The organism is Staphylococcus sp. HMSC071G07 (assembly GCF_001811435.1).
Taxonomy (GTDB): Bacteria; Bacillota; Bacilli; order Staphylococcales; family Staphylococcaceae; genus Staphylococcus; species Staphylococcus pettenkoferi.
Genome location: NZ_KV804785.1, coordinates 1 through 57,671, shown reverse-complemented (window position 1 = coordinate 57,671; position 57,671 = coordinate 1). Strand labels below are relative to the sequence as shown.

Genomic DNA, 57,671 nt, shown 5'->3' with positions numbered 1-57,671 from the left:
ATTTAAAAGACATAAAGATTGGCTTTTTTCAACGATTTAGATTCTCGTGCAGCATGTGGTTAATTCAATTAGAATCGGGAAAGGATTAACGTAAATCTTCGCATAACTATGATATATACTTACATGATTTAGATTTACGCGCACAATATAAATATTTTTACACTTATATTCAGACAAAGCTAACGAAACTTTGCAAACTATATTATAATAATTTATAATGCTAATAATGTATTTTTAGAAAATTGATCGAGATGAGATAAAGGAGAACATAGGCATGACTCAAGAAGTGATTAAAATCAGAGGTGGTCAAACACTTTCTGGTACAGTACATAATCACGGTGCTAAGAACAGTGCCGTAGCGATAATACCCGCTACGCTTCTAGCGGAAGATAAGGTAACGGTAGAAGGGTTGCCGCAAATTTCTGATGTCGATACGCTAGTAAGCTTATTGGGCGATTTGAATATCCATACTGAGTTAGACGGTACAACGCTAGATGTAGATCCGACAGAAATTGAGAATGCACCATTACCGAACAATAAAGTACAATCTTTACGTGCGTCTTATTATATGATGGGCGCAATGCTGGGCCGTTTTAAAAAATGTGTCATTGGTCTGCCAGGTGGTTGCCCACTAGGACCAAGACCAATTGATCAGCATATTAAAGGATTTAAAGCGTTAGGTGCTGTCGTGGATGAGTCGAGTGAAACATCTATGAAGATTGAAGCGGATCAACTCGTAGGTGCAAATATCTTCTTAGATATGGTCAGTGTAGGCGCGACGATTAATATTATGCTTGCTGCTGTGCGTGCGAAAGGACAGACAGTAATCGAGAATGCTGCGAAAGAACCTGAAGTCGTGGATGTCGCTGCCTTTCTCTCTAGTCTAGGTGCAAATATTAAGGGCGCAGGAACAAGTACGATTAAGATTACAGGCGTTGAGCATCTTCACGGCTCACGTCATCAAGTGATTCCTGATCGTATTGAAGCGGGAACTTATATGTGTATTGCGGCTGCTTGTGCCGAAGAGATGACGATTGACCATATTATTCCTAAGCATGTAGAACCACTCACAGTGAAATTGAAAGAACTAGGTGTCGATGTGGATATGCATGAAGATAGTGTAACGATTCGTCGTCAATCGCCATATGACAGTGTGAATATTAAGACACTCGTTTATCCTGGTTTCGCTACAGATTTACAGCAACCGATTACACCTCTACTCTTCTTGAGTGAGGGAATTTCACTTGTGACGGATACGATTTATCCAGCCCGTTTCAAACATGTTGAAGAGCTTCAGAACATGGGCGCAGATATTTCTGCCGATCAGGGTACTGCGACAATCAAACCTTCAACGCTTCACGGAGCAAGTGTTTATGCAAGTGATTTGCGTGCAGGTGCATGTCTGATTGTGGCGGCATTACTTGCTGAAGGTGTAACTACGATTTACAACGTGAAACATATTTATCGCGGTTATACACAAATTGTAGAAACATTGAAGCGTTTAGGTGCAGATATTTGGACTGAAGAAGTTTAAAGTCATGTGCTATACTTAATATAAGATTTGTACTGAAATGAGAAGGCTAAGTTGGCGTTTATTGAATCGCCATGGTTAATTTATGAAGTAATCATTTCAGTTAAAGTCGTTATCCCAACTTTGGTTAAAAGGTGATGCAAATGGAAGTATGTCCTTATCTCGAAGAAACCTTTAAAATACTCGGGCGCAGTTGGAACGGTTTAATCATCAATTATCTTTCACGATGTCCTGAGCACCAAGCGCATTTTACAGAAATGAAGAGAGATTTAAAGACAATTACGCCACGTTCACTCAGTTTAAAACTGACGGAATTGAGCGATTGGGGATTGCTAACGAAAGACATCGTCTCTACCGATCCAGTGACGATTGTCTATAAACTTACAGATAAAGGTATTTCACTCGCTCAAGCACTCGAACCGATTGAAGAGTGGGCGCAAGAACACATTCAACTTGAAGAACATTAGTGCTGGCGAATCAATATAGTATGATTTCAACTCATTAAGCGGTAGTGATGCGACGGAAAGCAATTTCGTTGCGTACTATCGCTTTTTCTAATAGGATAAACCTTACCATTTTACTATGTTTAATGATTTAGGAAAAAGGAAATAGTAATACCAACACGAAATAAGGAGTGTATAATAATCATGAGAAACTATAATAAACAATATATCAACGGTGAATGGGTAGAGAGTGCAAGCGGTGAAACACTCGAAGTCATCAACCCTGCGACAGAAGAAGTATTAGGAACAATCGCAGCAGGTAATAAAGAAGATGTCGACAAAGCGGTAGAAGCTGCAGACCAAGTTGCAGTGGAATTCCGTCATAGTTCAGTAGAAGAACGTAAAGAATTATTAGACAAAATCTTGCAAGAATACAAGAATAGAAAGCAAGATATCATCGAAGCAATTACTGATGAATTAGGTTCACCACTTAAAGTTTCTGAAGATGTACACTACCAAGCAGGCATCAATCACTTCCAAGCAGCAAGAGATGCCTTAGATTCATTTGAATTTGAAGAACGTCGTGGCGACGACTTAGTAGTTAAAGAAGGTATTGGTGTTGCTGGTCTCGTAACACCTTGGAACTTCCCAACAAACCAAACTTCCTTGAAACTCGCAGCAGCATTTGCAGCAGGAAGTCCAGTTGTCTTGAAACCGTCTGAAGAAACACCTTACGCGGCAATCATCTTAGCTGAAATCTTCGATAAAGTCGGTGTACCTAAAGGTGTGTTCAACCTCGTTAACGGTGACGGTGAAGGTGTAGGTAACCCACTTAGTGAACACCCTAAAGTACGCATGATGTCATTCACTGGCTCAGGCGGTACAGGTAGCAAGATTATGGAGAAAGCGTCTAAAGACTTCAAGAAAGTATCTCTTGAGTTAGGTGGTAAGTCACCTTATATTATCCTTGATGATGCTGATATCGAGGAAGCAGCGAAAGCCGCAACAATGAAAGTTGTTAACAACACTGGACAAGTATGTACTGCAGGTACACGTACACTCGTTCCAGAAAGCATTAAAGATGATTTCTTAACTGCTGTGAAGAAACAATTCGAAGCAGTGAAAGTTGGCGATCCTCGTGAAGAGGGTACACAAGTAGGTCCAATCATTAGTAAAAAACAATTCGATCAAGTTCAATCTTATATTGATAAAGGTGTTGAAGAAGGTGCAGAACTCTTCTTCGGTGGCCCTGGTAAACCAGAAGGTCTCGAACAAGGTTACTTCGCACGTCCAACAATCTTTAATAATGTAGATAATAAAATGACTATTGCACAAGAAGAAATCTTCGGTCCGGTAATGTCAATCATCACTTACAATGACATTGACGAAGCAATTGAAATTGCGAACGATACGAAATACGGACTTGCTTCTTACGTCTTCGGTAAAGACAAAGAAACAATGCGTCATATCGCACACTACATTGAAGCAGGTACTGTAGAACTTAACGAAGCTGGACGTAAACCTGATCTTCCATTCGGGGGCTACAAACAATCAGGTTTAGGTCGTGAATGGGGCGACTACGGTATCGAAGAATTCTTAGAAGTGAAATCTATCGCAGGTTATTACAAATAATAGATGAAGATGATTTCAAGCTCGTTCAAGGCATATGCTTTGAACGAGCTCTTTTAAATGCGTATGAATCGTGATGAGGGCTATGACGAGAAGTGCCAAATACTTGTCATTTTAAAACGTAAAGTCAGGACAAGAATGTTTTTGTATTTGCGGATAAATTTTGCTATAGTAATTAAGGTAATAAGATTGAGAAGATTATATAATTTAAGAAATTGGTAGTCACCTATTATTGAATATAGGACTGCGATTCAACTCAGACGATAGTGCACCGAGAACGCGTGTAAATTGTACGTTATACAGCTTAATTATACATATCTTAACTCATCATCTTATAAGGCGCTCTTCGACTTATTGGATGATATGCCAGAATGTTATATAACAATCAATCTTGTTAACTAAATTTAAATGAAATGGGTGCAAGATTATGCCTGAAAAAGAACGTACATCTCCTCAATATGAATCGTTCCACGAGTTATATAAACACAACACTACTAAAGAGCTCACTCAAAAAGCTAAAAACTTAAAGTTATCCAATTATAGTAAATTAAATAAAAAAGAATTAGTGCTTGCGATAATGGAAGCGCAAATGGAAAAAGACGGGAATTACTACATGGAAGGGATTCTCGATGATATACAACCAGATGGCTATGGATTCTTGAGAACAGTCAACTACTCCAAAGGTGAGAAGGACATTTACATTTCCGCAAGTCAAATTCGTCGCTTTGAAATTAAACGTGGTGACAAGGTCACAGGTAAAGTGAGAAAGCCAAAAGATAACGAGAAATACTACGGCCTACTTCAAGTCGACTTCGTCAATGATGAGAATGCGGAAGAAGTTAAGAAACGGCCTCACTTCCAAGCGCTCACACCTCTCTATCCTGAAGAACGCATCATGCTCGAAACAACGCGAACAAATTATTCAACACGTATCATGGACTTAATCACGCCGATCGGTCTAGGGCAACGTGGTCTCATCGTTGCACCACCGAAAGCAGGTAAGACATCACTCTTGAAAGAAATCGCTAATGCGATGGCTGAGAATAAGCCAGACGCAGAACTCTTCGTCTTACTTGTTGGTGAACGTCCTGAAGAGGTTACAGACATTGAGCGTTCTGTTGAAAGTGCGGAAGTCGTGCACTCTACTTTCGATGAACCACCACAACACCACGTGAAAGTTGCTGAGTTATTATTAGAACGTGCGAAGCGTCTCGTCGAAATCGGTAAAGACGTGATTATCTTGATGGATTCTATCACACGTCTTGCTCGTGCATATAACTTAGTTATCCCGCCAAGTGGTCGTACATTATCAGGTGGGCTTGATCCTGCTTCATTACACAAACCGAAAGCTTTCTTCGGTGCAGCGCGTAATATCGAAGCGGGCGGCAGTTTAACGATTCTTGCTACTGCACTTGTCGACACAGGTTCACGTATGGATGACATGATTTACGAAGAGTTCAAAGGTACAGGGAACATGGAACTTCATCTTGATCGTAAACTCGCTGAGCGTCGTGTCTTCCCAGCGATTGATATCGGTCGTAGTTCTACACGTAAAGAAGAATTGCTTATTTCTCGCAAAGAACTTGAATCACTATGGCAGTTACGCAACATGTTTACAGATTCACTCGATTTCACAGAGCGTTTTATCCGCAAGTTAAAACGCACTGATAACAACCATGAATTCTTTATCCAATTACAAGAGGCAGCGAAAGAAAGTACGAAGACCGGTAAGCCAATTATTTAGTGAAACTGTGCTGATGCTTAGCGTTTTATTGTAAGAGAGAAAGAATGAAGAGTTCTACCTCAAGGGGTTGCGTTTTACTCATATAGCACTTATAATGATTTAGTATTGGTTAAAAACTCATAAATAACTCTGTTCCAGATGGTTCAGGGCAAAGGAGCTGAAAATAATGAAACAAGGAATCCATCCAGATTACCACAAAGTTATCTTTTTAGATACTACAACTAACTACAAATTCTTAAGTGGTTCTACTAAAACATCATCAGAAACTATGGAATGGGAAGACGGCAACGAATACCCAGTAATTCGTTTAGACGTTTCATCAGATTCACACCCATTCTACACAGGACGTCAAAAATTCGCAGCTGCGGATGGTCGTGTGGAACGTTTCAACAAGAAATTTGGTTTCAAATCAAACAACAACAATTAATTCTAACATTCAAGCATTCTCATCCGTGTATGGGGATGCTTTTTTCTGTTTATACATAAGCGCAGTAGCTGACTATACTTGAGATAGCTGGCGCAGTCTCAAATACTAAGATGACGAAATCACATAGATTTCTGTCTCAATTAAGTATTAGCTTTGAAAGCAAGTGTAAGTTACTAATAGTTCTAATTAAGTAATTACGCAGTAGACGACTGAATTCGAAATTGCCTATGCAGTTTCGAACACTAGTCGTCCTTGCGGGGGTGAGACAACGAAATCAATAAATTGATTTCTGTCTCACTCCCCAAAATATGATATAATAAACCGATTATGTTTTTAAAAAGGTGGATCACATCATGTACGAAACTTATCACTCTGGCTGGATAGAGTGTATTACAGGAAGCATGTTTAGTGGGAAATCTGAAGAGTTGATTCGACGATTGCGCAGAGGGCTTTACGCGAAACAGAAAGTGATTGTGTTTAAGCCTGCGATTGATGATCGTTACGACAAAGACAAGATTGTGTCCCACAACGGTAATGCGATAGAAGCATTTAATATCACTACCGCTGCCGAAATTCTTAAATATGATTTATCAGACGTCGATGTTATTGGTATTGATGAAGTACAGTTCTTCGACGCTGAAATTGTACATATAGCGGAACAACTCGCTGATCAAGGTCATCGTGTTGTGACAGCAGGACTAGACATGAACTTTCGTGGACAGCCGTTTGAACCGATGCCTGCAATGCTTGCTGTAAGTGAAATTATCATTAAACTTCAAGCAGTCTGTGCAGTTTGTGGTTCGTCCTCAAGCCGCACGCAACGGCTCATTGATGGTAAGCCAGCGAAAGTAGATGATCCTGTAATATTAGTAGGTGCTAATGAAAGTTATGAGCCACGGTGTCGTGCACATCATATCGTTGCACCGAGTGATGACGAGAAAGAGAAGGAGGAACTTTAAGTGTTTGATCAATTAGATATTGTTGAAGAAAGATATGAACAATTAAACGAACTATTGAGTGACCCAGAAGTTGTCAATGATTCGGACAAACTCCGTGCTTATTCTAAAGAACAAGCAGATTTGCAAAAGACGGTCGAGGTGTACCGCGAATATAAACAGGTTAAAGAGGATTTAGCTGATATCGATGACATGTTAAGAGAAACGAAAGACAAAGACGAAATCGATATGCTTAAAGAAGAAGCTAACAATTTGAAACCTCAAGTTCCTAAACTTGAAGAACAACTGAAATTTTTACTCATCCCTAAAGATCCTAATGATGACAAGAACGTTATTGTGGAAATTCGTGCTGCAGCTGGTGGGGATGAAGCGGCTATCTTCGCAGGTGACTTATTAAGAATGTATTCACGTTACAGCGAAACATTAGGTTACAAGACAGACATCGTGGAAATGAACGCAAGTGATCACGGCGGCTATAAAGAAGTTAGTTTCATGATTCAAGGACAAGGTGCTTATTCTAAATTGAAATATGAGAACGGTGCGCACCGTGTTCAACGTGTACCTGAGACAGAATCAGGCGGTCGTATCCATACCTCTACAGCAACGGTAGCGGTATTACCAGAAGCTGAAGACGTAGAGGTCGAAATCCGTAATGAGGATATTAAAATTGATACGTATCGTTCTAGTGGTGCAGGTGGTCAGCACGTTAATACAACTGACTCAGCTGTACGTATTACGCACACACCGACAGGTACGGTTGTAACTTCTCAAGATGAAAAATCTCAAATTAAGAACCGTGAAAAAGCGATGAAAGTCTTAAAAGCACGTGTTTACGATATGAAAGTTCAAGAAGAAGAAGAAAAATACGCTTCTGAACGTAAGTCAGCAGTAGGAACAGGTGACCGTTCAGAACGTATCAGAACATATAACTACCCACAAAATCGTGTGACAGACCATCGTATCGGTTTAACGATTCAAAAATTAGATCAAATCGTTGAAGGTAAACTCGATGAAATTATTGATGCGCTCACACTATCAGAGCAAACTGAGAAATTGAAAGAACTTAATAATGGCGAGCTATAGCGAGGTACTGCAACAAGCACAAAGCGAAGCAGAAATATACGGTGTGGAACGTGCAAGTGTCGAATGGCTCTTTTTCGAGTTATTAGACTGGCGTCGTAATGACTTTATAATGAAGAAAGACGCAGCGATGCCTGAACATGAGGTAGCCCAGTTTAAGCGAGGAATGAAACGTTTACTTCAAGGTGAACCTGTTCAATACATCCTCGGCTATCAGTACTTTTATGGGGAACGGTTCAAGGTATCATCAGCTTGCCTCATCCCACGGCCAGAAACCGAGGAAGTCATGTTGCACTTTGTGAAGCAACTTCGCCCTCATGCGAGAGTGGTTGATATAGGTACTGGCAGTGGCAACTTGCCGATTATGATTAAGCATCTTGCGCCATCCACGGAAGTGTTCGCTACGGATATTTCGTCAGAAGCGTTGCAAGTCGCTCGTGCTAATGCTGCTGAACACAAGGTAGATGTTCAATTTCTTGAAGGTAACACACTTGAACCACTGATAGAGCAAGGGATTAAAGTAGACGGGTTAATTTCAAACCCACCCTATATCAGTGAAGACGAGCTTGAGGTGATGGGTGAGTCTGTACGACGTTATGAGCCACAGATAGCGTTATTTGCAGAAGAGCGAGGTTTAGCGATTTATCATAAAATCTTAAAAGAACTTCCTCAAGTGCTGAATCCAGAGGCAATAGTCACCTTTGAAATAGGTTACCAACAAGGGGAACGTATTACACAATTGATTCATGCGTTATACCCATGGCTCAATGTTGAGGTTATTCAAGACATCAATGGCAATGAGCGTATTGCTTCATTTGTATGGACGTCAGAATCATGAACAGATTAAGACATGATTATAAGCGAAAATGACTTATATTAGAATGCTTGAGTATAAGGGGGGTGAGAAGAGCAAACTTTAGATTACAAACTAAAGTTATGCTCACTCACACCTTCTTTTTTTATACAGTTTAGCGATAACGATAATACATTTTTTCTCAAAGGAGGGAAGTCGGATGGAAACGAAAGTTTGGCATATGCGTGATCATATTAGTGAACAAGATTTAAATGAAATTAAAGAACAGTTTGAAGCGTCAGAACTTGTCGTTATTCCTACTGAAACGGTCTATGGCCTTGGTGGCAATGCACGTAGTGACGAAGCTGTAAAGCGTATCTATGAAGCGAAAGGGCGACCTTCAGATAATCCATTGATCGTGCATATTCATAGCATGACTCAACTTGATGATTTCGTTGAGGAAGTGTCTCCACAAGTTCGTGAGCTGATGCGAGCTTTCTGGCCTGGACCTATATCTTTTATTTTACCGTTGAAAGCAGGATATTTATGTAAACGTGTGACAGGAGGCTTAAATTCCATAGCAGTTAGAATGCCAAGCCATCCTGTGGGACGTCGTATACTGCAGTATGTCAATTTACCTATAGCGGCACCAAGCGCCAATTTAAGTGGACGACCTTCGCCTACCATGTTTCAGCACGCGTTCGACGATTTGAACGGTCGTGTTGCTGGCATAGTGAATGGCGATCAAAGTGAAGAAGGACTTGAGAGTACGGTCTTAGATTGTACGACTTATCCTTTCCAAATTGCACGTCCAGGAGCGGTTACGAAAGAGATGATTGAAGCTGTATTACCACACAGTGTAGAAGGTAAAAGTGGTTTGAAAGATGGGAAACCTATTGCGCCGGGTATGAAATATAAGCATTACGCGCCAGATACACCGGTAAGCGTGTTAACACAATTGAATGGGCCTATCTCAAATGATAAAGATTGGCAACATACTGCATTTGTCGTTCCGAAAAGTCTTCAAGAATGGGTGCCAAACAACGGGCATTTTATCTCACTGTGTGACGACGAAGAAGATGTAAAAGCGGCTAACCATAATCTGTATCGCATCCTACATGAGTTAGATATAGAAGATAAAATTACGAGTGCGTATATTTATGGCTTTACTCATCAGTCGAAAGCGGAAGCGTATATGAATCGTTTAATGAAAGCTGCGAATCAAGAAGTAGTAACGGGGGATGAGTTATGAAAATAATCTTCGTGTGTACAGGTAACACTTGTCGAAGCCCACTAGCAGAGAGCAGTGCGCGACATTATATGCCGAATGTAGAAAGCGAATCGCGAGGTATCTTTGCGATGGATGGCGCCCCAGTATCCGCGCATAGCATAGATATTCTCAAATCGAAAGGCTATCCTGAACCTGATTCTGCGCAGTCACTAGGGGACGGCGTTAAGGAAGCGGATTTAATTCTGACGATGACGCGTGAACATCAACAGATTATTCAGTCGATGAACCCGGATGCGCGTCATGTCTTTACGCTTAATGAATATGTTGGCCTAGACGGGGATATTGCTGATCCAATTGGTGGCAGTAAAGCGACTTATGAGGAGACGTTTGAGCAGATTGACCATGCGGTTCGTCTATTAAGTGAAAAGTTGAGCAATGAGCAGTAAAGCTGAGTTTAAAGTACGAAATGTGTGACGCATATATTTATAGTATGAGACGGCCAATAAATACGTTATAATTGAAGTTGTATAGCACCATGCTATGAGTCTGTTTATTATTATTTATTGCGATTGACGATGAACGAAGGTGGAGCGTGAGCGTTTGACAGGTAAGGAGAAGACATGATGGAGCACCGCGATTTTACTTCAAGTAAATGAGCAAGCGACAGCATCATTCGACGACGCATGCGAGCGCTTGTCTTCCAAATCGCAAAAAGAAGATTGAGAGAAAGCGTTTGACAAGCAAGGAGAAGACATGATGGAGAGCCGCGATTTTACTTCAGGTAAATGAGCAAGCGACAACATCATTCGACGAAGTATGCAAGCGCTTGTCTCCAATCTTCACAAGAAAGAGGTGGGAGTGTGGAAAGCTTACAACAATTACTAGACGAACTCAAAGCAAAACAATTCTTCCGTAAAGGTGAATTATGCGTCATTGGTTGTTCGACATCCGAAGTGATCGGTGAACGCATTGGTTCAGTGGGTTCGATGGACATTGCTGAATCATTATTTGAGCATTTTCAACAAATCGAGAAAGAAACAGGAGTGCATTTCGTCTATCAAGGTTGTGAACATATTAACCGAGCGATCACCATAGAGCGAGCTGATTACGATCCATACACGATGGAAGAAGTGACAGTCGTTCCAGATGTACATGCAGGAGGAAGTCTCGCAACATACGCTTATCAACATATGAAAGATCCGATGGTCGTGGAATCTATCACAGTTCCTAAAGGGATTGATATCGGACAAACATTGATTGGTATGCATTTGAAACATGTTGCTATTCCAATTCGTACATCAGTTAAACAAATAGGGGAAGCAGTTGTCACTATCGCATCCTCAAGACCTAAGAAGATAGGTGGCGAGCGTGCGAAATACGACTAATACAGAAAAGGGGTTATCTTATGTCATTCATTCAGAAACAAGATCAAGAAATCTATGACGCAATTCAGAACGAATTTAACCGTCAGAATAATAATATTGAACTTATTGCTTCAGAAAACTTTGTCTCAGAAGCGGTAATGGAGGCACAAGGTTCAGTACTAACGAATAAATATGCTGAAGGGTATCCAGGTCGTCGCTATTATGGGGGTTGTAGCTACGTTGATGTCTCTGAGCGTCTCGCTATCGCGCGTGCGAAAGAGTTGTTTGGCGCTGAACACGCAAACGTACAACCTCATTCTGGGTCTCAGGCGAATATGGCCGTTTACCTTGTCGCATTAGAACATGGAGATACTGTATTAGGCATGAATCTAAGTCAGGGCGGACATCTTACACATGGTGCGCCAGTGAACTTTAGCGGGCAGTTCTATAATTTCGTCGAGTATGGCGTCGACAAAGAATCTGAGAAGATTGACTATGATGAAGTGCGACGCATCGCGCAGAAACATCAACCGAAACTTATCGTAGCAGGTGCCTCAGCGTACTCACGTCAAATTGATTTTAAACGCTTTAAGGAAATTGCAGATGAAGTTGGAGCGAAATTGATGGTGGATATGGCACATATCGCTGGCTTAGTTGCAGCAGGCTTACATCCTAACCCTGTGGAGTATGCAGATTTCGTGACGACAACGACGCATAAGACATTGCGTGGGCCACGTGGCGGTATGATTCTCTGCAAGGAGGAGTACAAGAAAGCTGTAGATAAGACGATCTTCCCAGGTATTCAAGGCGGACCGTTAGAACATGTTATCGCTGCTAAAGCTGTTGCATTAGGTGAAGCTTTACAACCTGACTTTAAAGACTACCAAGCTCAAGTTATCACTAATGCACGCGTGCTAGCTGAAACACTTCAAGAAGAAGGGTTCCGTATCGTTTCAGGTGGTACTGACAACCATCTCGTATGTGTAGATGTTAAAGGTTCAGTCGGCATTACTGGTAAAGTTGCTGAAGAAGTATTAGATGATATCGGTATTACTTGTAATAAGAACACTATACCATTTGATCAAGAAAAACCATTCGTGACAAGTGGCTTACGTTTAGGTACGCCAGCAGCGACGACGCGTGGATTTGACGAAGCGGCTTTTAAAGAAGTGGCTAAAATAATGAGCTTAGTCTTGAAAGACCCAGAGAATGAACAAGTACTTAAAGAAGGGAAAGAACGTGTGCGTACACTAACCTCTAAGTACCCACTATATAATTAATATTGGAGGAACATAACCATGGGGAAAGTACATGTATTTGATCATCCGTTGATTCAACACAAATTAAGTTATATTCGAGATGTGAACACTGGTACGAAAGGATTTAGAGAGCTTGTAGACGAAGTAGGTATGCTTATGGCATACGAAGTAACGCGTAACCTCGAGTTGCAAGATGTTGAAATCGATACACCAGTGACACGAACTACTGCGAAACGTTTATCAGGTAAGAAACTTGCGTTTATCCCTATATTGAGAGCAGGTCTTGGCATGACGCAAGGCATCCTCAACTTAGTGCCTGCAGCTAAAGTAGGACATGTAGGTTTATACCGCGATCCTGAAACGTTAAAAGCGGTGGAATACTTTGTGAAACTTCCACAAGATATTGAAGATCGTGAAATTATCGTTATTGACCCTATGTTAGCGACAGGAGCTTCAGCAATCGAAGCGATTCATTCATTGAAGAAAAGAGGAGCGAAACACATTCGCTTTATGTGTCTCATTGCTGCGCCTGAGGGTGTAGAGAAATTGAAAGAGGCACACGAAGATGTTGACATCTACATCGCAGCGTTAGACGAGAAATTAGATGAGAATGCGTACATTATTCCGGGTCTTGGTGATGCCGGTGACCGATTATTCGGTACGAAATAGTCAAGCTTAGGAGTGGCGTCGATGAAGAAGATAATGACGGTGTTTGGTACAAGACCAGAGGCTATAAAGATGGCACCTCTGATTCAAGCTTTAAAGAAAGAGGAAATGCTTGAGCCCATTGTAGTCGTAACTGCGCAACATCGTGAAATGTTAGATTCTGTATTGCACAGCTTTCATATTGAACCGGATTACGATCTGAACATCATGAAACAAGGGCAGTCACTAACTGAGGTGACCTCACGCATCTTGACGCAACTTGATGATGTTATTAAAGATGTGAAGCCAGATATGATACTCGTACATGGCGATACGATGTCGACCTTTGCAGGCAGTCTCGCAGCTTTATATAATCAGGTTTCTATTGGTCATGTGGAAGCGGGCTTAAGAACGTGGGATAAATATGCTCCGTTTCCAGAAGAGATGAATAGACAGATGGTTGGCGTGATGGCAGACTTGAACTTTGCTCCTACGGTAACAGCAGCAGAGAATCTTCGAGCAGAGCGCAAGCCTGAATCATCCATCGTTATCACAGGTAACACAGCTATTGATGCGATGGCTTATACAGTACGTGATGACTATGAATCTATAGTGATGAATCGACATCCAAATCAACGCGTGATCTTGTTAACAGCTCATCGACGTGAGAATATCGGTGAACCTATGCGCAATATCTTTCAGGCAGTTAAAAACATCGTTGATGATCATTCTGATGTGACTGTGGTCTATCCTGTGCATAAAAATCCAAAAGTGCGTGAGTTGGCAGACAAATATTTAGGGCAGCATGATCGAATAGAATTAATTGAACCACTAGAGGTTGTTGATTTTCACAACTTTGCGCAACAAGCACATCTTATTCTTACTGACTCTGGCGGTGTGCAAGAAGAGGCACCTTCATTAGGGAAGCCTGTACTTGTACTGAGAGATGCTACTGAACGTCCTGAAGGTGTTGAAGCAGGTACGTTAAAAGTAGTAGGAACTGAAACAGAGAACATCTATAAAGCAACACATGAATTACTTACTGACGAAGCTGTGTATCGTGCTATGAGCGATGCATCCAATCCATATGGCGATGGTCATGCTTCGGAAAGAATAGTAGGGCATATTAAATATTATTTAGGCTTATCAAAGACGAAACCGGAACCATTTCGTTAATAATATGGCGGGAAATGTGACAAAATCATGAATTTTTTAGGTGTTTTTAAGAGAAAAATTCTAATGGAATTGACACATATTTCCCCCTATATTATTATTAAAACTATGTGAGTGGAACGGTTTTCAATGCGGACTTTTCGAGAGAAATGAGGCTCATAATTTGAAACGTTTCTACGTCATTTTTCAACAATTTATTCAATACTACCTGTATGCTATAATTGTACTGGGTATTGTGCTTTTTTTCACAAACTCACCATTTATATTAGGCTTAATCCTAGGCACGACGGGATCACTGGTAAATACTTTTATGTTTGAATATTACCTTGCACGAAGTAGTAGTGCAGATTCCATACATATTTCTACGGGCAGCATTTGGAGATATTTAACAGTGTTTATTGTCTGTGTCATATGGTTTATGTTCAAAGAGCATATTAATATTTTTGGTGTGGTCATCGGTCTAATTATTTCTTATTTTTTAATGATATTTAGACCTTTCTATCTTACTAAATAGTTCTACAAGAAAGAGGTGAGTTTATGGAACACGATCATCCTCTTGTCACATGGAAACTCTTCGGATTCGATATCATTTTTGATTTATCTTCCATTCTTATGATGGTGATTACAGCGCTTATCGTTTTTATTATCGCAATCATATGTACTCGTAATCTGAAGAAGCGTCCATCAGGCAAGCAGAACTTCATCGAATGGGTGTTTGACTTCGTAAGAGGGATTATTGAGAGTAACATGGCGTGGAAGAAAGGTGGCCAGTTCCACTTCCTAGCTGTCACGTTGATACTCTTTATCTTCGTCGGAAACATGTTGGGTCTTCCAATGTCTATCGCTTCCGGTGATGATAAATTGTGGTGGAAATCACCGACAGCTGATCCTACTGTCACATTGACACTCTCAACATTGATGGTTCTTCTTACACACTTCTATGGTGTGAAGATGAAAGGTGCTAAGACGTACTTTGTTGATTATGCAAAACCGTATTGGCCTTTAGCAATCATCAACATTTTTGAAGAGTTCACTTCAACTCTTACGTTAGGTCTCCGTCTTTACGGTAATATCTTTGCTGGTGAACTTCTTTTAGGTTTACTTGCAACACTTGTGTTCGCACAACCAGCATGGGGCTGGATCATTGGGCTACCTGGTCTTGTCGTTTGGCAAGGTTTCTCAGTGTTCGTCGGTACAATCCAAGCTTACATATTCCTTATGTTAGCTATGGTTTACATGTCCCACAAAGTTCAAAGCGGCCATTAATATTTAACTTATTACTTATTTATAATTAGGAGGATTTTATAATATGAATTTAATAGCAGCAGCAATTGCAATCGGTTTATCAGCATTAGGTGCAGGTATCGGTAACGGTCTTATCGTTTCAAGAACAGTCGAAGGTGTAGCGCGTCAACCAGAAGCACGTGGACAATTAATGTCAATTATGTTCATCGGTATTGGTTTAGTTGAGGCATTGCCTATCCTTGGTCTTGTAATTTCATTCATCGTAATGTCTAGATAATTACAGTCAATTAAAGGCGAAGTCAGCCGACTTTCGCCATTCATTTTTGTTTACAAGCATTACGCTATTATGAATGAAAGGAGTGTACTGAGGAAGTGACTGCGACTACAAACAGTTTCGTACTCGGTGCGGCGCACGTCCCTCAGTGGGGTACTATTATTGTAACGTTAATTACGTTCGCAATCTTACTTGCCTTACTGAAGAAATTTGCTTGGGGACCATTAAAAGAAGTAATGGATCAACGTGAACGTGATATCAACAAAGATATCGACGATGCAGAACAAGCAAAAGCTCGCGCACAAGAGTTAGAAGAAAGAAACCAACAAACGCTTAAAGAAACTCAAGAAGAAGTACATCGTATTATTGAGGACGCTAAAGTCCAAGCACGTCAACAACATGAAGAGATTATTCATGAAGCGAACGTGCGTGCAAACGGTATGATTGAAACAGCACAAAATGAAATCAATAGTGAAAAAGAGCGTGCTTTAGCAGATATTAATAATCAAGTATCAGAGCTTTCCGTTCTGATTGCGTCTAAAGTTCTTCAAAAAGAAATTTCTGAACAAGATCAGAAAGCTTTAGTTGAAAAGTATATCAAAGAGGCAGGGGATAAATAATGGCACAAGTAGCAAAGAAATATGCCAAAGCCCTTTATGATGTCGCCCTTGATAAAGATATGCTTGAAGCAATTTATGAAGAATTCGCTACGATTGATCAAGCTGTCGAATCTTATATCGACGCTTTGAGAGATTTAGACGAAGATCCTGCTAAAGATGTGCATCAAAGACGTAGATTCGTCACAAATGTATTCAAAGATGTGAACGACTATATTGAGAATATGCTCTACATACTAGCTGACAATCGTCATCTTAGCTATGTAGCAGACGTATTTAAAGTGTTCCAAGCACTTTACAATGAGCATCACAACCAAGACTTCGCAGAGATCGAGTCTGTATATCAACTATCAGAAGAAGAGATAGAACGTCTTTCTGAAGTAATCAAACAACAAACTAATTTAGATCATCTCATTGTGTCTAATCATGTTAATCCTTCTCTTATCGGTGGTATTAGAGCGAAAGTAAATACTAAAGTGATGGATGCAAGTGTACAGAATGATCTAAGAAAGCTAGAAAAGCAATTTACTAGAGTGAATTAATAAACGAAGAAGGAGTGACATAGATGGCCATTAAAGCTGAAGAAATCAGTGCATTATTACGCTCACAAATCGAGAATTATGAGTCGGAAATGTCTGTAACTGATGTTGGTACGGTACTTCAAATTGGTGACGGTATCGCACTTATCCATGGTTTAAATGACGTTATGGCTGGTGAGCTTGTAGAATTCAAAAGCGGCGTTCTAGGTTTAGCACAGAACTTAGAAGAATCAAATGTCGGTGTCGTTATTTTAGGGCCATATGATGACATTAGCGAAGGCGATGAAGTTAAACGTACAGGTAGAATCATGGAAGTACCTGTAGGTGACGAACTTATCGGTCGTGTTGTTAACCCATTAGGTCAACCTATTGATGGACAAGGTCCAATTCATACTGAAAAAACACGTCCAGTAGAGAAGAAAGCAACTGGTGTTATGGATCGTAAATCAGTAGACGAACCATTACAAACAGGTATTAAAGCGATTGACGCACTTGTACCAATCGGTAAAGGTCAACGTGAGTTAATCATCGGTGACCGTCAAACTGGTAAGACAACAATCGCTATCGATACAATCTTGAACCAACATGATCAAGACACAATTTGTATTTACGTTGCAATCGGACAGAAAGAATCAACAGTTCGTGCAAACGTTGAAAAATTACGTCAAGCTGGTGCATTAGACTACACAATCGTTGTATCTGCGTCAGCATCTGAACCTTCTCCAATGTTATACATCGCTCCATATGCAGGTGTATCAATGGGTGAAGAGTTTATGTTCCAAGGTAAAGACGTCCTAATTGTTTATGATGATTTAACTAAACAAGCGGCAGCTTACCGTGAACTTTCATTATTATTACGCCGTCCACCAGGCCGTGAAGCTTATCCAGGTGACGTGTTCTACTTACATAGTAGACTTCTTGAAAGAGCAGCGAAACTCAATGACGAATTAGGCGGCGGTTCAATCACTGCTTTACCTATCATTGAAACGCAAGCAGGGGACATTTCAGCATACGTTCCTACAAACGTTATCTCAATCACAGATGGACAAATCTTCTTACAATCTGATTTATTCTTCTCAGGTGTAAGACCAGCGATCAACGCCGGACAGTCTGTATCTCGTGTAGGTGGCTCTGCTCAAATTAAGGCAATGAAGAAAGTCGCAGGTACATTACGTCTCGACCTCGCTTCATTCCGTGAGTTAGAATCATTCGCTCAATTCGGTTCAGATTTAGACGAATTTACTGCAGCGAAATTAGAGCGTGGTAAACGTACTGTTGAAGTGCTTAAACAAGCGCAGAACAAACCACTACCTGTTGAGAACCAAGTGTTAATTATTTACACACTTACTAAAGGCTACTTAGATGACATCCCAACAGAAGATATCACTCGTTTCGAAAGTGAATTTAATGATTGGGCTAAAGTTAATGCAAGTGATTTATTAAACGAAATTAGAACTTCAGGTGCTTTACCTGACGATGCTAAATTCGAACAAGCAATTAACGAATTCAAACGAAGCTTCAGTGTATCAGAATAATTAACTTTGTGAATGAGAAGGTGGTGAGATAATGGCGTCTCTAAAGGAAATAGATACTCGAATTAAATCGACGAAGAAGATGAAACAAATCACTCAAGCGATGAACATGGTTTCTAACTCTAAACTTCGTCGTGCTGAGAAGAATACTAAGCAATTCAAACCATATATGGACAAGATGCAAGATGCGATTACTGCAGTTGCAGGTGCTGACAAAACAGCGAACCATCCTATGCTTCGACAACGTGAAGTTAAGAAGAGCGGTTACTTAGTGATTACGAGTGATAAAGGCTTAGCCGGAGCGTATAACGCAAATATCCTTAAGAATCTCGTTCAAACTTTAGATGAAAAGCACAACAGTCAAGACGAATTTGAATTGCTCGTCATCGGTCAATCAGGTATAGATTTCTTAGAAAACAGAGGATATAACATCCGTACAGTAATGACTGATGTACCTGACCAACCTACATTCAAAGATATTCAATCCATTGCTACTAAAGCAGTAGATTTGTATAGTGATGAAGAAATCGACGAATTAGAAATCTTCTTTAGTCACTTTGTGAGTGTCTTAGAAAACAAGCCAAGCAAGAAAAAAGTTCTTCCATTATCTCCTGAAGATTCAAGTCTCGGACATGGACAGATGTCTTCATATGAATTCGAACCGGATAAGGCTTCTATATTGAACGTAATCTTACCTCAATATGTAGAAAGCTTAATCTACGGTACGATTCTAGATGCTAAAGCAAGTGAACACGCTGCACGTATGACAGCGATGAAGAATGCATCTGATAATGCGAGCGAACTTATTGATGACTTATCATTAGAATATAACCGCGCACGTCAAGCAGCCATTACACAACAAATCACTGAAATTGTTGGTGGCGCGACAGCTTTTGAATAATAATTAAAGGAGGAATAAAGCATGGGAGTAGGCCGTGTCACACAAATCATGGGTCCTGTCATTGATGTTCGTTTCGAACATAACGAAGTCCCTAATATTAATAACGCGCTTTTCCTTGAAGTTGAAAGAGAAGACGGTACACATAAACTTGCTTTAGAAGTAGCGTTACAACTCGGCGACGATGTCGTTCGTACGATTGCTATGGACTCAACAGACGGCGTAAAACGCGGTGCTGAAGTTCAAGACAGCGGACAAAGCATCAGTGTTCCAGTAGGTGAGAAGACTTTAGGAAGAGTATTCAACGTACTTGGTGAGCCAATCGACTTAAATGGTGAAATCGATAGCTCAGCTCGTCGTGATCCTATCCATAGACAAGCACCTGCATTTGATCAACTTTCTACAAATGTAGAAATTCTTGAAACAGGTATTAAAGTAGTAGACTTATTAGCACCATACATTAAAGGTGGTAAGATCGGATTATTCGGTGGTGCCGGAGTAGGTAAGACTGTATTAATCCAAGAATTAATCAATAACATCGCTCAAGAGCACGGTGGTATCTCAGTATTCGCCGGTGTTGGTGAACGTACACGTGAAGGTAACGACCTTTACTACGAAATGAGCGACAGTGGTGTTATTAGCAAGACTGCGATGGTCTTCGGTCAAATGAACGAACCACCAGGTGCGCGTATGCGTGTTGCACTTTCTGGTTTAACAATGGCTGAATACTTCCGTGATGAAGAAGGACAAGACGTACTTCTCTTCATCGATAACATCTTCAGATTTACTCAAGCAGGTTCTGAAGTGTCAGCGTTATTAGGACGTATGCCATCAGCAGTAGGTTACCAACCAACATTGGCTACAGAAATGGGTCAATTACAAGAGCGTATCACTTCTACTACTAAAGGTTCAGTAACTTCTATCCAAGCGGTATTCGTACCAGCCGATGACTATACTGACCCTGCACCAGCAACAGTATTCGCTCACTTGGACTCAACTACAAACTTAGAACGTAAATTAACTGAAATGGGTATCTACCCAGCCGTAGACCCACTTGCATCAACTTCAAGAGCATTAGAACCAGCAATCGTTGGTGAAGAACATTACGAAGTTGCACGTGGCGTACAATCTACATTACAGAAATACCGTGAGTTACAAGATATCATTGCTATCCTCGGTATGGACGAATTATCAGAAGAAGACAAGAAGACAGTTGAACGCGCACGTCGTATTCAATTCTTCTTATCACAAAACTTCCACGTAGCTGAACAGTTTACAGGTCAAAAAGGTTCATATGTACCAGTTAAGAAGACAGTTGAAGACTTTAAAGACATCTTAGCAGGTAAATATGACCATATCCCAGAAGACGCATTCCGTCTCGTTGGTGGTATGGAAGACGTACTTGAAAAAGCGAAAGATATGGGTGTTGAAGTTTAATATATTAGGAGGTATGGATGATGAAAGCATTAAGCCTAAACATAGTCACTCCTAATGGTTCTGTTTATGAACGCGAAGATGTTGAACTTGCTGTCTTAAAGACAACAGCTGGTGAAATGGGTGTTATGCATGGACATATACCTACAGTTGCAGCACTTAATATTGGCCACGTCAAAGTAAACTTTGCGAATGGTTCAGAATACATTGCAGTAAGTGAAGGCTTTGTTGAAATTAGACAACATAAATTGTCTATAATCGTTCAAACTGCAGAGCCTGCTACTGAAATAGATGTAGCTAGAGCTGAATTAGCAAAATCTAGAGCAGAATCTCATTTGAGTAGTGAAGATGATAACAGCGACATCTATAGAGCGAAACGTGCTTTGAAACGTGCGAACAATAGAATTCGTGTCGCTAACATGCAATAATATAGAAAAAGAAGTTCCTGTCATGGGAACTTCTTTTTTTGTTTCTCGTTATTGAGTTGTGAACCAATGCGTAAGGATTATTGATTATCTAGTAAATCTTTTAAGATTACGGCTTGGTTATGTTCAGTGTCTTTCGCAGCGAAGAGAAGTAAGACGTCTTGTTTACTTTCTTTAACAATTTGTTTCAATTCTTCAAATGCTTCTTTTTGATCATCGTTTTCTCTGAGCTCTTTCTCATATTTTTCTTTAAAAGCACCAAATAATTGTGGATCGTGATTGAACCATTTTCTCAAATCACTCGTTGGTGCCACTTCTTTAAGCCAATGATCTAAATTAGCATCTTCTTTCGATACACCTCGAGGCCAGACTCGATCTGTGAGCACGCGTACGCCTTTCTCTTCTTTAGCATCATAGATACGTGCAATTTTAACTGCCATATTTATCACCTCACAATCATTATTACCTGAAACGCCAGGTTTAAACGCGCTTAAGCTAACGGCTGCAATCCCTAATTGTAAAATGGATATAATTAAATTAACTTCATAAGCAAAAGTTTTGTGAAAATACATATTCAGATTAATGATTTAAGTAGAGAGAAATAGAAATAAAGGAGTCTTTATAATGTCTAACAGAATCAATTATGAAAAAGTGAGACCCGATAACATAAAAGTCATGTTTGAAATGGAAAAATTACTGGCAAACAACACTATCGATAAAGAATTACAAGAATTAATTAAAATTAGGGTGTCACAAATTAACGGCTGTGCGTTCTGCTTGAATATGCACACTGATGATGCGCACAAAATAGGTGTAGATGAAAAGCGCATTTATTTACTCAATGCTTGGGACGACACAGATATTTATAGTGATAAAGAAAAAGCAGCGTTAGAACTAGCTGAATATGTAACTTTAATTTCTGAGCGCAAAGTGCCTGACACTCTTTATGACAAAGTAAGAGCATATTACAGCGAAGAAGAGTATACAGATTTAATCTTTATTATCGGTCAAATCAACACTTGGAACAGAATTTCTATTTCGATGGGCAATAAAGCGTAAAATTTGGAAATGAATCTCTTTACTACCGAGCAATCACAAGTTGTTCGGTAGTTTCTTTATGTAAGTATCGTTATAAGTAGCTCTGTAAGGTTTTCATATATGGTTGCTGACCATCAACTTAGAAAGTATCATTTCAACGCACTTTCATGTACAATTATAGATAACGAATAGAGTAAGGAGCTTGAAAAATGAATTTTTTGAGTCAATTCGCGATAATACATATTTTACTGCATGTAGTCTGTATATGTGTGGCTTATTGGGCGATTCATTCATTGCGGTTGGATCAGATTTTTAAAAAAGGCTATCCACTTCAAGTACAGGTCGTCATGATATTTCTCGCGATATTATTGGGTACTGCAGTAAGTAACTTTATCGTCGACTTACTTCAATATTCAACACAAATTAAATATTTATTGAATTGATGCTATGAAACGGCAACAACTTTATTGTTGTACTGCAACAGTTTCTTAATTTAACTATAAGGAGAACATTCAACCTTAAGAATGAAAGGCTAGAGCATCAACGTTATAAATAATTGAGAAAGGGTATGCAATACAATGACGCGATGACGTCGTCAACCCTTGTGAACGATTTCTGAACTTAGCGAAATACAGAGTTCAGCTGACGTCATTTCAGTTAAAGAAAGTAAATCAAATAAATCTTTATCGGATAGAAATGAGGGGAGAGGAAGCATCGTAGCGATGACTTCAACTATCCCAGTGGAATCGGATTTAAGTGGAGGATTTAAGATGGATAAGATAGTAATTAATGGTGGCAACACGTTGAGAGGAGAGGTGCAAGTTTCTGGCGCAAAGAACGCAGTATTACCTGTGTTAACGGCTTCTCTTCTCGCTAGTAAAGGACAAAGTATCTTGCGAAATGTACCAGCGCTCAGCGATGTTGAAACAATTAACAACGTAATTTCAACGTTAAACGCTGAAGTTGCTTATGACAAGGATAGCGAAAGCGTCACAGTGGATGCAACGAAGACACTTAATGAAGAAGCACCCTACGAATATGTAAGTAAAATGCGTGCAAGTATACTCGTGATGGGACCATTATTGGCACGCCTTGGACATGCGAAAGTAGCACTTCCAGGAGGCTGTGCGATTGGTTCTCGTCCAATTGAACAACATATCAAAGGATTTGAAGAACTGGGTGCCGACATTCACATGGATGGCGGATTTATCTACGCCAATGCCAAAGATGGTTTGAAAGGTACAACAATTCACTTAGACTTCCCAAGTGTTGGCGCGACTCAGAACATCGTGATGGCTGCATCATTAGCGCAAGGTAAGACTGTGATTGAGAACGTAGCACGCGAACCTGAAATTGTTGATTTAGCGAATTACATCAACGAAATGGGAGGTAATGTCGTCGGCGCCGGCACGGATACTATTACAATCAATGGTGTTGAAGCATTACATGGCGTAGAACATGCGATTATCCCAGACCGCATCGAAGCAGGTACATTACTCATTGCCGGTGCGATTACTCGTGGTGATATCCTCGTCAAAGGTGCGATTAAAGAACATATGACGAGTCTTGTTTACAAGCTTGAAGAGATGGGCGTTCAACTGGACTATCAAGATGATGCGATACGGGTATCTGCTGAAGGCGAACTCAAGCCAGTAGATATCAAGACACTACCGCATCCAGGATTCCCTACAGATATGCAGTCTCAAATGATGGCCTTGCTTTTAACTGCAGAAGGTCATAAAGTAATTACAGAAACTGTCTTTGAGAACCGTTTCATGCACGTAGGTGAATTCAAGCGTATGAACGCCAATATTTCTGTAGAAGGACGTAGTGCTAAGCTTGAAGGCAAGAGTCATTTACAAAGTGCGACAGTGAAAGCGACAGATTTAAGAGCCGCAGCAGCACTGATTCTCGCAGGTCTCGTTGCGGACGGTACGACGCAAGTCACTGAGTTGAAACACCTTGACCGTGGCTATGTCGATTTACATGGTAAGTTGAAATCATTAGGCGCGGATATTCAACGTGTGAATGATTAAATGACAGTTCTAGGTAAAATGGATTGAGTTAAAATTGGAGGCAGATTTATGGAAACGATATTCGATTACAACCAAATTAAAGACATTATCCCACACAGACAACCGTTCTTACTTATCGATCGAGTAGTTGAGTACGAAGCAGGTCAACGCTGTGTGAGCATTAAACAAGTTTCAGGTAATGAACCTTTCTTCCAAGGTCACTTCCCTGAATATGCGGTCATGCCTGGTGTCTTGATTACAGAAGCATTAGCTCAAACGGGTGCAGTAGCACTTTTAAATAACGAAGCAAATAAAGGTAAACTCGCTTTATTCGCTGGAATTGACAAATGTCGCTTTAAACGTCAAGTTACGCCTGGCGATACTTTAAGACTTGAAGTAGAAATTACTAAAATGAAAGGGCCAATCGGTAAAGGCTCAGCTAAAGCAACAGTAGATGGCGAGCTTGCGTGTAGTTGTGAACTCACATTTGCATTGCAAGATCCACAATAATAGAAGAAATAAGAAAAAGCTCGTAGATGTGTTGAATGCATCTACGAGCTTTTTAATGTATAGAGATTACGGCTATTTAAGGGAAAGATCATTGTGCGGTTACTTATTCGCCCGCTCATCTTTGAGTTTCGGTTTCGATTTCATCATACGATTAAAGGTCTTCTTCAATTCCTCACCAGATAGACCTTCGTCTACGAGTTGCTCAAGCAAGCTTTCAGCGTAGACTTGGCGTAACGTATAGATATGACATTCAAAGACTACAGAAATCGTCTTTTCTAGCTTCGTTATACGTTGAATCGTTGCATCAAAGAGTGCAGGGTCGTTAGATGGACGTGTAATTACTACACGGATATCAAGAAGACGACCTTCATCTTGATATTGTTTCATCGCTTCATAATGTGCATCAGAGATGACGATTTCAAGTAACCAACCTGTCCCTCTATTTTCTTTATTAATAATAACGCCATCTTCAAGTTCAAATTCAGTTAAACCGCCTTGTTCAGATACAATTTGAAAGCGGACAGCTTTGAAAGTCTTCATCGTCTCACATCCATTTAAAAAATTTTAAATACTACGATTTCTTTCATTATACATACATTATAACTTATAAATTAATGCAACACGCAAATTTCGTCAATTACTTTAGGTAGAATTGTCCGATTATCTCTAAAACTGCACTTTGACTCTCGCTTAAGCTTTAGCATAAGATAAGCTTACCAAAGGAGGTGACACATGCTAAACAATATTACAGTAGTAGGGCGACTTACTAAACACCCTCAAATTTATGATAAGGAAGGGAGGAAAAGAGCGACTTTCACTGTTGCAGTGGAGCGCAATTATCGTGATAAGAACAATCAACCCATCGTTGACTTTTTATTCTGTAAAGCCTTTGGGAAACTAGCTGAGAATATTGAACACTATCTCAAGCAAGGTTCACTCGTAGGCATAACCGGTCAATTACACTCAAGCAAATACGATAAAGAAGGCCAGACACATTTCATTTCCGAGATCAATATCGAATATATTAAATTTATGTCATCACCCAAATTAGACAATACAGTCCAAACTCACACTTCAATTATAGAATCATATAATCCATTTGATAATCCAGATCCCTTAACTATCAATCCAGACGAAATTATTGAAATTGTTTAACGAACACAAACTAACTTTCTATTTCTCCTAAATTTATACTTTCATATGGCTACTTTCTATTGACCTTGTCCATTAATAGAGAGTAGCCGCTTAATATTTAGCTGAAATTCCCTTTGACAACTCGCAAATATACATAAATAAAGAGCCATTTTGGTGATGAAATATCAGACAAATTACATGAATGTTACATAATAATACGTAAATTTATATAAATGAGAACTGTCATGAAAGGAATTTAAGTTAAATTCACTTTAATCTTAAAAGAATTTAATGTAATTATGTTGTAAAGAAGTGCGTGTTTTTTTTATTTCACTGTAACCTACGAGGCAAATATGGATGTTATAGTAGTACTTGCAAATTGATCATAAAACTAATTACCTTATAGGAGGATTTTTGATAATGAAAAAAACATTAATTGCTTCAACAGTAGCAGTAGGATTAGGAGTAACAGGCGTAGCGGGTGGTCATCACTCAGCAGACGCAGCTGAACAAGGAGTAAACAAAGCTGAATTAGCTCAATTAGCTCAAAACAATCCACAACAATTAAACGAAAGCCCTGTACAAGAGGGTTCATATAACTATGACTTTGACTACAATGGTGCTCATTACCACTTCGAATCAAATGGTTCAACTTGGAGCTGGAGCTGGAACGGATACGGTGAAGCTGCTCAACAAGACAACACTCAAGAAGCAGCAACTACTAGCAACGTAAACACTCAACAAGTTTCAACTCAACAACAACCTAAACAACAACAAGCTCCACAAACAGCTCAAACTCAACAACCTAAACAAGAATCAACTACACAAGCTCAACCAAAACAACAATCAACTTCATCTAAAGGTTCAAGCGCTGGTACACCAGCTGGTATGGAAGGCATCGTTCAACGTGAATCAGGCGGTGACCCAACTGCAGTAAACCCATCAAGCGGTGCAGCAGGTAAATACCAATTCTTACAAAGCACATGGGATAGCGTAGCACCTTCTCAATACCAAGGTGTTTCTCCAGCTAAAGTACCTGAACACGTACAAGACCAAGTAGCTCATAAAGTTTGGAACGGTGGATCAGGTGCAAGCCACTGGGCTGAAACTGTATAATATTTATTGAAGAAACGCCGGAAAGGCATTAGCCTTTCCAGTTTTTTTATTATGATGCTTTTGATATCTTTCTTCTTTACATATATTCTCTGGCTTTTTCTTAACCACTCTCTTATTATTGATTCATTAAACGCTTTACAAAGCTTTATTTTCGCTTAATAAAATTTAGGTAAACTTTAAATTTTAAATGTTTATACAAAATATGACGAGTACGTCGTATTATAATAATTTATTTAAAATTAAATAGATATTTCAAATTACTAGACATATTCTAATATTATATTGAATTATGTTTGTGAATGTAATAGTATATATAAGGTGATTGTTATTAAATCTGTTTGCTAAAAACTTATTTTATTGAAATTAACTACAAAATTGGGAAGACGAGGGATATCTATTAGGTGAAAATTAAATCTTTAGAGTAATTATTCCTTTTTATAATTAACTATATTACTTTTGAAATGAATTAAAAAACTATGTTTTACAGTAAAAATGAATATTGTGAAGTGCAATTGGCATCTCGGAGAAAAAACGTAACCATTAAAAAATTTAATAAAATTAGATCTACTAGAAAGAGCTAAAAATTAATTTAAAGTACTTATAGACAGAATGATGCTTGATGTCAGATACATAATAGGGGTGGAATACAAATGAATGATAATGATTTTAAGAGAGTGAATAAGTACTTAAAACCGAGGTACATGCCAGGATTAGATGGCTTTAGAGCTGTTGCTGTAATCGCTATCATTATATTTCATTTAAATGCGCAATGGTTACCTGGTGGTTTTCTCGGAGTAGATACTTTCTTCGTTATATCTGGTTATCTCATTACAGCGTTATTAGTAGCCGAATTTTACAGAGATGGTACGATTGATTTATTCGAATTCTGGAAGCGTCGTATAAAAAGACTCATACCCGCCTTGTTATTTTTACTAGGAATTGTCTTATTATATACAGTGATTTTTGAACCAAAGATTATCTTTGATATAAAGAAAGATATCATTGCAGCGTTCTTCTATGTATCGAATTGGTGGTATATCTTCCAAAATGTAGATTACTTTGACCAATTCCAAATTGCGCCCTTAAAGCATTTATGGTCATTAGCGATTGAAGAACAATTCTATTTGATTTATCCTATCTTCTTATTTTTACTTTTGAAATTTACAAATAAGAAGATCACGTTTATCATCTTATTTTTCGTGTCGTTAGTATCGCTCGAACTGATGATTTTCCTAAATCTATCAGGACATGATACGTCAAGAGTTTACTTTGGCACTGATACACGTCTTCAGACCCTATTACTAGGTGCATTATTAGCGTTTATGTGGCCACCTTTTAGTCTAAAGAAAAAGATTTCGGTTAAATTGAAACTGTTAATTGATACGATTGGAATTGTAGGAGGACTCGTATTAGTTTGCTTACTTATTTTCCTTAATTCTGAAGATAAATGGCTGTATAATGGTGGTTTTTATGCCATTTCATTTATGACTTTATTTGTTATCGCAAGTTCCGTACATCCAAGTGGAATGTTTGCTAAATTAATGGGAAATCCACTTTTCGTATATATAGGTAAAAGATCTTACAGTTTATATTTATGGCATTATCCTGTCATCGTGTTCGTACATAAACATTTCGTAGCAGGTCAACTTCCATTTTATGCTTATATTATTGATATTGTACTCATGTTAGCGTTAACTGAGTTATCATATCACTACATTGAACGACCTATTCGTAAAAAAGGTTTTAAGGCATTCTCATTTATGCCGGCTAAATTCAAGAAATTTGGTAGATTAGGCTTATTAGTGATTTTAATTATTCCAACTATTTTACTATACAACGGTAACTTTGATAGTTGGGCTAAATCTCATGAAGAGAAGAAACAACCGTCATTTAATTCGCCTAAAAAATCTTCTGATTCTGACAAAAAAGCTTCAGACGATAAAAAAGATGACAATCAAGACAAGGATGATCAGAAAGATTCAGAGGACGGGCAAGATAAGACTGAGGCAAAAGATTTAGAACCGTTACTCGTGGGTGACTCAGTCATGGTGGATATCGGAAAAGTCTTCCAAGATAAAGTGCCTAATGCGACAATTGATGGTAAAGTAGGACGCCAATTAACTGAAGCCAATGCTTTAGCGACAGATAAATATCAAGATTACACTAACAAAGATAAAGACGTAGTGCTCGAACTCGGTACGAATGGTGACTTTACTAAGGATCAATTAGAAGAATTGATTAAAAACTTTAATGACGCAAATATCTATCTCGTTACTGTCAGAGTGCCAAGAGATTATCAAGATCATGTGAATAAAGAAATGCATAAAGCTGAGAAAAAGCATAAAAATGTTCATGTGATTGATTGGTATAAAGAATCAGAAGGACATAAGGACTATTTCGCTTACGATGGTATTCATTTAGAATACGAGGGAAGTAAAGCATTGACAGATCTAATCACACGTCGATTGGTTGAAGAACATAATAAATAAGTGAGTATAAGAGCAGGACTTTAATCTATAAAGGTTTTTAGTCCTGCTCTTTGTTTTATTCTTTCGGTTTATTGAATTTCTCTCTTAATCATTAATTCTCCGTAAAAATTTTCCTCTTAAGTCTCTACTCCTACACTTCAAAGTATGCTAAAATAAATCTATTCTTTAATTTTCTTATAAGACATGCGAGGCGAAAGTATGGAATAATTTTTAATTGCATTTTAATCTAAAAATATATAACAAGAATGTGAATTTAAGAATCAGTTTACTTCTATAACTTTGTTATTTAATCACATCGACTAGGGGGCATCACACGTCCTAATTCGGTAAATAACTTACACAAATTCGCACGAACCACCACTACGCACATAAAGATTTCCGATTTCCATTGAACTCCAGCACTACCGACTCGATATACATAATAAGAAGGAAAGATGACAGCATGAATACAAATCATGAAATGAAACGTACGCATAAATTGTATAAACCTAAATATATGCCAGGTCTTGATGGCTTTAGGGCTGTCGCTGTACTAGCCATCATTATTTATCATCTCAATAGTCAATGGCTGACGGGTGGCTTTCTCGGTGTAGACACGTTCTTCGTCATATCGGGATATCTGATTACCTCGTTGCTCGTCTCAGAGTATTATCTCAATCAAGGTATTAATCTTGGACAATTCTGGTTACGACGCTTTAAGAGGTTGATACCTGCACTATTCTTCCTTATCGTGATTACGCTCATTTATATATTGATATTTGAACCGAGTATTATCACTGAAACGAAGAAAGATGTCTTAGCTGCGTTGTTCTACGTGTCGAACTGGTGGTATATCTTCCAACATTTAGATTACTTTGATCAGTTCAAGATAGCGCCGTTTAAGCATTTATGGTCCTTAGCGATTGAAGAACAATATTATGTTTTCTATCCAATCATTCTTTATTTATTGTTAAAGTTGAATAATAAGAAACTCGTCATGTCAATGCTCTTCATTATCTCTTTAGTGTCGATGTTGACGATGGCGATATTGTTCCATCTTCATCACGATATTTCGCGCGTTTACTTCGGTACGGATACGCGTCTTCAAACGTTGCTATTAGGTTCGCTTTTAGCTTTTTTATGGCCGCCTTTTAGTCTCAAGAAAGATATTTCCAAAGGTCTAAAGTCGAGCATTGATATCATAGGTTTAGTCAGCACAGTGGTTCTGCTCGTGCTCTTCGTCGTGGTAAAATATGAGAGTAGTTGGCTTTATCACGGCGGATTCTACGCGATTTCACTACTCACGTTGTTGGTCATTGCGAGTGCAGTGCATCCTTCAGGTAACTTTGCGAAAGTGATGGGTAATCCACTCTTTGTCTATATTGGTAAAAGGTCTTACAGCCTCTACTTGTGGCATTTCCTAGTCATCGTATTTACGCACAAGCATTTTGTAGCCGGACAAATCCCATGGTATGCCTATATGATTGATATCGCGCTCATGTTAGCGATGACAGAACTATCTTATCATTGTATAGAGAATCCGATTCGCCGCAAAGGTTGGAAGGCTTTCTCTATTAATCCAATTAAAATCAAACGCTTCGGACGTGGGCTTATTTTACTCGTCTTCGTAGCTTCGATTGCCTTACTCTATACTGGACGTTTCGACTCACTTGCTTCTAAACACCACGAGAAGAAACAAACATCATTTAGCAGTAACAAGAAAAAGCTGCATCAACATCAACCAACGACAGGTCCGAAGATTAATAAAGATACGAAGAAACTCGATTTGAAGAAGATTGAACCATTGTTAATTGGTGATTCCGTAATGGTGGATATCGGTCAAGTCTTCCAAGATAAAGTACCGAAAGCAGTGATCGACGGTAAAGTAGGGCGTCAACTCATTGAAGCGAAACCACTCGTCCAAGGTTCGTATAGTAACTATAATTCACCGAAACAAGACGTTGTTCTTGAACTCGGTACGAACGGCGACTTTACGAAAGAACAACTCGATGAGCTCATCGGCACTTTGAAAGATGCGAATATTTATCTAGTGACCACACGTGTGCCTAGAGATTATCAGAACCATGTAAACAGCGAGATTCACGCCGCTGAGAAACGGTATAAAAATGTACATGTGGTCGACTGGTATGCGAAATCTGCGAACCATACGGAATATTTCGCATATGATGGTAGTCAAGCTTTAGCTCAAGCGATTATCGACAAATTGACTGAAGTGCATAAACAAGAACAACAATAAGATAATAGTTCATATTGAAATTGCAACGCATTCTTTTGCACCACAAGGCTAAATCTGTTATGTTTAAATCAAATAAATCATTAAACTACTAGGGGAGCTAGTAAGCTGAGATGACGGTATGTCAGACCCTTATAACCTGAATTGGTTAGTACCAACGTAGGAAAGTAGTATTTTAGCCTTAATATCAATATGTTTCTGTCTAAAACTACATTCCTACGTTGGAATGTAGTTTTTTATTAGGAGGCATAATGATGAAGTTTTCCGAAGAATTGAAAGAAGCATCACAACCTATTATCGAGGACATTTACAACGATCCTTTTATCCAAGATATGTTACACGGCAAATTGCCTAATGAAGCGGTTTATTTCTATCTCAAAGCTGACGCATCTTACTTACGTGAGTTTGCGAATATCTATGCATTACTCATACCTAAAGTGCCAAGTCTCGACGAAGTGAAATTCCTCGTTGAACAGATTCAATTTATCGTGGATGGCGAAGTTGAAGCGCATGAAATCTTAGCGGATTACGTGAACAAACCTTACGAAGAGATTGTGACTGAAAAGGTTTGGCCACCGAGCGGCGATCACTACATCAAACATATGTATTACAATGCTTATGCGAAAGAGAACGCAGCCCATACGATAGCAGCGATGGCACCATGTCCATACGTTTATCAAGTCATTGCGAAGAGAGCGCTTAATGACAATGCACTCAATCGTGATTCTGTATTAGCGAAATGGTTTGAGTTCTACAGTACAGAAATGGATGACTTAGTCGATGTGATGGATAAATTAATGGATCAATTAACTGCCGATATGGATGACAAAGAACGTCAAGAAGTGAAAGAAAGTTTCTTACAAAGTACAATTCACGAACGCAATTTCTTCGGTATGTCTTACAACCAAGAAGCGTGGAACTATGGAGGTCAAACGCATGAATAAGCCTAAGATTGCTTTAACGATAGCAGGTACAGATCCTACAGGCGGCGCAGGAGTCATGGCAGATTTGAAATCTTTCCATTCTTGTAGCGTATACGGAATGGCGGCGATTACGAGTATCGTCGCTCAGAACACAATGGGGGTTCAACATATTCATAACCTCGAGCTGGACTGGCTTCAAGAACAGTTAGATAGCGTTTTTGACGATGAGCTTCCACATGCAATCAAGACAGGGATGATTGCGTCAGAAGATATGATGAAATTAATTCGTCAATATTTAGAGCGTTATCCTGATATTCCTTACGTGATTGATCCTGTGATGTTGGCTAAAAGTGGCGACTCATTAATGGATGATCAAGCGAAAGGCAATTTACAGAACATTTTACTACCACTCGCAGATGTAGCGACACCGAACTTACCTGAAGCGGAAGAAATCGTGGGGATGAAGATTGAATCTGAAGATGATGTCTACAAAGCGGGACACATCTTTATAGATGAAATTGGCAGTAAGGGTGTCGTAATCAAAGGTGGACATGCGACAAGTCGTACGCATGCGAAAGACTATTTATTCACTCGCGATGATGTCTACACGTTTGAATCACCGCGTTATAATACGAAACATACACACGGCACAGGTTGTACTTTCTCAGCAGTGATTGCTGCAGAACTTGCAAAGGGGCGTACGATATACGAAGCTGTGAAGAAAGCGAAAGACTTTATTGCCTTGAGCATTAAGTATACGCCAGAAATTGGGCAAGGACGCGGCCCAGTAAATCATTTCGCGTACATGAAGAAAGAAGGCTTAGATGATGAGTAAGTTAGATCAATTACGAGAGAATAATCCATTAACTGTGTGCTACACGAATGATGTGGTGAAGAACTTTACAGCAAATGGATTATTGAGTATAGGTGCGAGTCCTGCTATGAGTGAGGCGCCAGAAGAATCAGATGCTTTCGCTCAAGTGGCAGGCGCTTTGTTAATTAACATTGGAACAGTAACGCAAGCGCGCGGTGAGGACATGTTAGCGATTGCTCACACCGCGCAATCGAAAGACTGTCCGATTGTCTTTGATCCCGTTGCAGTAGGGGCTTCGAAGTTTCGTAAGTCCTATTGCAGCAAATTCTTGAAAGTGGTTCGTCCAACAGTCATTAAAGGAAACGCTTCAGAAATTCTGACGCTTCTTGATTCTGACACGACGATGAAAGGAACAGATAGCGCAGATGATTTAGATGCTGTGGATATCGCTAAGAAAGCATACGACAAATTCCACACAGCGATTTTGATCACAGGTGAGAAAGATGTAGTGGTTCAAGAGGGGCGTTGTTTCGAGTTAGCGAATGGTTCGCCATTACTCGCGAAAGTGACAGGTGCAGGTTGCTTGCTCGGCGCGGTCATCGCAAGTTTCTTACAACGTGATCGCCACCCTGATGCGGAATGTTTAATAGAGGCAGTGAGTGCATTCAACATTGCGGCAGAACAAGCGGAGTCATTAGCGAATGGTGCAGGTCCAGGTACTTTTAAAATGCACTTTATCGATCGTTTATCTCATGTCTCAATTAAAGATCTTGAACAGTGTCAGCAAGTGACAGAGGTGTCATAATGTTTAAAGCTACGGATTTAAAAGTTTATTTTATTTGCGGTACACAAGATATTAAGAGTGAGCGTATGATTCATGAAGTGTTGAAAGATGCGCTTGAAGCAGGGATTACTTTATATCAATTTCGTGAAAAAGGACCGACAGCACTACGAGGTGCGGATAAACGTCAACTTGCCGAAGAACTCCTGGCGCTCTGTCATCAATATGACGTCCCTTTTATCGTCAATGATGATATTGAGCTTGCTAAAGCTATTGACGCTGATGGTGTTCATGTGGGTCAGGACGACGCAGCAGTGGCAGAATTTGCTTCTGAATTTGAAGATAAAATCATCGGTTTAAGCGTTGGCAATGTTGAAGAATATCAGCATTCTGATTTGACGCATGTGGATTATATTGGTGTCGGTCCGATGTATGCGACGCAATCGAAAGATGATGCCAATGCACCGGTGGGACCAGATATGATTCCAACACTTCGAGAATATGTAGGCAACTTACCCATTGTCGCTATTGGCGGTATTACGACTAACAATGCCCAAGACTGCTTCAAAGCAGGTGCTGACGGCGTTTCTGTCATTTCTGCAATCGCGCAAAGTAATGACATTCGAGGTACTGTTGCAAATTTCTTACAAAGTGCGAAAGAATCTCAGTAAATCGCCAGTTTTTGTTTTCTACTTCTATACTTGTATGATAGAATAAACTTTGTGTGAATATATCGTTAGAGGTGGAAAAATGAAGAGAAAAGCGCTACTACCTTTGTTAGGTGCAATGTTATTGTTGGCAGGGTGTGATTATTCTAAACCTGAAAAGCAACATGGCTTTTTCTACAATACATTTGTACATCCAATGGATCAGCTCTTGCACTGGTTAGGTACGCACTTTAATGACAACTATGGTCTTGCGATCATCGTCATTGTATTAGCGGTTCGTATCGTCTTACTTCCTTTCATGTTATCAAACTATAAAAATAGTCATATGATGCGTGAAAAAATGAAGATTGCGAAGCCGGATATTGATGCAGTTCAAGAGAAAGTGAAACGTTCACGTACGCAAGAAGAGAAGATGGCAGCAAACCAAGAAATGATGGAAATTTATAAGAAATATGACATGAACCCAATGAAGAACATGTTGGGCTGTCTACCGATCATCATTCAAATGCCTATCATCATGAGTTTATTCTTCGTACTGAAGTATCACCCAACAGGCGGTGGCTTTACAGCACATCCGCACTTCTTATGGTTCAACCTTGCAAAACCTGACATTTGGATTACAATTATTGCCGGTGTACTTTACTTCTTACAAGCATACGTTTCAAGTATGAGTATGCCAAGAGAGCAGAAACAAATGGGCTACATGATGATGATCATTTCACCAATTATGATTATCTGGATTTCTTACAGTTCATCTTCTGCATTAGGTCTGTACTGGTCAGTCAGTGCGGCATTCTTGGTTATTCAAACATTTATCGCAAACATCCATTATTCTAAAGTTGCGCAACGTGAAGTACAGCCTATGATTGATGCTTATAATAAAAACAATGCTGACAACAAGAAAAAAGGTAAAAATACGCAAGTTGTTTCTAATAAAAAGAAAAAATAATGCATATGAGATAAAGAAAAAGTGGAATTTCAAGCGAAATTCCACTTTTTTTGGTGCTAAGAAGAAGCAAGAAGGGGGACTGAAGCTACCTTAAGCCCCCGAATAACCTACATACAATTACTCTCGCTCTGATTCCTCATTCACTTTTTATCCAACTGTGATTTATCGAAATTCCATTCAGTCAGAAATGTTTCTACAAACTGTTTCATAAACTGATGACGTTGTTCCGCTAATGTACGACCACTTTTAGTATGCATTAAATGACGCAGCTTAAACAATTTCTCATAAAAATGTTGAATGGCAGAAGGAGAAAGGGATTGTATTTCATCCTCAGACGCTTGCTCTAATTGGTCGAAAGTCGCGTCACCCGTCCACATCGCTTCGCCACTATGACCTGCATATTGGAACGTACGCGCAATGCCAATTGCACCTAATGCATCCAATCGATCTGCATCTCTCACAATTTGTCCTTCGAGTGATAAAGTAACATGATTATTGCGCCCGCCACGATAACTCATATATTGAATGATGTGGCGTATATTCTCAATTTCTGCGTGAGTCAATTCAATTTCAGTTAAGAAACGCTGAAGCTGTTCAGGCGCATCCTGCTTTATAAATAGTTTCTCATCCACCGTATCATGCAATAAAGCTGCCAAATGAATCACATGCGTATCCGCTGACGCATCTTCTTGATCTGCGAGATAGAGCGCCAAACTCACTACGCGATAGACATGCGCAACATCATGTCCTGAGGCATCGTATTGATGGACTTCTTTCATATATTGCTCAGCACGCCAAATTTGTTCTGTCTTTTCCATAGTATAGGTTTCAACTCCTTTGAAGTTCGTTCATGTTTAATCGTTGTCATTATAAAATAGGTGAGAGCAACTGAGCGATACCTTCTTTAAATTTAATCCATAAACTACGCTGTTGATACAAATCTTTCGTTAAAGGGTAGGATACTTTCATGTCATTTTCAAAAATATGACGTAAACGCGTTGCTATATCACGGTCGTAAATAAAGGCGTTGATCTCAAAGTTTAACGTAAAGCTACGGTGATCAATATTGGTCGTGCCTACACTTGCTACCTCATCATCAATGACCATCGTCTTAGCGTGGAGAAAGCCATTGTCATAATGATAAATGTTTACGCCCGCTTCGATGAGAGATGCAACGTTATTGTAAGTCGCCCAATAAACAAAGGGATGATCCGGCTTATTAGGGATCATAATATTAACATTCACACCACCTAAAGCTGCGATCTTAATCGCATCTAGAAAGGCTTGGTCGGGTATGAAATAGGGTGTTTGAATATAAATAGAATATTTCGCTGCTGAAATCATCTTTAAGTACCCATATTTAATTTGTTCCCAGAATTCATCCGGACCGCTCGACGCAATCTGCATACCGATGTCTCCGCCAGATTCGACATCAGGGAAGTAGCGCTCATCGTACTTGAGCGTATCGCGGAAAGATTGAGCATTCCAGTCCAACATAAAGCGTAGTTGCAGGGCGTTTACAGCATCGCCCGTCACACGAAGATGCGTGTCACGCCAATAGCCGAAACGTTTCTTCTTACCGAGATATTCGTCCCCGACGTTGAAACCACCAATGTAGCCGATCGTTCCATCAATCACTACAATTTTACGATGGTTTCGATTATTCATACGCAAGTTAATCAGCGGTAATTTCGATGGAAAGAATGCTTCGACTGCGCCGCCTTTTTGACGGAACCGTTTGAATGCTTTGACGGATAAGCCACGGGAGCCCATATCATCATATAGCATCTTAACTTCAAGTCCTTCGTCCAATTTATCTTCCAAAGCTTGTAGAATCTTTTTACCTAAATTGTCATTTCTAAAGATATAATATTGAATATGTATGTAGTGTTTGGCGGCGTAAATATCTTTCAGCAACGCATCAAATTTCTCATGCCCATCCGTATAGATATCGATTTGATTGTCATTGGTGAAGAAAGCCCCATTATTGTAGAGCAACATTTGAATCATATCTTTAAATTTAACGATAGACGGGTTGTTTTTAGAAAAATCACCTCGACGAAGCTCTTCAAGTTGATCATTGATAATCATTTGAAGTCCGACTTCGTCCTTTTTATCTAGCTTGAAAATATGCTTACGTTGAATCTGTCGGCCGAAAAGTAAATAAATAATAAAGCCAATTAACGGCAGGAAGACGAGAACTAAGATCCAGGCCCAGATCGCACCAGCTTGACGACGCTCCATAAAGATAATCGTAAAGGCAAACACTAAGTTTAATATAAACGCGCTAATTAAGACGATATTGATGATCAAGTTGGTCGATGGGAACACGTTGTACATAAACTCTAACAATACTTTAACCTCCTTTATATAACAGTTTGTAGACATCTTCTAAAAGTTCTATATTATTGTAACATGATATATTATGATGTTCACTTGACTTATACGGGTACGGGGTATACGATAGCTCCGTATTAGATTATCACTAGGGGGGATTGTTATGGATCGTGCGCATCATTCTGAACAGACCAAAGCAAATTTGAAGTCTCGATTAAATCGGATTGAAGGACAAGTGAGAGCCATTAATCGCATGATTGATGAAGATGTCTATTGTGATGATGTTCTCACACAAATTAGAGCGACACGTTCAGTGTTAAATAGTGTTGCCACGCAATTGTTAGACCATCACATGAAAGGTTGCATTCTGAACAAAGTGAATAAAGGTGAAGAAGAGGAAGCGATGGAAGAACTGCTCGTCACATTTCAGAAATTGATGAAAGATTAAGTAAGAAAGGAGTTGATATAGATGGAAACTAAACACGTGTATACAGAAACGATTTCTACGCAAGATCAAATCGAAGAATTAAAGCACATCTTATCTGATATGATTGGTGTGAGTGAGGTAGATATTGATGGTGCGAAAGGGGATATTACGATTACCTTTGAAACGCCTGCGAATTTGAATGCGATTGAGAAAGAAATTTATGATGCAGGTTATACGATTCTTTATTAATCTAGATAAAGAGCGGATACCGAGAGCAATAATGGTAAATTCATATATACGTTGTAAATTACTCGCTTAAGTCTCTAGTTGAATCACACTTTTAGCGGCAACACTTCTTCTCTTTTACCATCCTCGTTGTTTAGAAAAAAGCTTGCTTATATACATAAAATTGTCGATTATTTAAATGAAAAATATTTTTTCCAAAAATAATGTAGTAATCCGGAGTGAATTGGGGTAGTATAGAAAGTAAGGAGTTACAATGAGGAGTGATGATATGACGAAACGTAATAGTAAAGTTCAAAATGTAGTTAAACTATTATCATCATTAGGTGTCAACATTAAAAAGACGAAATCACGTCTCGAAGTGATGCAAACTTTACCTACCACAGTAAAGGCAACAAACAAATTGAAATAATTTGGCAACGTCATAATGAACCATTAATAATGAGTTCTAGTTGCCACTAGCGATAGCTTAATTGTCACGTGCTATAGTTAGTAAGGTTTACTGACGTGCACCAACATATGATACATCGCTTCGTTTAATTATAGGTCTAGCTTCCGGACGGGAACGTATGATACATACGTGGAACTAGAGCTTGTTCAATCGCTAAAAACCTCTCAATGTGAGTGAGACATTGAGAGGTTTTTCTCTGTTTAATAAAGATTAAGTGTGAGCATTGTAATATATTAACCATTCACTAACCTATAGATTTAGTTATTTGGCTTCGCTTCTGAATAAGCTTTCGGCATGTGATAAGAAATTGAAAGTAAGACGCCGACACCGACCATCAGACTCCACAGTGAACTACCGCCATAGCTAATAAATGGAAGAGGAATACCTGTAATCGGTAAGAGTTGAATCGTCATTCCAATGTTCTGTAGGACATGGAAGAGAATTAACGTCGCATAACCGATGATGAAAGTCTTGTTGTAAGAAAATGTATTGTTCGCTGCTAAACGTGAAAGGTAGAAGATAAATCCAAGGAATAGCAGCAACAGTACGACTGCTCCTAGGAATCCGAATTCTTCACCTACAACTGAGAAGATAAAGTCAGTGTGGTTCTCAGGGATGTAAACTTCACCGTGGTTGAATCCTTTACCGAATAGTTGACCTGAACCGATTGCTTTCAGAGATTCGGTGAGGTGATAACCGTCGCCACTGCTATAAGTATACGGATCAAGCCAAGAGTTGATACGACCGAGTTGATACGTCTTGATTCCGACCATGTTCTCAATCAACGACGGTTTGAAGATAATCGAAAGAATAATGCCTCCGCCCACGACGATAGCCGTGATAAAGATAGGGGCAAGAATCTTCCAAGTAATACCGCTGACAATCAAGACACCAGCGATAATCGCACAGAGTACGAGCGTTGTCCCCAAGTCATTTTGTAACAGAATGAGCAACATCGGAATGATTGAGAGACCAATGATTTTTAATAGAAGTTTGAAATCGGTCTCGATAGACTTGTTAAAAGTAAATTTATGGTGTCGCGTGATTAATTTCGCCAACGCGAGAATTAAGATAATCTTCATAAATTCAGAAGGTTGGATGCTGACAGGACCAAGCGCATACCAACTTTTCGCACCATTGATGATTGGTGTGATGGGTGTTTCTGGCATAACAATGAGCAACAAGAGCATTGCACATAGAATGCCGTACATTAAATAGGTATATTTCATTAACTTCTTAGGTGAGATAAACATGATGAACAGGGCGATGATAAACCCAAATATGTAATATAAGATTTGTCTAATACTGAAGTTTGCACTGTATTGACCGCCGCCCATCGCAGAGCTGATGATGGTCACACTGATCAGCGCAAAGACGATGAGGAATAGAATGATAATCCAGTCCACTCTTTGAATCCACGAATTATGTTTCGTTTGACGTGACGTATTCATATTGAACCCCTTTATTGCTCGATAGTTTCTAAGTTAATAGTATATCCTGATTTTATCGAACTTTGTATTAATTTGCTAGAAGTAGGGGTATAAGAACAACTAGAATTTTAAAAATCTCAACTCAACGACAAACAATATATTGTATAATTTAGACAAGTTGGTAAATGCAACATACATGCTAAACGTGATATGATGTAGTTTAAGAATTGATTATGGAGGCTAAGTTATGGCTAAAGAAAATATTTGTATCATCTATGGAGGGAAAAGCGCAGAACACGACGTATCTATGCTCACTGCGCAAAACGTGCTCAATGCGATAGACAAATCGCACTATCACGTCGATATCATTTACATAACAAATGAAGGTGACTGGAAAAAGAAAGAAAATATTACTGAAACCATCTCAAGTACTGACGAACTTGATTTACAAAATATCGAAAGTGGCGATTTCTCACGTCTATTATTAGAGACACACGACGACCAACCTTATAGTGCAGTCTTTCCACTATTGCACGGACCGAATGGTGAAGATGGCACGATTCAAGGTCTCTTTGAAGTGTTAGATATTCCATATGTAGGCAATGGTGTCCTTGCTGCTTCAAGTTCAATGGACAAACTTGTGATGAAACAACTCTTCGCGCATCGCGGTTTACCACAACTGCCTTACGTGAGCTTTCTCAGAAGCGAATTTGAAAAATACCGTTCTAATATCTTGAAACTCGTTAACGATAAATTACAATTTCCGGTATTTGTGAAGCCAGCCAACTTAGGTTCAAGCGTAGGAATTAGTAAATGTAACAATGAAGAAGAGCTCGTTGAAGGCATCCAAGAAGCGTTCCAATTTGACCGTAAATTGGTAATTGAACAAGGTATTACTGCACGCGAAGTGGAAGTAGCTGTACTAGGAAATGACTATCCTGAGACGACGTTACCAGGAGAAGTACTTAAAGATGTGGCTTTCTACGATTATAAAGCGAAATATCAAGATGGTAAGATTGAACTTTCAATCCCAGCGAAACTCGATGAAGACGTCCAACAAACGTTACGTGACATGGCTGTCGAAGCGTTTAAAGCTACAGATTGTTCAGGGTTACTTCGCGCAGATTTCTTCGTTACAGAAGACAACCAGATTTTTATTAATGAAACGAATGCGATGCCAGGATTTACACAATATAGCATGTACCCAAGTTTATGGGAGAACATGGGCTTATCTTATGCCGACCTTATCGAGAAATTAATCTCTTTAGCGAAAGAGAAATATGAAGATAAGAAGAAGAATAAATATCAAATTGACTGAGGCGATAAACGATGATTGAAGTAAGTTTAAGACAAGTTCAAGATTGGATTGATTGCGAGATTGATGCCGCTTATTTAGATCGCTCAATTAAGGGTGTGACGATTGATTCTCGCGATGTACAGCAAGGGACGTTATTCATTCCTTTCAAAGGAGAGAATGTGGACGGCCACCGTTTCGTGCCCCAAGCGTTGAATGATGGGGCAGGCGCTTGCTTCCATCAGAGAGATACAGCACTTACTGAAGAAGTTGACGGTCCTATCATCTGGGTGGAAGACACATTACAAGCACTACAACAACTCGCTCAAGCTTATCTTCGCCACGTTGACCCTAAAGTTATCGCAGTCACAGGTTCAAATGGTAAGACGACGACGAAAGATTTGATTGAAAGTGTCTTAGCTCCAGAGTTTAAAGTTAAAAAGACACAAGGTAATTACAATAACGAAATCGGTATGCCACTCACTATTCTTCAGTTAGATGAAGATACCGAAGTCTCTATTTTAGAAATGGGCATGTCAGGTTACCATGAAATCGAGGCACTTTCTCAACTCGCGCAACCTGATATCGGGGTAATTACAAATATTGGTGAATCTCATATGCAAGATTTAGGTTCACGTGAAGGTATTGCTAAAGCGAAAGCAGAAATTGTGCTAGGAATGAAAGACAATGGTTTATTTATTTATGATGGTGACGAACCTCTACTCAAACCACATGTCCAGAAACTTCAACAACTCGACAGTTTAAGTATAGGTTTAAGTGACGAATGCGATTATGTATGTCAGCTCAATGATGTTGAAGATTCAGGTATTCATTTTACAATTAACGAGAAAGAAGCCTACGATCTACCGATACTCGGTACGCATAACATGAAGAATGCTGCAATTGCGATTGCCGTGGGTCATGCGATGAACCTTGACTATGAAACGATTCACCGTAATTTGAGTCAAGTTCAACTCACAGCGATGCGTATGGAACAACATAAGAAAGCGGACGGCACAGTCGTGATTAACGATGCTTACAATGCAAGTCCAACAAGTGTGCGTGCGGCGATTGATACTGTGGCTGACATGGATGGTGAGCAGAAGATTCTCGTGCTGGGTGACATGTTAGAGCTTGGCGAGATGAGTGAAGTGATGCATGCATCTGTCGGCGAGCACACACATCGTAAAGACATTGATGTCGTCTATACGCTCGGTGCGGAATCTCAAGCCATTGCGAAGGCGAGCACGTCATACGTGAAGACGAATCACCACTTCGACGATAAAGATGAGTTGATAAACGAGCTACGTAACATCATTCAGCCAGGTTCGGTTGTTCTTGTAAAAGGGTCTCGTGGAATGAAACTTGAAGAAGTCGTTAATGCGTTATTAGAGGACTAAGATAAAAAAGATTTATATAGATAGAGGAGGCACTCAGAGGCATCATGCTTTTGAGTGCTTTGTTTTGGTTGAGCGGGTAAGAGGAAGTTATGAAACTTGAAAAGTGATTGACGAGAATAATTTCAATCTTCTATACAATCTGGGAGGATTGCTATTCTGTAAGCCAGGTGGTAATATTAAGAAGTTGAAGTAAATTAAGTGAACATATTTGTATTGTAATACAGATAAATAAAGGAGAATTATATTGCAAAACTTTAAAGAATTAGGGATCTCGGCCAAAACAGTAGAAACCCTTCACAATATGGGGTTTGAAGAGCCTACGCCGATTCAACAGGAAAGCATCCCTTACGCCCTTGAGGGTCGAGATATATTAGGACAAGCGCAAACAGGTACTGGTAAGACCGGCGCATTTGGTATTCCATTGATTGAGAAAGTTGTAGGACGTGATGGTGTACAAGCACTGATTCTAGCACCTACGCGTGAGCTCGCTATGCAAGTGGCTGAACAATTGAGAGAATTTAGTGAAGGACAACGTGTACGTGTGGTAACTGTATTTGGTGGTATGCCAATTGATAGACAAATCAAAGCGTTGAAGAAACGCCCACAAATCGTTGTAGGAACGCCTGGACGTGTCATTGATCATCTTAACCGTCGTACGTTAAAAACGAATGGTATTCATACGCTTGTATTAGATGAAGCGGATGAAATGATGAACATGGGCTTTATTGATGATATGAAATTTATTATGGACAAGATTCCGAAAGAACAACGTCAAACGATGTTATTCTCAGCAACAATGCCTAAAGCGATTCAAAATCTTGTTCAACAATTTATGAACAATCCTGAAATCGTTAAGACGATGAATAATGAATTATCAGATCCACAAATCGAAGAATTCTATACGATTGTGAAAGAACTTGAGAAATTTGAGACGTTTACGAATTTCTTAGACGTTCATCGACCAGACTTAGCAATCGTCTTTGGTCGTACCAAGCGGCGTGTCGACGAGTTAACGAGTGCACTTTTATCTAAAGGCTACAAAGCAGAAGGGCTACACGGGGACATCACGCAAGCAAAACGTTTAGAAGTCTTGAAGAAGTTTAAAAATGACCAGATTGATATTCTTGTAGCGACAGATGTTGCGGCACGTGGACTAGACATTTCTGGTGTGAGTCATGTCTATAACTTCGATATCCCACAAGATACTGAAAGTTATACACACCGCATCGGACGTACAGGTCGTGCTGGCAAAGAAGGTATCGCTGTAACATTCGTTAACCCAATCGAGATGGATTACATTCGTCAAATCGAACAAACGAATGAACGTCAAATGCGTGCTTTAAGACCACCTCATCGTAAAGAAGTCTTACGCGCTCGTGAGAAAGATATTAAGGATAAAGTACAGAACTGGATGGAACGTGACAGAGAACCACGTCTTGAACGCATTGCTGAACAATTACTTGATGAGTACAGTGCGATTGAGTTAACAGCTGCAATGTTACAAGAACTCGTTGAATCAAATGACGATGTAGAGGTACAACTGACATTTGAAAAACCACTAGCACGTAAACGCGGCAGCAAGCCATCACGTAAAGGCGGTAAGTTCGATAAACGCAATAATCGTTATAAGAATAAACGTAACAACCGCAATTATAAAGGTCGTGGATCAGACAAACGCGATCGTGATCGTAAACGTACGAAAAAAGGTCGTACTTTCGCAGATCATAAGAAATAGATTGTAAGCGCGTGTGCGAAGAAATGCACATCTAATTGCATAACAGAATACAAGTTGACAAAGCGGACGCTCCGGTAGTAGGGCGTTCGTTTTTTTACTTTTTAGCGTCGTTGTAACGAAATTTAAATAATATAAACATATTATCTTATATCAATTTCCAAAAGCTTTTTTCATTATGCTATACTAAAGGCGTTATTTAAATCGCGAAGGAGTGACATATCATTTCGATGGATACATACACTAGATTCCAACGTTCTCCAAATGAAGTGCAGAAATATTATTATCTTGTCCAAGCAATGAACTTTGTTATCGCCTTTCTATTGTTAGGGCTCTTCTTATTCCTAACGCTTTACTTTCATTGGTGGAGTTGGTTAATTTATTTAATTGCTTTAATAGGCTTGATTGTTGTCATTAATTGCATTTTCGAACCTTTAATAGCGTATCGCTTTACATATTACAAAGTCACTGAGAGTTATCTCGCAGTGGATCATCGTTTTTTCTTTAAAAAGCAGAAGCTCGTCAATATTGAGCGTATTCAATTTATCGTGCGTAATGAGAATCCGATATTGCATCGCATGGGTCTTTGTAAAGTGGAAGTCGTGACAGCAGGCCACGGAGTTGAATTGCCGCTTATGCATGAGACGACGGTACAAGAAATAGAAGAACATCTGTTGACGAAGCTGAAAGGGGTGAATACCGATGTCTGAGCCGCAGAAACTGCATCCGATCTCCTACATGACGGGAATTATTAATGCGATTAAGCAGAACTTTATTATCATCATCTTGTTCTTTCTGTTTGGGATTCGCAACTTCGATTTCACTAATCCTTATTCTTATTTATCACCTGGCGTTTTCGCTTTAATATTTCTCATAACTTTTATAGCAAATATTCTCAGAGTTTATAATACACGTTATTGGCTAGAGGAACGTTACTTTATCGTTCGAAGTGGTGTGCTGAATATCAAACGCAAGGAAATTGATATTCGTCGTATTCAATCGATTGATACACAACAAGAGCTCGCACAACGACTTGTAGGTGGTGTGAAATTACAGATTAAGACGCCAAGTGATGGTGTAGACCTTGAAAGCGTATCACGAGCGCAAAGTGAAGCGATAGAGCAAGCAATTCAACACGCGCAACATCGATTAGATGGCGATGTAACCGAAACAGAAATGAATCAAGAAGAAACTCATGATGATCAAGCTGCTCAAGCGGATGTGCCGGTACATCATCTCTATCACTTAACCTTTAAAGAAGTCTTGTTTATGGCTATGACGAGTGGTGCAATCGGCGCGACGATCTTTACTGTCGGACCTATCGTTCTCTCTGTTAACCAGTATATACCTTGGGACAAATTATTCGGTGAATTCTCACATCTCATTCAGAGTGCAGTAACGTTTGGCATTATTTTAGTCCTCGTATTTTTAGTGCTCTGTTATATCATCGGCACAGGTATTGAGTTTGTCAGACATTATGGTTTCACCTTGAGCCAAACAGGTCATCAACTTAAGATTCGTTATGGCCTTATTAGTGTTAAAAGTGTGACCGTACCGACGAATCGTGTTCAAGCTGTTGAGGAAAAGCAATCGTATTTGCGAAAGTTATTTGGTTACACTTCATTGAGTTTGATTATCACGAGTGACATGGAGGATGGCGATGGTGAAGCTACACCTCATGGTCATGTGACTTGCTTGCCTTTTATTAAAAGAGATAAAGGGTATGAGCTGCTCAATCAACTTGTGCCATCTATGCGTTTCGGTCAGGTTCAACCTGGGATGCCATGGAGAAGCTTTCACAGATATTTCTGGCGTGAATCTCTTATCTTGTTAGCGATTGCTGCGATTGTACACTACTTCTGGCAACCTTATCTGTATATTGCAGCAGGCGTGATTATCGCCTTACTTATTATCCGTAGTATACTAGCGATTAAAAATTCAGGTTCTCGAATCATCGATGATGAAATTTCAATACGCAATGCACGTTTATTCAGCATGAAACAGTATTATATTAAGCAAGATAAGCTGATTGGTATGACGATTAAAAGTAATCCTTTCATGCAACGGAGTCATTTACAAACGTTCAAAGTGACAATTGCTCAAGCTGCAACGAATCAACATATAGGGCTGAGATTTGCAGAGCGACAGACATCTCAGGAAGTGAAAGATTGGTATTTAGGAGGTGGAAGAGATGCCAAATTATAACTTTATGCATGAGAGGGGCAAGGCTGTGATGCGAATCGCAGGTGGGATATGGAGTGTAGTCATTCTGCTCGCGCTAGTTGGGATGTCGTTGTTTGCGAAATTTCTACTACACATTAACAATCCAACTGTATATTGGTGGCTAAGCGGAGTTGGAATTGTAATCATAGTGCTGCATATCATTATATACGTTGTGATCTCTCCGATATATAAATACAAAGTCTTTCGCTATCGCGTCGAGGATCATCATACGACGATTCGTAGAGGGCTGTGGTTTATTCAAACCGATCAAATCCCACATTTCAGAGTACAGAACGTCGATACGTATGAAGGAATTATAATGCGTAACTTTGGACTCGCTGATGTCATTCTTTCTACAGCTGGAGGGAATGCTGAAATTAATTTAATTCCTCAAGATGTCGCTTTAGAGTTAAAGCAACAATTACAGCAATATAGTAAAGAGGATAAAGTGGAACACAAAGAAAGTACGCAAGACGAAGGACAAGGGGTAGAAAGTGAAGCAAAGACTTTAGAAAGTCACTACGAAAATGAAATTTAAGTAAAAACTATTACTGTTTCAATAGTACGAAATAAAAGCGAAGTAGCTTATTGAATAAGGCGCTTCGCTTTTTCGAATTTAGTCATTCTCATTGCGGGGCAGGCACCCGAAAATAGATAAATTTCTGTCCTGCTCCCAAGCGAAAGTTAAAGTTATCTTCATTTTATCCAAGGGTTCTTCAGCTTTTCCTTTTTAAAAAACGAGAAGCAGTTATATAATAGAAAATAAACTTTCAAAATTTGTTCTAAACTAAAAGAGGTGGAGTCATGATAGTGGGAATCGGGATTGATTTGGTTGAAATCCCACGCATCACAAAGCTGTATCATCGTCAACCTAAACTGATTGAGCGCATACTTACGCCAAATGAGCAACAGAAACTCAAACAGTTTCAACTTAAACAACGTAAGATAGAATTTCTAGCTGGACGTTTCGCTTGTAAAGAAGCATATAGTAAAGCGCTTGGTACAGGAATCGGTCAAACTGTCGCTTTTAATGAGATTGATTGTTATAACGATGCGCGAGGCAAACCATGCATAGATCATGATACATATCGTGTACATGTGAGCATTACGCATACTGATAATTATGCGATGAGCGAAGTGATTATAGAGGAATAAGCTTAAAATTTGTGAAGACGACGATAAATTTTATTACTGAAATATACAAACACTACAGGAGGAATGTTGAGATGTCGGAAAGATATTATAGATCGAGTCTACTCACTATCGACTTGCCAGCGGTTGCAAGAAATTATCAAACCTTTGGAAGATTGCACCCGAATAAGACGGTGATTCCAGTAGTGAAAGCGAATGCTTATGGTCTAGGAAGTGTATACGTTGCACGTTATTTAATGGAGCAAGGTGCAGATTTCTTTGCGGTGGCAACGTTAGATGAGGCAGTCGAGTTACGCATGCATGGTGTGAGTGCAAAGATTCTCGTTCTTGGCGTGGTTCCACCAGAGAATGTTAAGAAAGCGATTCAACACCGAGTAGCGATGACGGTACCATCTAAAGAGTGGTTAGATCAAGCAATTACTCAAATTGATGACGATAATGAGAAAGATATTTGGTTACATATTAAAATTGATAGTGGCATGAGTCGTTTAGGTATGACGACAGTTGAAGAATACAAAGAAACGATTGCGTTAATTCAAGATACGCCTAACTTGGTATTTGAAGGTGTCTTCACGCACTTTGCATGTGCAGATGAACCTGGAGAGGCAATGCATCAACAACAACAGAAATTCGAAACAATCGTTAATGAAGCGGATAAACCTGAATATATTCATTCTCAGAATTCAGCTGGAAGTTTGCGTGAGAACTTCTCTTTCTGTAACGCAGTGCGCGTAGGTATTGCACTTTATGGATATTACCCATCTGAGTATATGAAAGAACAAACTTCTGTTGAACTTTATCCAAGTGTTACCTGGGAAACAGAAGTTGTGCAGACGAAATATTTAGATCCAGAGACAGCTGTAAGTTATGGCTGGACGTATCAAGCATTAGAACGCGAAAAAGTTGCAGTAATCCCAATTGGTTATGCAGATGGTTATTTGAGGTCCATGTCTGGAGCTTACGTTGAGATAGGCGGCAAACAGTGCCAAGTAATTGGTCGCGTATGTATGGATCAAACGATTATACGCGTTCCAGATGACGTTGAAATAGGTGACAAAGTCATTCTCATGACCGAAGACGGTAATGATGCGCAATCTGTAGAAGCCTTAGCACAACAACAACAGACGATTAATTATGAAGTGCTCTGTAACTTGAGTCGCCGTTTACCGAGACTTTATCAATATGAAGATCATACACGAATTAATAACGAATTACTGAAATAGTATAGTCACCGTTTTTAAAATTTGTTATGATGTTCCTAAATAGGAATCACAAATCTGTTTTAAAAATTAAAACGGTGGAGGTCTTATGCATGTCTGGTTTCAATCAAAGTAGGAATCATAGTATCGAACAACTGCTCAAAGAAGGTTACTCCCAAATGGCTGATTTAAATCTCTCCCTTGCAACAGAAGCTTTCCCATTTGAATGTGAAGCTTGTGATTGTAACGAATCTTACATCAGTTCCAATTTCAATAATGAACGATGAGAAGAGGAGATGTTTATTTAGCTGATTTATCACCAGTACAAGGGTCTGAACAAGGGGGAGTAAGACCCGTTGTCATCATACAAAACGATACTGGTAATAAATATAGTCCTACCGTAATTGTTGCGGCAATTACGGGTAGGATTAATAAAGCTAAGATACCAACCCACGTTGAAATTGAGAAGAAGAAATATAAATTGGACAAAGATTCCGTTATTCTTCTCGAACAAATTCGAACGTTAGACAAGAAGAGACTTAAGGAAAAGCTTACATATCTATCTGATAGCAAGATGGAAGAAGTCAACAAAGCGATTCGAATCAGCTTAGGACTTCATTAAAGCTCATTTTATAAAGACATACATACAGAGCTAACGTATAAATTTTTAATACAATTTAACATATGAGAAAGTGGTTTTATATAATTAAGTTTAAAATTACTTCATCAATATGTTAATATATAAGTAATTTCATCGGAATTGATGACGATGAATGTTTGATTTAAAGCTTTAGGTTCTCCTAAAGCTTTAAAAAGTGTTAAGAGCTAAATGTGAATGGTAAGCATGTTTATCTCGCTTTTATTTTTATCATAATAGGTATTGCTAGACTCTTTGTAGAGATGCGCATAATGATTTAGTGTATGACTTTCATTGTACCTAGCTGGGTTAACGTAGCTACTGCAAGAGTGTGAGGAAGCAATAAGAAAGTTGTCCAATGTTCTGACTCGCATGGATAGACTTTGACAAATCACAAGACAGTGAGAAAGACATCAGAGACTTTCGCTTTCTGAGGAGGAAATACAGCGTGGAAGAGTTCAAGAAACAATATAAGTCGCTCATCAACCAAAGTTTAGAATCCGGCTTCACTCAAGAATTGCGCACCATTTGTATGAACTTTACTGATGAAGTGATTAAGAAAGATGTCTTGCCTGAGGATATCGTCGACATTCATAAGAGTTACATTATGAATCTCAACTTATCTGAGGCGCAAATTATGACTACGCTTGAAGTGCTTGAGGAAGTAGTCAAAGGTTTCGGCTATAGCTATCGAGATTATCAACGGTTAGTGAATAGGCTGCAACACCATGACAAGGAAATCGATTTAGCGGCCCGTCTGCAACAAACGATGTTAAAGACGGAGATTCCCCAATTTGATAGTATTCAGATTGGTGCCATTTCAGTAGCAGCGCAGAAAGTGAGCGGTGACTATTTCAACTTGATTGATCATAAAGATGGAACGATGAGTTTCGTTGTGGCGGATGTCATCGGTAAGGGAATTCCTGCAGCGCTAGCGATGAGTATGATCAAGTTTGGGATGGACTCATACGGCCATTCGCAACTTCCGAGTGATGGCCTGAAACGTCTGAACCGGGTAGTAGAGAAGAACGTCAATCAGAATATGTTTGTGACGATGTTCTACGGTCTGTACGAGGAAATGAATCATCTCCTTTACTGCAGTTCGGCAGGTCATGAACCAGGCTACATCTTTCGTGCTGAAGAGAATTCATTTGAGGAAATTAGTGTTCGAGGCACAGTGCTAGGTGTAGATCAACACACGAGATATGACCAGCAAGAAGTTCCCATCTACATAGATGATTTAATCATTATCTTCACCGATGGGGTCACGGAAATTCGTGACGATAATGGTGAGTTTATTAATAAAAGTTATTTATTAAATCTCATTCAAGAGTACAAGCACATGCATCCGCAAGATATTGTGCAATTGCTCTATGAGGCATTGCTAAAGATTCAAAATCCTAAAAAACGTGACGATTTAACCATACTTATCATTAAACGTGTGCATTAGTTGCACGTGGCTGTTCGGTTACAAATTGTCTTTTTTGGGTATATTAGGAAAGTAAACTATAATTAGGAGTGTAGGAGAATGAATCTCAATATAGAAACTGTGACTCATGACACATATTATGAAGTCAAAGTTGGCGGCGAACTCGACGTTTATACCGTACCTGAATTGGAAGATGTACTCGTTCCAATGCGCCAAGAAGGTACGAAAGATATACATGTAAATTTAGAAAATGTGAGCTATATGGATTCTACTGGCTTAGGCTTATTTGTAGGAACGTTAAAAGCATTAAATCAACATGACAAGCAACTTTATATACTAGGCGTTTCAGATCGCATTAGTCGTCTATTCGACATCACTGGCTTGAAAGATTTAATGCATGTTAACGAAGGAACGGAGGTTGAGTAACATGCAATCGAAACAAGATTACATCGAAATGTGTTTACCAGCTTCTGCTGAATATGTCAGTTTAATCCGTCTCACATTATCAGGTGTCTTCACTAGAGCAGGTGCATCTTATGATGATATTGAAGATGCGAAGATTGCTGTGAGTGAAGCCGTGACAAATGCAGTCAAACATGCTTATCATGATAAAGAACAACAAGGAATGATTAACTTAGGTTACGAAATCTTTGATGATAAGATTAAGATTGTTATCTCTGACCAAGGTGAAAGTTTCAATTACGAAGAAGCGAAAGAGCAACTCGGACCTTATCAAGAGAATGAGAATATCGACTATCTTCGCGAAGGTGGCTTAGGTTTATTCCTCATCGAGTCATTGATGGACGAAGTGAGTGTTGATAAAGAGTCAGGCGTAACAATCAGTATGACAAAGTATTTAAACAAAGAGCAGGTGCGAAATAATGACGAAAGAGTCGAAATCAGTTAACGAAATATCACCTGAACAAATCAACCAATGGATTAAAGAGCATCAGAACGGTGAAGATACACATGCGCAAGATAAACTTGTGCAACATTACAACAAATTAATTGAATCACTTGCTTATAAGTACTCTAAAGGTCAGTCTCATCACGAAGACCTAGTACAAGTAGGGATGGTTGGTTTAATAGGGGCTATTAATCGCTTCGACCTCTCTTATGATCGAAAGTTCGAGGCATTTCTAGTCCCTACAGTGATAGGTGAAATTAAACGTTACTTGCGTGATAAGACGTGGAGTGTTCATGTACCGAGACGTATCAAAGAAATCGGTCCACGGATTAAGAAAGTAACGGATGATTTAACAAATGAATTAGAACGCTCTCCTTCCATTTCGGAAATCGCTCAACGTTTAGAAGTCACAGACGAAGAAGTACTCGAAGCGATGGAAATGGGTCAAAGCTATAATGCACTAAGTGTCGACCACTCCATCGAAGCCGACAAAGACGGTTCTACCGTTACACTCTTAGATATTATGGGATCACAAGATGATAATTATGATTTGACGGAGAAGCGGATGATCTTGGAGAAGATTCTACCGATATTATCCGATCGAGAGCGTGAAATTATCCAATGTACCTTTATCGAAGGTTTAAGCCAGAAAGAAACTGGTGAACGGATTGGATTAAGTCAGATGCATGTATCCAGATTACAACGAACTGCTATCAAGAAATTACAAGAAGCAGCACATAAATAGAGGTCAGGACGTACCCAATATGACTATAGAAGTTAAAGTATGCTCATAGCTTTTAGTCGAACCCGCTATGAGACAATATATCTTCTTGAACCCCCGAACGTGACACAATGGTGAAAGTATAATTGTGCAAATATCGTCTGGGGTTCGGACCCTAGCCTTCGTAGTTAGGATTCTATAGTTGTAGAGCAGAGGCATTACGCAGAATGCCCATTGAAGTAATTGAATCGCCCTTACCTCTATTTTTTATATGTTAAAATAGGTGTGTAGTTCAATATTTGAGTGACTTTTGATAGCTACTGTAAGGGTAGCGGTGGGAGAGTTCGATGCGTAGGTCGCTTTTTGAGAATGGTGTATCTTCTCAGAATGACAGGGATGCGCGTAACTTTTACCTGAAATACACAACGTATAGACGTGAGATTTGAAAGTCGTAGTGCTGTGGAAATTATGTTTAAATCGAATGCGTTTGTGTCACTCATTTTAAAAATAGAAAAAGTGAATACATATTAAGCAAAATTCTACTGAACAGAATTGAAGAAAAGTAATAATGTTGGAGGCAATTATGGATAAACAGCTCATTCAATCAATCGCAAAACAATATCATTTTACAACTCAACAAATCAAGGCCGTGTTACAACTACTTGAAGATAATAATACGGTGCCGTTTATCGCGCGTTACCGCAAAGAACAAACAGGTGGGCTCGATGAAGTTCAAATCAAACAGATTAACGATGAATATCAATATGTCGTGCACTTGCAAAAGAGAAAGGAAGAAGTGCTACATAACATTGAGCAACAAGGTATGCTTACGGATGAACTCAAAGCAGATATCCTCAAGCAAACGAAATTACAGAGAGTTGAGGATTTATACCGACCATATAAACAGAAGAAGAAAACACGTGCGACTGAAGCGAAACGTAAAGGGTTGGAACCGTTGGCAGAGTGGCTACAACAATCATCGCTTACAGAAAGTGTCAAAACTGCGGCAGAGGCGTATCTGAATGACGAAGTTGAGTCTGTAGAAGAAGCGTTACAAGGTGCGCAAGATATTATCGCTGAACAAGTTTCCGACAACCCGAAATATCGTCAAAAAATCTTGAAAGATACGTATCAACACGGAGTCATCACTGCAACTAAAAAGAAAAAAGCGGAAGATGAGCAAGGCACTTACGAAATGTATTACGACTTTAGTGAACCTGTGAAAAAGGTGGCAAATCACCGTATCCTTGCGATGAATCGTGGTGAGAAAGAAAAGGTTCTCAATGTGAAGATTGACGTGGATACACGAGGTATTGAGAACTTTATTCGTAAAAATGAAGCATCTGCACAAACTGAAGCGACACCTTATATTGTTGAGGCGATTAAGGACAGTTTAAAACGACTTATTATGCCTTCAATTGAGCGTGAAATCAGAGGTGATTTAACTAGTCGCGCTGAAGAACATGCGATTGATGTGTTTGGTGAAAACTTAAGAAATTTACTTCTACAACCTCCGATGAAAGGGAAACAAATTCTAGGGGTAGACCCCGCGTTTCGTACAGGTTGTAAATTAGCCGTCATCAATCCTTATGGTACCTTTGTTGATAAAGGTGTGATCTATCCTCATCCGCCAGTGAATAAGAAGAAAGAGGCAGAGCGTATTGTTATTGATTTTATCCAACGTCACCACGTGGATTTAATCGCGATTGGAAATGGTACCGCAAGTCGTGAAACGGAGCAGTTTATCGCAGGTCTCATTCAAGAACATGATTTAGATGTGCAATATGTGATTGTGAATGAAGCGGGAGCGTCGGTTTACTCAGCTTCGGAAGTTGCGCGCGCAGAATTTCCTGATTTCCAAGTCGAAGAGCGCAGTGCAGTATCTATTGGACGACGTATCCAAGATCCACTGAGCGAACTTGTGAAGATTGATCCGAAATCGATTGGTGTAGGGCAGTACCAGCACGATGTGAATCAGAAAGAACTTGAGAGTGCTTTAACTTTCGTTGTGGAAACTGCGGTAAACCAAGTCGGTGTAGATGTGAACACAGCTTCGCAATCACTCATGCAGTACGTATCAGGTCTCACTCCTTCCATTGCTAAAAATATTATCGCTTATCGCGAAGAAGAAGGTGCGATAACGCATCATTCTCAAATTGCTAAAGTGAAACGTTTAGGGGCGAAGACGTTTGAACAAAGTATCGGTTTCTTGAGAATCGTTGATGGCGAAGAACCTTTAGACAATACCTCAATCCACCCTGAGAGTTACGAAGCTACTTATATGTTATTAGATTCCGTGGGCATGACATCAGCAGATTTAGGTTCAGATCAGTTGAAAGCCACGCTCGAGAAATTGAACTTATCGGAGACTGCTGAAACGTTGAATATTGGTCTACCTACGCTAGAGGATATCGTTAAATCATTGAAAGCACCACACCGTGACTTGCGTGACGATTTCGATGCGCCAATTCTGAAATCAGATGTCTTATCTATCGAGGATTTAACAGAAGGTATGAAATTGAGTGGTACCGTGCGAAACGTCGTGGACTTCGGCGCCTTTGTCGACATCGGAGTGAAGCAAGATGGCCTTGTTCATATTTCTAAAATGTCACGCCGTTTTGTTAAAAATCCCATGGATATTGTTAGTGTTGGAGATATCGTCGATGTGTGGATTATTCAAGTTGATGATAATAAAGGAAAAGTCTCATTATCGATGGTCGATCTAAATGAATGATCAAGACATTCAAGAAATGACTGAGGTCATTTCACGTCAAAGTTTCGGGAAACCCTTTCGGCACCGTGCTTATTTTAACCACCGTTTAAGAACGACAGGTGGAAGATATATGCTTGCCTCCCATAATATCGAAATTAACTACAAACAATTTGAGAAATTTGGGAAACAGGCAGTGATAGATATTATTAAGCATGAATTGTGTCACTATCACTTGCACTTAGAAAGGAAAGGTTATCAACATCGCGATAAAGACTTTAAAGCATTAAGTAAGCAAGTGGGAGCACCTCGCTACTGTACACCGGTTCAAAGTTATGCAGATCGTGTGAACTATGTTTATCAATGTAAGAGATGTGGAGTGAAATTCCATCGCATACGTAGAGTCGATACACGTCGACGTGTTTGTGGTCAGTGCGGTGGAAGGTTGAAGTTGGTAGAAGGACGAAAGTAAAAGGTTGGTTAGGAAGAGTGAGGTATCCTTTGGTTCGTTTGTGATAGCTACGTATTATTGAAGGCTCTCTGCGAGTAATGTTGTTAAACTTATATTTTAGGTGTCGCAATGACGGTTATCTTTTGAGGTAGTGCTTATAAAAGGCTGATACAAAATTTAAATAGATCTAGTGAAGAGCAGTAGTCAAGAGTGATTGGCTATTGCTTTTTTAAATTATTGTTGAGTGGCGAGGGGGGGAGGATGTTTGACTGAATCAATAAGTGAGAGAAATGATGAAGATAGAAATAAAATTATAGATTGAGATTAAAAAATGAATTTGAAATATAATAGAGCTCACTTTGTAGATATGTGTAGTTTAGTAGTAGTAACAAATTAATTAAAAAGATCTTTAAAGAAATAACGGTCATAAGATAACTGATCCCTCTGAAATTCGCTGATTTTAACTATAGGATAAATTACACTAAAGAAATTGTGTGTATGTATTGACGTTCACTCAATTATGAGCTATGATAATAATCGTTGTAAAAATGATTAAGACGTTTTGAAGAGGGAATAAAGAAATTTAACTTTCTATTAAATTCTCATTGACAAAACATTAACCGCATAATAAAATGGTAATTGTCCTTTTTAAAGAGACTTCTTTCAAAAGAGATTAGTCATTTTGCTAAGCGGTCGTGGCGGAATGGCAGACGCGCTAGGTTGAGGGCCTAGTGGGAGAGATCCCGTGGAGGTTCGAGTCCTCTCGACCGCATCAACTTTTTTAAATTTCATAAGCGGGTGTAGTTTAATGGCAAAACCTCAGCCTTCCAAGCTGATGTTGTGGGTTCGATTCCCATCACCCGCTCCATCTTATTTAATTTCTTATGAACATTGAAAACTAAATGACAATATGTCAACGTTAATTCCAATAAACACAACGTGTTATTGATAACACTTATTTTTATGAGCTAATCAAACGTTCATTATTATTTATGGAGAGTTTGATCCTGGCTCAGGAT

Annotated in this window: 60 protein-coding genes, 2 tRNA genes and 1 riboswitch; of the genes, 57 read left to right on the top strand and 5 right to left on the bottom strand. The window is 39.3% G+C overall.

Going from position 1 to position 57,671, the window contains the following annotated elements; translation table 11 throughout:
• Positions 1 to 274 precede the first annotated feature (274 nt).
• The 23 genes from HMPREF2802_RS11185 (at position 275) to HMPREF2802_RS11075 (ending at position 21,242) form a co-directional block, all read left to right on the top strand.
• Positions 275 to 1,534 (top strand): UDP-N-acetylglucosamine 1-carboxyvinyltransferase, encoded by a 1,260-nt coding sequence (locus HMPREF2802_RS11185; protein ID WP_070504717.1) that lies wholly within the window; start codon positions 275 to 277, stop codon positions 1,532 to 1,534.
• 140 nt (positions 1,535 to 1,674) lie between these two features.
• Complete coding sequence (locus HMPREF2802_RS11180; RefSeq protein WP_002471619.1) at positions 1,675 to 1,998, top strand: winged helix-turn-helix transcriptional regulator; 324 nt, start codon at positions 1,675 to 1,677, stop codon at positions 1,996 to 1,998.
• 180 nt (positions 1,999 to 2,178) lie between these two features.
• Positions 2,179 to 3,606, top strand: a complete 1,428-nt coding sequence (locus HMPREF2802_RS11175) for an aldehyde dehydrogenase family protein (protein WP_070504714.1) — start codon at positions 2,179 to 2,181, stop codon at positions 3,604 to 3,606.
• A 424-nt stretch (positions 3,607 to 4,030) separates the two neighbouring features.
• Positions 4,031 to 5,347, top strand: a complete 1,317-nt coding sequence (gene rho, locus HMPREF2802_RS11170; protein ID WP_002471611.1) for a transcription termination factor Rho — start codon at positions 4,031 to 4,033, stop codon at positions 5,345 to 5,347.
• 166 nt (positions 5,348 to 5,513) lie between these two features.
• Positions 5,514 to 5,774, top strand: coding sequence for a type B 50S ribosomal protein L31 (locus HMPREF2802_RS11165; RefSeq protein ID WP_049405692.1), 261 nt, complete (start codon positions 5,514 to 5,516; stop codon positions 5,772 to 5,774).
• A 353-nt stretch (positions 5,775 to 6,127) separates the two neighbouring features.
• Entirely contained in the window at positions 6,128 to 6,733 is a 606-nt protein-coding gene (locus HMPREF2802_RS11160; protein WP_070504711.1) for a thymidine kinase, read from the top strand.
• Entirely contained in the window at positions 6,734 to 7,813 is a 1,080-nt protein-coding gene (gene prfA / locus HMPREF2802_RS11155; RefSeq protein WP_070504708.1) for a peptide chain release factor 1, read from the top strand.
• Positions 7,800 to 8,648, top strand: a complete 849-nt coding sequence (gene prmC / locus HMPREF2802_RS11150; RefSeq protein WP_070504705.1) for a peptide chain release factor N(5)-glutamine methyltransferase — start codon at positions 7,800 to 7,802, stop codon at positions 8,646 to 8,648. The genes prfA and prmC overlap by 14 nt, the downstream gene beginning before the upstream one ends.
• Before the next feature lie 175 nt (positions 8,649 to 8,823).
• Entirely contained in the window at positions 8,824 to 9,855 is a 1,032-nt protein-coding gene (locus HMPREF2802_RS11145; RefSeq protein WP_070504702.1) for an L-threonylcarbamoyladenylate synthase, read from the top strand.
• Positions 9,852 to 10,280: a low molecular weight protein arginine phosphatase gene (locus tag HMPREF2802_RS11140; RefSeq protein ID WP_070504699.1), complete on the top strand. Its 429-nt coding sequence runs from the start codon at positions 9,852 to 9,854 to the stop codon at positions 10,278 to 10,280. The genes HMPREF2802_RS11145 and HMPREF2802_RS11140 overlap by 4 nt, the downstream gene beginning before the upstream one ends.
• Before the next feature lie 414 nt (positions 10,281 to 10,694).
• Positions 10,695 to 11,219 (top strand): TIGR01440 family protein, encoded by a 525-nt coding sequence (locus HMPREF2802_RS11135; RefSeq protein ID WP_070504696.1) that lies wholly within the window; start codon positions 10,695 to 10,697, stop codon positions 11,217 to 11,219.
• Positions 11,220 to 11,239: 20 nt separating this feature from the next.
• Complete coding sequence (gene glyA / locus HMPREF2802_RS11130) at positions 11,240 to 12,478, top strand: serine hydroxymethyltransferase (RefSeq protein ID WP_070504693.1); 1,239 nt, start codon at positions 11,240 to 11,242, stop codon at positions 12,476 to 12,478.
• A gap of 18 nt (positions 12,479 to 12,496) precedes the next feature.
• A complete protein-coding gene (upp, locus tag HMPREF2802_RS11125) occupies positions 12,497 to 13,126 on the top strand; it encodes a uracil phosphoribosyltransferase (protein WP_002471657.1) in 630 nt (209 codons plus the stop codon).
• Between the two features lie 21 nt (positions 13,127 to 13,147).
• Entirely contained in the window at positions 13,148 to 14,278 is a 1,131-nt protein-coding gene (wecB, locus tag HMPREF2802_RS11120) for a non-hydrolyzing UDP-N-acetylglucosamine 2-epimerase (protein ID WP_070504690.1), read from the top strand.
• Positions 14,279 to 14,438: 160 nt separating this feature from the next.
• Positions 14,439 to 14,789 (top strand): ATP synthase subunit I, encoded by a 351-nt coding sequence (locus HMPREF2802_RS11115; RefSeq protein WP_070504688.1) that lies wholly within the window; start codon positions 14,439 to 14,441, stop codon positions 14,787 to 14,789.
• 23 nt (positions 14,790 to 14,812) lie between these two features.
• Positions 14,813 to 15,541 carry a F0F1 ATP synthase subunit A gene (atpB, locus tag HMPREF2802_RS11110; protein ID WP_002471667.1) on the top strand — a complete coding sequence of 243 codons (729 nt, stop codon included), beginning with the start codon at positions 14,813 to 14,815 and terminating at the stop codon, positions 15,539 to 15,541.
• Between the two features lie 43 nt (positions 15,542 to 15,584).
• A complete protein-coding gene (atpE, locus tag HMPREF2802_RS11105) occupies positions 15,585 to 15,797 on the top strand; it encodes a F0F1 ATP synthase subunit C (protein ID WP_002471666.1) in 213 nt (70 codons plus the stop codon).
• A 95-nt stretch (positions 15,798 to 15,892) separates the two neighbouring features.
• Positions 15,893 to 16,414 (top strand): F0F1 ATP synthase subunit B, encoded by a 522-nt coding sequence (locus HMPREF2802_RS11100; protein ID WP_002471663.1) that lies wholly within the window; start codon positions 15,893 to 15,895, stop codon positions 16,412 to 16,414.
• On the top strand, positions 16,414 to 16,953 hold the full coding sequence (locus HMPREF2802_RS11095) for a F0F1 ATP synthase subunit delta (RefSeq protein ID WP_070504686.1): 540 nt from the start codon (positions 16,414 to 16,416) through the stop codon (positions 16,951 to 16,953). The genes HMPREF2802_RS11100 and HMPREF2802_RS11095 overlap by 1 nt, the downstream gene beginning before the upstream one ends.
• Before the next feature lie 23 nt (positions 16,954 to 16,976).
• Positions 16,977 to 18,485 (top strand): F0F1 ATP synthase subunit alpha, encoded by a 1,509-nt coding sequence (atpA, locus tag HMPREF2802_RS11090; RefSeq protein WP_002471614.1) that lies wholly within the window; start codon positions 16,977 to 16,979, stop codon positions 18,483 to 18,485.
• Between the two features lie 31 nt (positions 18,486 to 18,516).
• The gene (atpG, locus tag HMPREF2802_RS11085) at positions 18,517 to 19,383 is read left to right on the top strand and encodes an ATP synthase F1 subunit gamma (protein ID WP_002471605.1); all 867 of its coding nucleotides are present in this window, start codon (positions 18,517 to 18,519) and stop codon (positions 19,381 to 19,383) included.
• A 21-nt stretch (positions 19,384 to 19,404) separates the two neighbouring features.
• A complete protein-coding gene (atpD, locus tag HMPREF2802_RS11080; protein ID WP_002471643.1) occupies positions 19,405 to 20,817 on the top strand; it encodes a F0F1 ATP synthase subunit beta in 1,413 nt (470 codons plus the stop codon).
• A 20-nt stretch (positions 20,818 to 20,837) separates the two neighbouring features.
• Entirely contained in the window at positions 20,838 to 21,242 is a 405-nt protein-coding gene (locus tag HMPREF2802_RS11075) for a F0F1 ATP synthase subunit epsilon (protein WP_040806347.1), read from the top strand.
• A gap of 77 nt (positions 21,243 to 21,319) precedes the next feature.
• On the opposite strand, the gene HMPREF2802_RS11070 is transcribed toward HMPREF2802_RS11075, so the two are convergent.
• Positions 21,320 to 21,679, bottom strand: a complete 360-nt coding sequence (locus HMPREF2802_RS11070) for a DUF488 domain-containing protein (protein ID WP_002471603.1) — start codon at positions 21,677 to 21,679, stop codon at positions 21,320 to 21,322.
• A gap of 184 nt (positions 21,680 to 21,863) precedes the next feature.
• On the opposite strand from HMPREF2802_RS11070, the gene HMPREF2802_RS11065 reads away from it, so the two are divergent.
• The 4 genes from HMPREF2802_RS11065 (at position 21,864) to fabZ (ending at position 24,802) form a co-directional block, all read left to right on the top strand.
• Entirely contained in the window at positions 21,864 to 22,298 is a 435-nt protein-coding gene (locus HMPREF2802_RS11065; protein ID WP_070504684.1) for a carboxymuconolactone decarboxylase family protein, read from the top strand.
• 188 nt (positions 22,299 to 22,486) lie between these two features.
• Positions 22,487 to 22,720 carry a DUF1146 family protein gene (locus HMPREF2802_RS11060; RefSeq protein WP_040806344.1) on the top strand — a complete coding sequence of 78 codons (234 nt, stop codon included), beginning with the start codon at positions 22,487 to 22,489 and terminating at the stop codon, positions 22,718 to 22,720.
• Between the two features lie 327 nt (positions 22,721 to 23,047).
• The gene (murA, locus tag HMPREF2802_RS11055; RefSeq protein WP_070504681.1) at positions 23,048 to 24,313 is read left to right on the top strand and encodes a UDP-N-acetylglucosamine 1-carboxyvinyltransferase; all 1,266 of its coding nucleotides are present in this window, start codon (positions 23,048 to 23,050) and stop codon (positions 24,311 to 24,313) included.
• A gap of 48 nt (positions 24,314 to 24,361) precedes the next feature.
• The gene (gene fabZ / locus HMPREF2802_RS11050) at positions 24,362 to 24,802 is read left to right on the top strand and encodes a 3-hydroxyacyl-ACP dehydratase FabZ (protein WP_002471640.1); all 441 of its coding nucleotides are present in this window, start codon (positions 24,362 to 24,364) and stop codon (positions 24,800 to 24,802) included.
• A gap of 99 nt (positions 24,803 to 24,901) precedes the next feature.
• Here the strand turns inward: fabZ and HMPREF2802_RS11045 are convergent, their stop codons facing one another.
• Positions 24,902 to 25,342, bottom strand: coding sequence for a YwpF-like family protein (locus HMPREF2802_RS11045; protein ID WP_070504678.1), 441 nt, complete (start codon positions 25,340 to 25,342; stop codon positions 24,902 to 24,904).
• Positions 25,343 to 25,534: 192 nt separating this feature from the next.
• Here HMPREF2802_RS11045 and HMPREF2802_RS11040 point away from each other — a divergent pair, with 192 nt between their 5' ends.
• The 9 genes from HMPREF2802_RS11040 to yidC all read left to right on the top strand — a co-directional run bounded on the left by HMPREF2802_RS11040 (position 25,535) and on the right by yidC (position 35,909).
• Complete coding sequence (locus HMPREF2802_RS11040) at positions 25,535 to 25,957, top strand: single-stranded DNA-binding protein (RefSeq protein WP_070504675.1); 423 nt, start codon at positions 25,535 to 25,537, stop codon at positions 25,955 to 25,957.
• Positions 25,958 to 26,356: 399 nt separating this feature from the next.
• Positions 26,357 to 27,052 (top strand): transglycosylase family protein, encoded by a 696-nt coding sequence (locus HMPREF2802_RS11035; RefSeq protein WP_070504672.1) that lies wholly within the window; start codon positions 26,357 to 26,359, stop codon positions 27,050 to 27,052.
• A 650-nt stretch (positions 27,053 to 27,702) separates the two neighbouring features.
• Complete coding sequence (locus tag HMPREF2802_RS11030; protein WP_070504669.1) at positions 27,703 to 29,541, top strand: acyltransferase family protein; 1,839 nt, start codon at positions 27,703 to 27,705, stop codon at positions 29,539 to 29,541.
• Between the two features lie 442 nt (positions 29,542 to 29,983).
• The gene (locus HMPREF2802_RS11025; RefSeq protein ID WP_070504667.1) at positions 29,984 to 31,777 is read left to right on the top strand and encodes an acyltransferase family protein; all 1,794 of its coding nucleotides are present in this window, start codon (positions 29,984 to 29,986) and stop codon (positions 31,775 to 31,777) included.
• A gap of 80 nt (positions 31,778 to 31,857) precedes the next feature.
• Positions 31,858 to 31,957, top strand: a riboswitch (TPP riboswitch).
• Positions 31,958 to 32,028: 71 nt separating this feature from the next.
• Positions 32,029 to 32,718 carry a thiaminase II gene (gene tenA / locus HMPREF2802_RS11020; RefSeq protein WP_040806042.1) on the top strand — a complete coding sequence of 230 codons (690 nt, stop codon included), beginning with the start codon at positions 32,029 to 32,031 and terminating at the stop codon, positions 32,716 to 32,718.
• On the top strand, positions 32,711 to 33,532 hold the full coding sequence (thiD, locus tag HMPREF2802_RS11015) for a bifunctional hydroxymethylpyrimidine kinase/phosphomethylpyrimidine kinase (protein WP_070504664.1): 822 nt from the start codon (positions 32,711 to 32,713) through the stop codon (positions 33,530 to 33,532). The genes tenA and thiD overlap by 8 nt, the downstream gene beginning before the upstream one ends.
• Positions 33,525 to 34,316, top strand: a complete 792-nt coding sequence (gene thiM, locus HMPREF2802_RS11010) for a hydroxyethylthiazole kinase (RefSeq protein ID WP_070504661.1) — start codon at positions 33,525 to 33,527, stop codon at positions 34,314 to 34,316. The genes thiD and thiM overlap by 8 nt, the downstream gene beginning before the upstream one ends.
• Positions 34,316 to 34,963 (top strand): thiamine phosphate synthase, encoded by a 648-nt coding sequence (gene thiE, locus HMPREF2802_RS11005; RefSeq protein WP_070504658.1) that lies wholly within the window; start codon positions 34,316 to 34,318, stop codon positions 34,961 to 34,963. Before thiM ends, thiE begins: the two co-directional genes overlap by 1 nt.
• A gap of 79 nt (positions 34,964 to 35,042) precedes the next feature.
• Positions 35,043 to 35,909, top strand: a complete 867-nt coding sequence (gene yidC, locus HMPREF2802_RS11000) for a membrane protein insertase YidC (RefSeq protein WP_049405723.1) — start codon at positions 35,043 to 35,045, stop codon at positions 35,907 to 35,909.
• Between the two features lie 140 nt (positions 35,910 to 36,049).
• On the opposite strand, the gene HMPREF2802_RS10995 is transcribed toward yidC, so the two are convergent.
• Together HMPREF2802_RS10995 and cls are read right to left on the bottom strand one after the other, a co-directional pair.
• Positions 36,050 to 36,727, bottom strand: a complete 678-nt coding sequence (locus tag HMPREF2802_RS10995) for an HD domain-containing protein (RefSeq protein WP_070504655.1) — start codon at positions 36,725 to 36,727, stop codon at positions 36,050 to 36,052.
• A gap of 49 nt (positions 36,728 to 36,776) precedes the next feature.
• Positions 36,777 to 38,249, bottom strand: a complete 1,473-nt coding sequence (gene cls, locus HMPREF2802_RS10990) for a cardiolipin synthase (protein ID WP_088606653.1) — start codon at positions 38,247 to 38,249, stop codon at positions 36,777 to 36,779.
• Between the two features lie 160 nt (positions 38,250 to 38,409).
• Here cls and csoR point away from each other — a divergent pair, with 160 nt between their 5' ends.
• The 3 genes from csoR to HMPREF2802_RS12065 all read left to right on the top strand — a co-directional run bounded on the left by csoR (position 38,410) and on the right by HMPREF2802_RS12065 (position 39,328).
• The gene (csoR, locus tag HMPREF2802_RS10985; RefSeq protein ID WP_070504651.1) at positions 38,410 to 38,694 is read left to right on the top strand and encodes a copper-sensing transcriptional repressor CsoR; all 285 of its coding nucleotides are present in this window, start codon (positions 38,410 to 38,412) and stop codon (positions 38,692 to 38,694) included.
• Between the two features lie 21 nt (positions 38,695 to 38,715).
• Positions 38,716 to 38,922 (top strand): putative copper chaperone CsoZ, encoded by a 207-nt coding sequence (locus HMPREF2802_RS10980; protein WP_070504648.1) that lies wholly within the window; start codon positions 38,716 to 38,718, stop codon positions 38,920 to 38,922.
• Between the two features lie 265 nt (positions 38,923 to 39,187).
• Positions 39,188 to 39,328, top strand: coding sequence for an Lmo0850 family protein (locus HMPREF2802_RS12065; protein ID WP_088606361.1), 141 nt, complete (start codon positions 39,188 to 39,190; stop codon positions 39,326 to 39,328).
• Positions 39,329 to 39,624: 296 nt separating this feature from the next.
• Here the strand turns inward: HMPREF2802_RS12065 and HMPREF2802_RS10975 are convergent, their stop codons facing one another.
• Positions 39,625 to 40,818 carry an FtsW/RodA/SpoVE family cell cycle protein gene (locus HMPREF2802_RS10975; RefSeq protein WP_070504645.1) on the bottom strand — a complete coding sequence of 398 codons (1,194 nt, stop codon included), beginning with the start codon at positions 40,816 to 40,818 and terminating at the stop codon, positions 39,625 to 39,627.
• Positions 40,819 to 41,044: 226 nt separating this feature from the next.
• On the opposite strand from HMPREF2802_RS10975, the gene HMPREF2802_RS10970 reads away from it, so the two are divergent.
• The 18 genes from HMPREF2802_RS10970 to HMPREF2802_RS10885 all read left to right on the top strand — a co-directional run bounded on the left by HMPREF2802_RS10970 (position 41,045) and on the right by HMPREF2802_RS10885 (position 57,520).
• The gene (locus tag HMPREF2802_RS10970) at positions 41,045 to 42,115 is read left to right on the top strand and encodes a D-alanine--D-alanine ligase (RefSeq protein ID WP_070504642.1); all 1,071 of its coding nucleotides are present in this window, start codon (positions 41,045 to 41,047) and stop codon (positions 42,113 to 42,115) included.
• Positions 42,116 to 42,126: 11 nt separating this feature from the next.
• A complete protein-coding gene (murF, locus tag HMPREF2802_RS10965; protein ID WP_070504639.1) occupies positions 42,127 to 43,491 on the top strand; it encodes a UDP-N-acetylmuramoyl-tripeptide--D-alanyl-D-alanine ligase in 1,365 nt (454 codons plus the stop codon).
• Positions 43,492 to 43,735: 244 nt separating this feature from the next.
• On the top strand, positions 43,736 to 45,226 hold the full coding sequence (locus HMPREF2802_RS10960; protein ID WP_049405737.1) for a degradosome RNA helicase CshA: 1,491 nt from the start codon (positions 43,736 to 43,738) through the stop codon (positions 45,224 to 45,226).
• Positions 45,227 to 45,453: 227 nt separating this feature from the next.
• The gene (locus HMPREF2802_RS10955; protein WP_070504636.1) at positions 45,454 to 45,933 is read left to right on the top strand and encodes a PH domain-containing protein; all 480 of its coding nucleotides are present in this window, start codon (positions 45,454 to 45,456) and stop codon (positions 45,931 to 45,933) included.
• Complete coding sequence (locus HMPREF2802_RS10950; protein WP_070504634.1) at positions 45,926 to 47,428, top strand: PH domain-containing protein; 1,503 nt, start codon at positions 45,926 to 45,928, stop codon at positions 47,426 to 47,428. Before HMPREF2802_RS10955 ends, HMPREF2802_RS10950 begins: the two co-directional genes overlap by 8 nt.
• Positions 47,415 to 47,984 (top strand): PH domain-containing protein, encoded by a 570-nt coding sequence (locus HMPREF2802_RS10945; protein ID WP_070504632.1) that lies wholly within the window; start codon positions 47,415 to 47,417, stop codon positions 47,982 to 47,984. The genes HMPREF2802_RS10950 and HMPREF2802_RS10945 overlap by 14 nt, the downstream gene beginning before the upstream one ends.
• 266 nt (positions 47,985 to 48,250) lie before the next feature.
• Positions 48,251 to 48,601: a holo-ACP synthase gene (gene acpS / locus HMPREF2802_RS10940; RefSeq protein ID WP_070504630.1), complete on the top strand. Its 351-nt coding sequence runs from the start codon at positions 48,251 to 48,253 to the stop codon at positions 48,599 to 48,601.
• 71 nt (positions 48,602 to 48,672) lie between these two features.
• Complete coding sequence (gene alr, locus HMPREF2802_RS10935; RefSeq protein ID WP_070504628.1) at positions 48,673 to 49,821, top strand: alanine racemase; 1,149 nt, start codon at positions 48,673 to 48,675, stop codon at positions 49,819 to 49,821.
• Positions 49,822 to 49,910: 89 nt separating this feature from the next.
• The gene (mazE, locus tag HMPREF2802_RS10930; RefSeq protein ID WP_002471108.1) at positions 49,911 to 50,084 is read left to right on the top strand and encodes a type II toxin-antitoxin system antitoxin MazE; all 174 of its coding nucleotides are present in this window, start codon (positions 49,911 to 49,913) and stop codon (positions 50,082 to 50,084) included.
• A complete protein-coding gene (locus HMPREF2802_RS10925; RefSeq protein WP_002471121.1) occupies positions 50,081 to 50,419 on the top strand; it encodes a type II toxin-antitoxin system PemK/MazF family toxin in 339 nt (112 codons plus the stop codon). The genes mazE and HMPREF2802_RS10925 overlap by 4 nt, the downstream gene beginning before the upstream one ends.
• Before the next feature lie 463 nt (positions 50,420 to 50,882).
• Positions 50,883 to 51,884, top strand: a complete 1,002-nt coding sequence (locus tag HMPREF2802_RS10920) for a SpoIIE family protein phosphatase (RefSeq protein ID WP_070504625.1) — start codon at positions 50,883 to 50,885, stop codon at positions 51,882 to 51,884.
• A 78-nt stretch (positions 51,885 to 51,962) separates the two neighbouring features.
• Positions 51,963 to 52,289 carry an anti-sigma factor antagonist gene (locus HMPREF2802_RS10915; RefSeq protein ID WP_070504622.1) on the top strand — a complete coding sequence of 109 codons (327 nt, stop codon included), beginning with the start codon at positions 51,963 to 51,965 and terminating at the stop codon, positions 52,287 to 52,289.
• A 1-nt stretch (position 52,290) separates the two neighbouring features.
• The gene (rsbW, locus tag HMPREF2802_RS10910; RefSeq protein ID WP_002471117.1) at positions 52,291 to 52,770 is read left to right on the top strand and encodes an anti-sigma B factor RsbW; all 480 of its coding nucleotides are present in this window, start codon (positions 52,291 to 52,293) and stop codon (positions 52,768 to 52,770) included.
• Positions 52,745 to 53,515 (top strand): RNA polymerase sigma factor SigB, encoded by a 771-nt coding sequence (gene sigB, locus HMPREF2802_RS10905; protein ID WP_049405752.1) that lies wholly within the window; start codon positions 52,745 to 52,747, stop codon positions 53,513 to 53,515. The genes rsbW and sigB overlap by 26 nt, the downstream gene beginning before the upstream one ends.
• 559 nt (positions 53,516 to 54,074) lie before the next feature.
• On the top strand, positions 54,075 to 56,225 hold the full coding sequence (locus HMPREF2802_RS10900) for a Tex family protein (protein WP_070504619.1): 2,151 nt from the start codon (positions 54,075 to 54,077) through the stop codon (positions 56,223 to 56,225).
• Entirely contained in the window at positions 56,218 to 56,673 is a 456-nt protein-coding gene (locus HMPREF2802_RS10895; RefSeq protein ID WP_070504617.1) for a SprT family protein, read from the top strand. The genes HMPREF2802_RS10900 and HMPREF2802_RS10895 overlap by 8 nt, the downstream gene beginning before the upstream one ends.
• Before the next feature lie 668 nt (positions 56,674 to 57,341).
• Positions 57,342 to 57,424, top strand: a tRNA-Leu gene (locus HMPREF2802_RS10890).
• A 22-nt stretch (positions 57,425 to 57,446) separates the two neighbouring features.
• A tRNA-Gly gene (locus HMPREF2802_RS10885) sits at positions 57,447 to 57,520 on the top strand.
• The last annotated feature ends 151 nt before the right edge of the window (positions 57,521 to 57,671 follow it).

What these genes read in the sequence shown, in the direction of transcription:
- murF (WP_070504639.1), top strand. Translation starts at nt 42,127, where the DNA reads ATGATTGAAGTAAGTTTAAGACAAGTTCAAGATTGGATTGATTGCGAG.
- HMPREF2802_RS10900 (WP_070504619.1), top strand. Translation starts at nt 54,075, where the DNA reads ATGGATAAACAGCTCATTCAATCAATCGCAAAACAATATCATTTTACA.
- HMPREF2802_RS11035 (WP_070504672.1), top strand. Translation starts at nt 26,357, where the DNA reads ATGAAAAAAACATTAATTGCTTCAACAGTAGCAGTAGGATTAGGAGTA.
- thiD (WP_070504664.1), top strand. Translation starts at nt 32,711, where the DNA reads ATGAATAAGCCTAAGATTGCTTTAACGATAGCAGGTACAGATCCTACA.
- HMPREF2802_RS11025 (WP_070504667.1), top strand. Translation starts at nt 29,984, where the DNA reads ATGAATACAAATCATGAAATGAAACGTACGCATAAATTGTATAAACCT.
- HMPREF2802_RS12065 (WP_088606361.1), top strand. Translation starts at nt 39,188, where the DNA reads ATGACGAAACGTAATAGTAAAGTTCAAAATGTAGTTAAACTATTATCA.
- atpD (WP_002471643.1), top strand. Translation starts at nt 19,405, where the DNA reads ATGGGAGTAGGCCGTGTCACACAAATCATGGGTCCTGTCATTGATGTT.
- HMPREF2802_RS10995 (WP_070504655.1), bottom strand. Translation starts at nt 36,727, where the DNA reads ATGGAAAAGACAGAACAAATTTGGCGTGCTGAGCAATATATGAAAGAA.
- HMPREF2802_RS10950 (WP_070504634.1), top strand. Translation starts at nt 45,926, where the DNA reads ATGTCTGAGCCGCAGAAACTGCATCCGATCTCCTACATGACGGGAATT.
- acpS (WP_070504630.1), top strand. Translation starts at nt 48,251, where the DNA reads ATGATAGTGGGAATCGGGATTGATTTGGTTGAAATCCCACGCATCACA.
- HMPREF2802_RS11030 (WP_070504669.1), top strand. Translation starts at nt 27,703, where the DNA reads ATGAATGATAATGATTTTAAGAGAGTGAATAAGTACTTAAAACCGAGG.
- HMPREF2802_RS11040 (WP_070504675.1), top strand. Translation starts at nt 25,535, where the DNA reads ATGCTAAACAATATTACAGTAGTAGGGCGACTTACTAAACACCCTCAA.
- HMPREF2802_RS10925 (WP_002471121.1), top strand. Translation starts at nt 50,081, where the DNA reads ATGAGAAGAGGAGATGTTTATTTAGCTGATTTATCACCAGTACAAGGG.
- HMPREF2802_RS10975 (WP_070504645.1), bottom strand. Translation starts at nt 40,818, where the DNA reads ATGAATACGTCACGTCAAACGAAACATAATTCGTGGATTCAAAGAGTG.
- atpG (WP_002471605.1), top strand. Translation starts at nt 18,517, where the DNA reads ATGGCGTCTCTAAAGGAAATAGATACTCGAATTAAATCGACGAAGAAG.
- HMPREF2802_RS11070 (WP_002471603.1), bottom strand. Translation starts at nt 21,679, where the DNA reads ATGGCAGTTAAAATTGCACGTATCTATGATGCTAAAGAAGAGAAAGGC.
- HMPREF2802_RS11175 (WP_070504714.1), top strand. Translation starts at nt 2,179, where the DNA reads ATGAGAAACTATAATAAACAATATATCAACGGTGAATGGGTAGAGAGT.
- HMPREF2802_RS11045 (WP_070504678.1), bottom strand. Translation starts at nt 25,342, where the DNA reads ATGAAGACTTTCAAAGCTGTCCGCTTTCAAATTGTATCTGAACAAGGC.
- sigB (WP_049405752.1), top strand. Translation starts at nt 52,745, where the DNA reads ATGACGAAAGAGTCGAAATCAGTTAACGAAATATCACCTGAACAAATC.
- HMPREF2802_RS10915 (WP_070504622.1), top strand. Translation starts at nt 51,963, where the DNA reads ATGAATCTCAATATAGAAACTGTGACTCATGACACATATTATGAAGTC.
- HMPREF2802_RS11075 (WP_040806347.1), top strand. Translation starts at nt 20,838, where the DNA reads ATGAAAGCATTAAGCCTAAACATAGTCACTCCTAATGGTTCTGTTTAT.
- upp (WP_002471657.1), top strand. Translation starts at nt 12,497, where the DNA reads ATGGGGAAAGTACATGTATTTGATCATCCGTTGATTCAACACAAATTA.
- atpA (WP_002471614.1), top strand. Translation starts at nt 16,977, where the DNA reads ATGGCCATTAAAGCTGAAGAAATCAGTGCATTATTACGCTCACAAATC.
- HMPREF2802_RS10895 (WP_070504617.1), top strand. Translation starts at nt 56,218, where the DNA reads ATGAATGATCAAGACATTCAAGAAATGACTGAGGTCATTTCACGTCAA.
- glyA (WP_070504693.1), top strand. Translation starts at nt 11,240, where the DNA reads ATGTCATTCATTCAGAAACAAGATCAAGAAATCTATGACGCAATTCAG.
- HMPREF2802_RS10980 (WP_070504648.1), top strand. Translation starts at nt 38,716, where the DNA reads ATGGAAACTAAACACGTGTATACAGAAACGATTTCTACGCAAGATCAA.
- HMPREF2802_RS11165 (WP_049405692.1), top strand. Translation starts at nt 5,514, where the DNA reads ATGAAACAAGGAATCCATCCAGATTACCACAAAGTTATCTTTTTAGAT.
- atpE (WP_002471666.1), top strand. Translation starts at nt 15,585, where the DNA reads ATGAATTTAATAGCAGCAGCAATTGCAATCGGTTTATCAGCATTAGGT.
- HMPREF2802_RS11060 (WP_040806344.1), top strand. Translation starts at nt 22,487, where the DNA reads ATGAATTTTTTGAGTCAATTCGCGATAATACATATTTTACTGCATGTA.
- fabZ (WP_002471640.1), top strand. Translation starts at nt 24,362, where the DNA reads ATGGAAACGATATTCGATTACAACCAAATTAAAGACATTATCCCACAC.
- rsbW (WP_002471117.1), top strand. Translation starts at nt 52,291, where the DNA reads ATGCAATCGAAACAAGATTACATCGAAATGTGTTTACCAGCTTCTGCT.
- HMPREF2802_RS10955 (WP_070504636.1), top strand. Translation starts at nt 45,454, where the DNA reads ATGGATACATACACTAGATTCCAACGTTCTCCAAATGAAGTGCAGAAA.
- HMPREF2802_RS11180 (WP_002471619.1), top strand. Translation starts at nt 1,675, where the DNA reads ATGGAAGTATGTCCTTATCTCGAAGAAACCTTTAAAATACTCGGGCGC.
- murA (WP_070504681.1), top strand. Translation starts at nt 23,048, where the DNA reads ATGGATAAGATAGTAATTAATGGTGGCAACACGTTGAGAGGAGAGGTG.
- cls (WP_088606653.1), bottom strand. Translation starts at nt 38,249, where the DNA reads ATGTACAACGTGTTCCCATCGACCAACTTGATCATCAATATCGTCTTA.
- HMPREF2802_RS11160 (WP_070504711.1), top strand. Translation starts at nt 6,128, where the DNA reads ATGTACGAAACTTATCACTCTGGCTGGATAGAGTGTATTACAGGAAGC.
- thiM (WP_070504661.1), top strand. Translation starts at nt 33,525, where the DNA reads ATGAGTAAGTTAGATCAATTACGAGAGAATAATCCATTAACTGTGTGC.
- tenA (WP_040806042.1), top strand. Translation starts at nt 32,029, where the DNA reads ATGAAGTTTTCCGAAGAATTGAAAGAAGCATCACAACCTATTATCGAG.
- HMPREF2802_RS11140 (WP_070504699.1), top strand. Translation starts at nt 9,852, where the DNA reads ATGAAAATAATCTTCGTGTGTACAGGTAACACTTGTCGAAGCCCACTA.
- atpB (WP_002471667.1), top strand. Translation starts at nt 14,813, where the DNA reads ATGGAACACGATCATCCTCTTGTCACATGGAAACTCTTCGGATTCGAT.
- rho (WP_002471611.1), top strand. Translation starts at nt 4,031, where the DNA reads ATGCCTGAAAAAGAACGTACATCTCCTCAATATGAATCGTTCCACGAG.
- prmC (WP_070504705.1), top strand. Translation starts at nt 7,800, where the DNA reads ATGGCGAGCTATAGCGAGGTACTGCAACAAGCACAAAGCGAAGCAGAA.
- wecB (WP_070504690.1), top strand. Translation starts at nt 13,148, where the DNA reads ATGAAGAAGATAATGACGGTGTTTGGTACAAGACCAGAGGCTATAAAG.
- csoR (WP_070504651.1), top strand. Translation starts at nt 38,410, where the DNA reads ATGGATCGTGCGCATCATTCTGAACAGACCAAAGCAAATTTGAAGTCT.
- alr (WP_070504628.1), top strand. Translation starts at nt 48,673, where the DNA reads ATGTCGGAAAGATATTATAGATCGAGTCTACTCACTATCGACTTGCCA.
- HMPREF2802_RS10945 (WP_070504632.1), top strand. Translation starts at nt 47,415, where the DNA reads ATGCCAAATTATAACTTTATGCATGAGAGGGGCAAGGCTGTGATGCGA.
- HMPREF2802_RS11185 (WP_070504717.1), top strand. Translation starts at nt 275, where the DNA reads ATGACTCAAGAAGTGATTAAAATCAGAGGTGGTCAAACACTTTCTGGT.
- HMPREF2802_RS11145 (WP_070504702.1), top strand. Translation starts at nt 8,824, where the DNA reads ATGGAAACGAAAGTTTGGCATATGCGTGATCATATTAGTGAACAAGAT.
- HMPREF2802_RS11065 (WP_070504684.1), top strand. Translation starts at nt 21,864, where the DNA reads ATGTCTAACAGAATCAATTATGAAAAAGTGAGACCCGATAACATAAAA.
- mazE (WP_002471108.1), top strand. Translation starts at nt 49,911, where the DNA reads ATGTCTGGTTTCAATCAAAGTAGGAATCATAGTATCGAACAACTGCTC.
- thiE (WP_070504658.1), top strand. Translation starts at nt 34,316, where the DNA reads ATGTTTAAAGCTACGGATTTAAAAGTTTATTTTATTTGCGGTACACAA.
- HMPREF2802_RS10970 (WP_070504642.1), top strand. Translation starts at nt 41,045, where the DNA reads ATGGCTAAAGAAAATATTTGTATCATCTATGGAGGGAAAAGCGCAGAA.
- yidC (WP_049405723.1), top strand. Translation starts at nt 35,043, where the DNA reads ATGAAGAGAAAAGCGCTACTACCTTTGTTAGGTGCAATGTTATTGTTG.
- HMPREF2802_RS11095 (WP_070504686.1), top strand. Translation starts at nt 16,414, where the DNA reads ATGGCACAAGTAGCAAAGAAATATGCCAAAGCCCTTTATGATGTCGCC.